Origin of the sequence: Paraburkholderia steynii (genome assembly GCF_900100565.1) — a bacterium.
GTDB lineage: Bacteria > Pseudomonadota > Gammaproteobacteria > Burkholderiales > Burkholderiaceae > Paraburkholderia > Paraburkholderia terrae.
The window spans coordinates 1-51,831 of the sequence record NZ_FNDI01000044.1 but is presented as its reverse complement, the minus strand read 5'-3'; the positions used below and the strand labels follow the sequence as shown (position 1 = coordinate 51,831).

Genomic DNA, 51,831 nt, shown 5'->3' with positions numbered 1-51,831 from the left:
GAGCAGGACTTCATGCAGTCGGTCCCAGACGCCGGCCGCCTGCCAGTCCCGCAGACGGCGCCAGCAACTCATGCCGCTGCCGCAGCCCATCTCGCGCGGCAGCAGGTCCCAGCGCAGGCCCGTCTGCAGGATGAACAGGATGCCGGTGAGCACCGCGCGGTCATCCAGTGGTTTGCGTCCCGGATAGCGTGAACGGCGAGGTTTGGGTGGGGGCAGCAACGGTTCGATGAGTGCCCAAAGTTCGTCGTCGAGTATGGGTTTAGCCATGTCCTTTTCGTCGTCGAAACAATGAAAAGGTTAACAGGATTCATCGAGAGTAAACAGCCCCTTTGTTCATTCTGTTAAAGGTTCTAAGTCTCCTTGCGATCACTCACATACCGGTAGACGAGATGAATGCCCCTGTATCCATCCTCCTTAGGAGCGGCGATGTAGTCCTTCTCGTTGACCAACCGATGCTTGATCCTGCTCTTCTTCAGCGCGTCGCGCAGCAGCGTCACATCGTGCAACGTGGAAACGACGGCCCGGCATCCCCCAATATCCTGCATCTGGGTGAGACGCATGTTAGGAAAGCGGCTCAACTTCGCGATGATCGACGGCGCGCGCTTCAGGCGCTGTGCCACGAAGGCGTGCTCGTCGATGCTTCTTGCTCGCTCGCGAAGATTAATCTTGAACGTGTTCAGCGGAAACTGGTGGGAGGCACGCCAGTTCGACATCACCGCATACGCATCAAGGTAACGGTCTATGCCATCCGCCGTGTCGCCCATGCCCTCCACGAGCGTGCGTCCAGCCGCATTTACCCTTTCCCGACTGTTTTCCGGTATCGCCCACTGCATCGCCAACCCCGTTCTTGTATGCTTCGGCTTCTTCGTACGCCGCAGAGTTTCCATCTATCGTCGCACTATACTTGATACCGCCGTTCTCACTCGCAGTGTCACACGATCCGTCAGGCGGCTGCCGGACGGCATAGCAGTGTCTCGAGAATACATTTGCTTCCACTCCGAGCGCGATGAGCTTATCACTCGCGTCGCAGTGCTGCGCGCGATCCCTGATCTGCTCGGAAAACGTCGATCTGTTGCTAAAGTATTTTGGAGAATTGTCGTGATTCCGCGGAAGTTGCTTTCGAGTGGGTCAGCATGGGCGAAGTGGAAGACACTTGCCCGGACCCATCTCGGTCTTACGAGCGTCAGCCTCTGCTTTGTCTGGTCTGAGCGCGACTACTTATACCGTCGCATCGGTACCTGACATTCGAGGCTTCGAGGGTGCGAACTGCAGCAAAGTGCCGATCAGCTGTCTCACAGTGACCCACACTCCTACGTCCGCAATGGCCGATGACCTGCCGGTCAGCTCACGCCTGATGTAGAACCCTTTGATCTACCCTCCCACTTGCTGGCGGATTACGCGGGCAAGCGAGGAAAGATGATCGAACGAATACCCCCTTACAGCGGTGAATCTGGTGGAAGAACAATTCGAACGCGACCAGAGAAATGCAGAACCTGTCCCGCCGTAAGGCTGATGGTGCTGCCTTGAACCAGGTGAAATGCCTTTCGTGCATCGAGGGGGAGTCGTATGCACCTTTCGTAGGTGCACGTCGCGTGGAAGCGGGTGCTCAAGCTCAGGGCATTGATAAGCCGGAGCAACCTTCGTCGACCGAGCGCGGAGAGGCGTCGACGCGGAAACCACCAGCTCATAGCCCTGAGCCGCCTGGAATTAGTCTAGCAGATCGGGGCCATTGCAAGCCCCCGCCAACGGTATTACCGGTGCCGTCCGCCCAGCCTGTTAGTGCATAGGTGGGGACGGCAATGTCAGTGTAAGTTCTGGCGGATAGGATCGAAAAAGTCCGCCTTATCGATGACCTGGAAATCGCTCGGCTTGTCGCAACTCTCATATTTGCAAAGACTTGCCACAGGCGGCTCGGCGCCCTGCTGCCGCCATGTTTCGCACCAGAAGGTCGGGCACCCTCAATGCGCTGTCGAAATAGCTGACGCGACCGGCACCGGCCCGCCAACTGTGACCACGTACCCGATGTCGGGCGCGGGTATCGACGGGTCCGCATTCGACAACGCAAGCATGTTGGACCCTGCCTGAAATGACACATAGACGGTAACGGCGCCCACCCGTCCGTCGCCGCCAGTCGGAGGGAAAGCGAGCGTGGTCGGCCGTTTGCCATTCATGGCGAGTTGCGCGTAGGCGGTCTGTGCCCTGTCGTTGACATAGCCGATTTCGACGAAGCCCCCACGCGCGGTCGACGCGCTCCCGCGGAAATACGCCCTACCGAGCCGCGTAACTTTCTCGCCGCCCGGGCAGGCTGGACAGCGCGAGTAAGCTGCTCCCCCGGCCAGCAGGCCCGGTTCCCATATTGCCGGCACTGAGTCGGTGCCACTCACCGCGAGCATCGTCACGCCTCCGGCGGGCACGTTCGGCGCCGTATAGGACGCTGTGAATCGACCGAGGTCTTTCTGGGCCCAGACGTCCCGCACCGTCGCCTGCGATGACGGAACGAGGCCGAGTGCCTCCCATGTGACCGTCATCGGCGCATCCCTCGCCGAGTTGTTGAAGAGGACGACCGCTCTTTGTGCCGTTCCCGCCAGCAGCTTCGCCCAGACCTGCAGGCGGCCGGACTGCGCCACCAATAGCCCTTGCAGGCCTAGCGCGTCCTGATCGATTGCAAGCACCTCGGGATTCGTCAGCAAGCTTGCCGTGTCGGCGGCGAGCGGCTTCGCCAGATCGTTGCCGAGAATCATCGGCGCGCCTGCAATCGCCCACAGGCTGACGTGCGCCTGATCGTGAACGGCGGACATCCCCATCGCGGCGACCATCATGTCGGGATCGTTGTAGTAGCCGGTGTGCTGACCCTCCGGGTGATAGTTGCCGGCCAGGTTATACGTGACGCTGCCGAAGTCCGGTGCGATGTCACGAGTGGTTCGCCACATCGTGCCGACGCCGGCACCCCACACCCACGGCCCTTCGTCGTAGTCAGGGAACGATTTGTTGGTGGGTACCGTGCCCCCGTCGCACACGCTGAACGTCATAAGCTGGCCAGTCTGCGAATAGGCGCGCCGGATGGCCTGCGCGATGGACCGGTAGGTTGTCTGCGGATCGTAGTTTTCTGCCGCGCCCCCACAGAAATCGACCTTGACGAAATCAAATCCCCATTGTGCAAATTGCAGGAAATCGTGATCGTAGTAAGCGAAGTCGCTTCCGACGAAATGCGTACCATCGGCTCGCTTGCCGCAGCCGCGCGGACCCGCATCGATATAAATACCCGCCTTTAGACCCTTGCCATGGATATAACGGGCAATGGCCTGCATTCCGCCGGACCATTGCGTCGTGTCGACGATGAAATTGCCGCTTTCGTCTCTTTGCCCTGAGCGCCACCAGCCTTCGTCGATGTTCACATACTCGTATCGGGCGCCCGAGGTGATGCGTGTGTTCAGCGACGCCAATCCGTCGGCTTCGGCCTTGATGACGTCATGGTTCACGCCTTCGCCCAGACTGTTCCAGGACGACCAGCCCATCGGCGGTGGAGGCACGCGTACCGGCGTTGCGCGTTGGGCGAGGGCAAGCGGGTGTGTGGGCGTAGATCGGGCTGCCTCTGCGGTTCCTGGCTCAACGGCGCGGCCGCAAGCGCACAGGCTCGAAATCAGCCATAGAACAAGGAACACGCGCTGATGACAACATACAAGCATAGCCGTCCAATTCACATGAGGTGTTCATCCCGGTCTCGACACGAGTGGCAGGCGCACCTGGAAGGTCGTTTGTCCCGGGCGTGAACTGACAAGAAGCGCTCCGCGGTGCCGGTTGACGACCGTCTGATACGAGATGTCGAGGCCCAGGCCCGTACCTTGACCCGGCGGCTTGGTGCTGAAAAAAGGCTCGAACAGGTGAGGCATGACATCGTCTGCGATGCCGGTCCCGTTGTCGGTGAACTCGACCACTGCCTCGTCCATCTCGCGGTAAGTCCGCACAACGATCTCGCCTTTGCCACTCATGGCATCAATGGCGTTGTCGATCAGGTTGGTCCATACCTGATTGAGTTCGCTGCCATACACGCTCAGATGCGGCAGGCTGTGATCGTACTCACGATGCACGGTGACACCCTGCTTGAGCCGGTGTTGCATGATGATGAGGGTATCTTCAATGCCTTCATGGATGTCCACTTCCTGCTGCGGCGACTGGTCCATGTGCGAGTAGGATTTCATCGCCCGGATGATCCCTGAAATCCGGACCGACCCAACGCGGATGTCTTCCATCAGCGCGTTGAGTTCCAGTGTCGACGCGAGCCAGTGGACGGCGGCGGCAAACTGCTCCCTGTTCAGGGTGACGGCAAGCGGGTCAAGTTCCTCCTGCAGGATTCCCGCGCTGACAAGGCATGGCGCCAGGAGCCACGGCTTCCCGACACCCTGTGCGAGCAGCCAGTCGCTGAGCGCGTCCGCTGCCTGATTCCGCTTCAGGGCATCGATAGCCGACATCACGTTTGTCAGTCCCTGGCGTTCGCCCAGACCCTCCAGGTTTTTCATTGCATCGACAGGAATCGAGCTATCCCTCAACTCGATGTGCGCAACCTTCAGCGTTGCGAGTGCGTCCACCGCTCGGTCCGCCGTGCGCACCAGTGCAGCCGCAGGATTGTTTAATTCGTGCGCGAGGCCCGCGGCGAGCGTGCCGAGGGCAGCCAGTTTTTCCCGGTTACGCAGCGTCGCCTCCAGGTTCATCAGACGATCAAAGGAGCTGTGGAAGATCAGCCGGCAGAAGGTCTCCGAGCCGACCAGCAATTCGCGGAACGCGCGTTCCGGCAGCAGCGCCACGCGCCCATCGGTGACCGCTTTGAGCGTGCCAGGCGCGGGCGTCCCCGAGAGCAGCGAGACTGCCCCGAAGTAGCTTGGCGCAATGAACCGGGACGTGGGAATCTGCTGCCCGCGTGAAAGCTTTGTCGCGGCGACCTCACCCTGCAGCACGACGTAAAAGTGGGACCTCGTTTCGCCTTCACGGGCAAGGACCTCCCCCGCCGCGATGCTGACTTCCGTCAGCTGTTCGCGCAGCCACTGCAAAAGCGCTTCTGACAGATCCTTGAAGAGCGGATGCCCGCGCAGTTCGTCCAGCTGGATCATGAGGCCGGCCTACGGGTTGAACAGCATGAACCTTGAGTGAAGCAGGCGTTCACGACACATCGTGACTCCTGACGGCGGCTTCAGAACGAATTGTAGTGCCTGCGCGTCGGCCACCGTGTTCCGTTAGCCGCCTCTCTGGTTGTCGCCGCCGGATTAGCCGTGGGGTGCGGGAACGGACGACTCGCGGGCATTTGAGCCTGCCAGGTGTTCTTGCATCAGTTGGGCACGCACCCCGGATTCAACTGATGATCTCACCGGTCCACCGGTCGCGATGGGCCCGGAAGGGGCACAGCGGACAGGTTTCGCCTTCCGGATAGTCGGTGCCTTCCTCATGCGGACACCCGATGATGCGATAGATGGCGGCGACCGAACGCGCCCCATGCTGTTCGATGAACCGGACGACTGCTTCGTTGACTTCCGGATCGGTTCTCGCATCGGACGTTTCACAGAACCACCGCTCAACCGGGTGAGCATCTGCGCCTTCGTGCGTGACAATGCCCACCGACACCTTTGTCGCCCGCGTGTCGTCGGGCCCATAAAAGGCCACCGTTGCGACCGGGTAGCCGCGGAAGCCCTGACGACTTTTTTTCGCGAGCTTGTCCCGGTACCACTGCGCCTTCAATGACATGTCGCCTCCGTGCCTGCGCCCGACTTCTCCATGTGACGACGTCAGCGATGATCACAGCCGATGGTCGTCATCCTCACCGGTGCTGCACTTTTCGTGTTGCCATGTACGCCTCGAACAGACCCGCATGCAACCGGCTGAATTCCTGACGCAGACTGACCAGTTCGTGCTGGTCGCCTTCGTGCTCCCGCCGCAGGATCTCTCCGAGCAGGGCGGTCGCACGCGACGCCGCCCGGTCACGCTGCACACGCGCCTCACCGAACCGGCCCGCGAGCGCCGGTTTGACCACCAGCAGCCACGCCGGGAACCACGCGTAATCGTCTACCTCGCCCGTGCCGGGAAACCCCGCATCGAAGCGCCGGCGCAGCGCGTCAAGGGAAGCGTCGCCCAGCGCGGACAGTAACGCCGCGAACCGTGCGGGCGCCAGCCACGCCAGTTCCGCGAGCAGCGGCCACGCGGCATCCAGTCCGGCGACCTGGTAGCGCACCTCGGTCATCCATGCGAGCGGTGCCGGGATCCGCCACCACGACTCAATGGCTTCGACCGCTGCTCCCGCAGCCGACCATTCGCCCGCCCGAAGCCCACAGCGGCGCAGCGTGATTTTCGGCACGATTCCCGGCCTCGGCCCCGCGAAACGCCAGGGCTGAGGCCCGCTGCGCGAGCGAGCACCAGCACGGCGCGAGCCACCGTCGTACGTCCTGCGCGGGCAGCACCCGCCCCACGGCGGGCACTACCTCGTTCTCGTGGTGACGGCGGGCGATGGCCAGCGCCGCGTGATCAGCGAAGGGCGTTGTGGAACCACCTTCGAGTTCACGGACCAGCACGGTCATCGCGGACAGCGCGCCGTCGCCCGGATATTCGGCGGCCAGTTCTTCCAGGGCCGCTCGCGCGGCCGCTCCATCGCGGCGCTGCAACTGATCTAGGACGCCGTTGCGCAACACCACGTCGCGGCTGTCGGCGAAGATATCGAGCTGCTGTGCGGTCGGCTGCGTCGTCATCGCGCTCAGAAGAGTTGATCGTGAAGAGCGCTCAGGCTAATCCATTTCACCGTGCTGCGAAAGGCGCGGCCGTCCTCATTGACCGACTCGATGATCACGCCTGGCCGCTCGCTTCGGCGATCACGCGGACGATCCGCTCGCCGTAGCGCATCAGCGCACCGATTGGCGGGCAGGCTGGCACCTTGCGCCCGATTCGCCTGGCGTTCTCTTTCCGCACGCGAGGTCCTTGTTCCATCGCGTCTACCCCCGCTTCTTCCGGCGTGCCGCCGTCTTGCTGGATGGCACGGAGGCTACCGGGACCTTGCGTGCCGGCCCGGGCGTTCGTGCCGGACGGGCCACTGCTGGACGACCAGCGGGGGGCTTTGCGCTAACGGGTCGCGCCTCACGGGCATCGGCCTCGCGCCGTGCCGCCAGCTGTTGCTGCAGCGTTGCGTTCGTCGCCTGCACGGCATCGAGCCGCCCCTGCAGTACGCCCGCCTGATGACGTGCGTCACCGAGTTGAGCCTGCAGCGCCTCGACCGCCCGGCGCTGCTCGGCCTCGCGCCGGTCGGCCCGCTTCGTGGCCTCGTCGAGCTCCCTCTGCAGCTTCGCGACGGCGCCACGCTCGCGGTCAATCTCGAGCAGTGCGCGCTTTTCCGACGCACGCAGGCGCTCCTCGGCCCGCTCCGCGCTCTCGCGCAGCTTGTCCAGATCGCGCGAGAAGCCTTCGCGCACCTTGTTCAGTTCGCGGTCGCGCGCGGCCAGCTCGCTTTTCAGGCGCGTGATCTCTGCCTCCATCGCCTGGCGCGCGGCGTGGCCCTCCGCCTGCCCCTTTTCCAGCTCCCGGATCTCGACCTGGGCGCCAAGCAGCGCCGCGGTGCGCTGCTCGAGTGCCGTTTCCGTCCGTTCCAGTTCGCCCCGCGCGGCCGCGACGCGCTGCTCCGCTTCGGTGCGCTCGCCCTCCACTTCCGCCCGCAGCGCGTCGAGCTCCGCCTGCGCCGAGGCGGTCGCCCGCGCCCACAGCGTCGCGACCAGCTCCCCCGCCGCGGCACCGAGATCGGCCGGCAGGTCCGGGTGCTCGATGCGCACGCGGCTTTTCTCGCGCAGTTCCGTCCAGAACTCGCCGAGCACCGTCGCGGGCGTGCCCATGCTGCCGCGCTTCACCAGCTGATACAGGCGGTTGGCGGTCGGCGTCTGCCCGAAGCGGAAGAACAGCAGCGCGCAGACCTCGCGGTACAGCTCGCGCGTTTTCGGGAACGCGGCTTTCAGGCGCTCGATCTCGGCCGCGAGACGCGCCTCATCGGATGGGACGTTGGACGAAACAGCGGACAGATCGTCAGACATGGAGAGGGAACACGTTTGGATGCGTTGATAATACAACGTAAAACGCACCATATCCAATTGTGATAGACCAGTAATTTGACATTAACCCCATAATGTCGAAAATAGAAAGATAATCGTGCAGCAGCCTGTTGCACAATTTATAAAGGGACATATCAATATCCGACCGGCTCCCGCAAACGCTCACCTTTCCCGAAAAAGCTCAACCTTTCATGCCGCCCTCGCACAACCTGGTCGTGCTGCACCCCGCCCCACTCGAGCGGCTCGTGATCCCGGCCGCACTCGACGGTCACGCGGGGACCAACCGCGCCACGGCCGGCCACGCGCAGCTCGCCGCGGCGAACGATCTCGAGGCGATCCGCGCGTGGCTCGCGCGCTTTGCCGACAAACAGACCACCTTCGACAGCTACCGCAAGGAAGCCGAGCGCCTGCTGCTCTGGTCGCTCGTGCAGCTGGGCAAGCCGCTCTCGTCGCTCACCCACGAGGACTGCCTGCGCTACCAGCGCTTCCTCGCCGATCCGCAGCCGGCCGCCACCTGGATCGCCAACGCCGGAGAGGGCGGCGGCCGCAAGCATCCGCGGGGCGACGCCCGCTGGCGGCCCTTTCACGGCCCGCTGTCGCCCGCCAGCATCCGCCAGGCGATGGTGATCCTGAATGTGCTGTTTTCGTGGCTGGTGCAGGCCGGCTATCTCGCCGGCAACCCGCTCGCGCTCTCGCGCCAGCGCACCCGGAAAGCAACCCCACGCATCACCCGCTATCTCGAGCCCGGCCTGTGGCAGGAGGTCAAGGATTTCATTGCGTCGATGCCCCAGGAGACCGGCCGGGAACGCGCGCACTATCACCGCGTGCGGTGGCTCTTCACGCTGCTGTACCTGGGCGGGCTGCGCATTGCCGAGGCCGGCGGCAACACGATGGGCCAGTTCTTCGTGCGGCGCGACGCCGACGGGACGATGCGCTGGTGGCTCACCGTGCATGGCAAGGGCGACAGGGAGCGCCTCGTGCCGGCCACGCGCGAACTGATGACGGAACTGTCGCGCTATCGCCAGTTCCTTGGGATGACGGCCCTGCCCTCACCGAACGAGACGACGCCGCTCGTCCTCCCGATCGGAAGCACGGCGGGAAGCACGACGGAGGCAGACCGGACGAAGATTGAAGGTCCGTCACACCGACCGCTGACCCGGGCCGCCCTACATACGATCGTCAAGGACGTGTTTGCCGGCGCCGCCGGGCGGCTGCGTGAACGTGGCGAGGCCTTTGCGGCCCGCGCGGACCTGCTCGAACAGGCCTCGGCCCACTGGCTGCGGCACAGCGCCGGTTCGCACATGGCCGACAACCAGGTCGACCTGCGACTCGTGCGCGACAACCTCGGTCACGCATCACTGACCACGACCAGCCTGTATCTGCACGTCGACGACGATCGCCGCCACCACGAGACCGACGAGAAACATCGCATCAACTGGTGACGCCTGCCCTGCCCGGATTCAGGTCGGGGACCGGTCAACGTTCGACCCCACGTGTCCGTTATACAGGGCACCCGGTACGGCCCGTTACTCAAACCGCATCGCCTATGCAAGAATCTGTGTGACGCGCCCCGAAGCGTTGACCGCCTGACCGCCCATGGAAACTGTTGAACTCGAACCCCAGGTGCTTTCTGACCGCCGCGGCGTGGCGTTTGGTCTCGTGCGCCCGAACGGCCCGGTTGAATGCGTGATCACGATCGCGACACTGGAAGCGTATTTCTGGCTCGAACCCCGGGCCAGCGACGCCCGCATCCTGAAGACCTTCCGCGATGGGTACGGGCGCGTCCGCGCGATTGCCGAGCGCAGGCTGCTCGCCCATCCGGCCACGCGCCTCGAACTGACGTCGGACGATTTCGCGCGTCCCTGACGGCTTCACCACATGTCCGGCAATCCGGACGACCACGATCAGCATACCGAACCATCTCTCCCGCCATCGGAGACCTTCGCTGATGCGAAACGGTTAGATCGCCTGGATGCGCCTCGCCGATTCGTGAGGCGGAGCAGGTAGTCAGCCGTCCCGGCAAGGCCCGGTTCTGACCTCACGACTTCGGTCGCATCGCCTTGCAGATAGCGCCGTCGGGACAGTCAAAGCCCACAAACCTCCTGTGGCGAAAATGTCGAAACCCAATGGTCGTATTTTTGAAATGTATTTTTTGAGTGCCACCATAGGACACCGAGCCTTGAATCAGGTTTGCAGGCAAACAGGGGGCATCTCATGGGCAGCGCGCTGGTTTGGGCAGCGATCCCTCACAACAGCGATGGGGTCGTGTTCCAGGTTCGCGTGATTCGCGGACTTCAACGCTTTCATATCCCACGCCGGGTGCTCGAGGAGACCTTCGACCTGCCACCTCATGCATCGGATGCAGGGCAGCTCGAACTCTTTTATCGACACGCCACCCACATCCTGAGCCGGGCCATGCGCAAACGTCCGATTGCGGGCGCTGACACTGCTGCATTTCAGACTCTGGATTTCACCCCTGTCGTCGAGGTAGCACAGGCCGCGACGGCGCTCCCGTCGGAAACGCAAGGCTATCTGGCTTCAAACTGAAGGGCTGTGACGGGTGAGAACCGTCGCTGGAGTACGGAAAAGTCGAACGTATCGCGTTCACCTATGGGTAACGCGCGCAACGCTCGGCAGCGCAATCTGCCATCTCTTCTACACGTCGGGCTCGAAAAAAGCCCAACGTCCTGTCGGGACGGTGGGCCTCAACACGCACCAAAAGTCAGGGATCACCGCTATAACTTTTGGAATCTTGAACGTTACATTACAACGTACTGTCTATCAATCCGAACATACAAAAACAACGATGGGGTTATTCCTTATCAGGTTGTTGCGTCAACAAGCGATCTGATCAGGTAACGCTGTCGATTGGATGTTATGCACACCGGCCCATTCATGCGGCATTCACGACGTCCTTGAACGCCTTGCCTGCAGTGAACTTGACGGTTTTCGCGGCCGGAATCGTGATGGTCTCGCCCGTCGACGGATTGCGACCGGTACGTTCGGCGCGAGCACCCGTCGAAAACGAGCCGAATCCGATCAGCTGGACTGTTTCGCCGCGCGTGACGGCGGCCGTCACGGCCTCGAGAATGGCATCAATGGCCTCGCCCGTGCTGGCCTTGCTTTCGCCCGTGGTCGATGCAACAGCATCAATCAGTTCGTGTTTGTTCATCTTTCGGTCTCCCTTTGAGCAATAACATCCCCGATGCAGCGGGACGGACGCCACCCTACCGCAGGTGCGTCGGTCCGGCAACCCGCGAGTTGGCTGACGAGGCACCGCTTCGCGCCGAAGGGCCCCTTTCCTGTCGGCAGGTCTTTTGGCGGAGCTGGCTTGCGTGCTCCTGCGCCAGACGGTTAGTTGCACAATGACCTCGTACGGAGTGGCAGCGTTAGGTATCAGGTCCGAGAGAAGGTCCGCCAATCTGCGCTGCACCACGCGCAATGCGACGTGGCCGCTATTGAGGACTCGATGAGTCGATTTCCCTTGCTTGTGCTTGAGCTTGCGCTCCAGTCGTGCCGCATCCGCGCTTGTGCATTCTTCCTTTGCCGTATTGTTGGCGGTGGCTCTGGAGCCTGCTGAGGGAGTGGCGCTTCCTCGGAGAAACCGGGGCTTAGCTGCGGGGCCGTGGTCCTGCCTTCACTGGAGCCGTGAGTGGAGGCTGGCACAATCGCCGCCGGCGCAGTCGGCGCTACCGCCGCGCTGACAAGAAATCCTGCCGACGTGAGGAAAATCGCGGCTAGCAACACAGCGCCCATGGAGGATGCCTCCCAGGGCTGATGGCCTGGGCCGACGAGCGGACCAGCATTCGCTTTCTCGACTTCTACCCGAATCAAGGTACGCGGCGCAGAAGCACGAAGCAACGGATTTTGCAACGCCGGGCCGCTGCGCGCTGGACCGCTCCCGCTCATCATTGTCGAAGCACCATCTCGCTCACCAGTTCCGGGGCGGCTGGCAGCTTCCCGGCTATTCGTCCGTTCTGGCCAGAATCCGGCCTTCACGAATAGCGCGGATGAACTCACGATAGTCACGTCGGTTTTGGGAACTATACTCAGTCGCGAACTCCGTGATCGCATCGTCGAAAGTTTGTCCTGAGCCCATGTATCCCGCCATCATTGCCGCGTCGCCCGACCGAGCATGTGCGCGTGCGAGGGCGTGCGCGCACATCCGCGCGTACTGCCGCAGCATCCCGGTGTCCCAGTCCTCGAGGACGACGGACATCTTCATGTCGCGCAACTGACGAAGATAGAAATCGCGGCCATTCTTTCCGCGGGTCCATCCGAGAAACACGTCGCTCGCGGTCTGCATGAGGCGCTGACCCGCAATCACGCGCTGGCCATGATTGGGATGCAGGCTTTTGCCTGCATAGGGTTCGAGCACGGATGCCCGTGCCTCCTTCACCTGCAGGAACAGCGGGTCGTTGTCAGAGGCCATGAACAGGCCCACGGCGCACATCGTACCAACACTGCCCACGCCAACCACCTTCAATGCCAGATCGACGAGATGGAACCTGTCGAACAGGATGCGGACATGTTCAGCGAGGCTCTCGCGATACGAAGCGATGGCTTCGGCGTATCCCGACTCGAGGCCGGGTGCGATTTCCTCTGTCGGATGGAAGATCAGTGGTGGCAAGTCTTTGATCCTGGGTTGTGCTCCTTCCTGGGAAACAAGTTTCGGATACAGATGGTCGGGCACCTGCTTGCGCCGTTCCACTTCGATCCGCTCCGCGATCCGCCTGCGCACCGCTGCGATGACGGCCGGATCGGCCGACCGGTCCTCGTACTTCTGCAGGTCAATCTTGTCGTACCAGACATCGAGCGCTCGCATTTCTGCATAGTCATGCATGCGCTCGCGATATTCACGGACGAGATCCGTGGCCACGCGTGCGGTGTCGCTGGCGGGCAGTTCCAGATGTTGCGCTGCAATCACCACACTCGCTGCCAGCCGCTTGAGATCCCACTCGAACGGGGCCGGCAACGTCTCGTCCAGGTCGTTGATGTCGAAGATTATGTTGCGTTCCGGTGTTGCAAAGCCTCCGAAGTTCATCAGGTGCGCGTCGCCGCACGCCTGCACCCGGATCCCGCTGGTCGGCGTGGTAGCCAGATCGGCGGCCATCAGCGCGGCCGCTCCGCGATAGAATGCAAATGGCGAGGCCGACATGCGCCCGAAGCGGATCGGGGCCAGGACCGGGAGGCGCCCTTCGTTGGATTCGACCAGAAGTTCGACGAGGTCACGGCGCTCCTTCGGCAGCTCCCACCCAGCCTGAGATGAACGCGATACCCTGTTTCGGATTGCACGCCCTTCAGCCGCCCTTTCATCGGCTGTGCGGTATGGAATGGCGTTTTGGTGTGTATCGCGTGCGACGTTGTGTGAACCAGCCTTGTCCATGACATCCTCTACCTGGCTTGCTCTTCCCCTGATCTGTCCGTGTCATTAGGGCGCCCTTCTGGCACGACCTGTACGTTGCACCTGCAACATGCGGCTAGCTGTCAAACTGCGATGTCCGTCGATGTCATGAATGCCGCAAACGGCCGTAGATTCATTGCACGACTTCCGATGGTTCACTGCACGATTCCCCGCAGCCCGTCCTGCTTTTTCTGCATACCGTGCCAGGCAGCAAGCGCCTGCTCAAGGTTGAGAAACATGCGCTCGTGCCCAAGCGTCTTGCCGAGCGGCGCTTTCTTCACGACGGCAAATACCTCCGGGCTCAGGCCGACGAGCCATACGGCGATCCCGCGTTCGCGGCATCGCTTTTCCGCCTCCGTCAACATCTTTAGCGCCGTGTATTCCAGATCAAATACCGCGCGCATATCCAGCGCGACCACCTGAGGACGCGCGTCTTGGACGAGCGGCCCGATCTTGTGAGCGATATTTGAAGCATTAACGAAAAAGATCCGCCCCTCGGGCCGCAAAAGCAACAGTCCGGGGAAGGCTTCGTCGTCCGGGTGCTGCGCGGACACCGGGCGGAACACGTTCGTGCCGCGCTTGCGGCGCAGCACATGGACGGGCGGATCGGACACCTGATAGGCAAGTGCTACGAGTGACACGAGAATGGCGATCAGAATGCCTTTCAACGTTCCAAGCAACACGACGCCCGCCAGCGCCACGAGCGCCCATACAAACTCAGTGCGTCTGACGGCAAGGATTGAGCGGAAATCCGCCGGCTTGAGCAGGCCGACCGAATAGACGATCACCACGGCGGCGAGCGTCGCATGCGGCATCAGACCGATTAGTGGCGCGAGCAGCAGCATCGTCCCGAGGGTAACGGCAGCTGTCACGAGTTCCGCCAGTTGCGAACGTGCGCCCACGAGTCGATTGACCGCCGTCTGGCTGGTCCCGCCGCCCGCCGGCATCGAACCCAGCAGGGCGCCTGCTGCATTGCCGAGACCTGTCGCCACCAGTTCGCGATTCGGCAACGGCACAGGCTCTCCGCTCTGGACGAACGCCCGCCCTGAAGCAATGGTTTCAGTAAAGCTCATCAGCGCGATGCCCACAGCTGGAGGCCAGAGCGCTTCGATGAGCAAAAGGTCCGGCATGACGAGCGATGGCAGCCCCGTCGGAATGTGTCCGACGACCCCGACGCCGTACCTCTGAAGTCCAAGAAGAGCGGTGCCGGCAATCCCGCACGCCACTGCAATGAGTGGGGCCGGTGACTTCGGATAGAAATGTTCGAGTGCGACCAGGATCGCAATCGTCGCGACACCAACGACGACCGTTGCCACCGATGCGTGAGGCAACCCGGCGACGAGCGCAGACACGTTATGAAAGAACGAGCCCTTCACGACGTGAAGGCCAATCAGCTTGGGCAACTGATCGAGCACGATGACGATTGCTATGCCGCCCTTGAAGCCCGTCAGCACCGGCTCGGAAATGAAGTTGGCGACGAAACCCAGCCTGAGCAGCGCAGCGAGAACAAGGATCGACCCAACCAGCAACGTGAGCGTGGCCGTCGCCATCGCGAGTTGAGCCGCACCGCCGCCGGGGACGACCTGGCCGAGCGCGGCCGCTGTCAGGATGGCCAGCGTTGCGCTCGTGCTGACGCTGAGCGGCTTCGACGTACCGAAGAGCGCGTAGATCACCATCGGCACAAAAGCTGTGTATAGACCGACCTGGACCGGCAGTCCCGCAACCGTCGCGTAGGCCATCGCCTTCGGCAACACGACAGCCGCCGCCGTGACACCAGCGATCACGTCAGGTTTGACCCACGATTTCTGATAGCCGTGAACCCAATCGAGAACGGGGAGATGCAGGCGGAGAATGTGGTGCGCAAAGGAATGGTCGCGCATGATCGTGTGTCCTCCGAAAGGCACTACGCTACCAACGCATCATTCATTGTAGGTCGAGTCGCTGACGCCGCCAGCTGTGAGGACCGCCGACCGCCAATAGCAGGGGGCTTTCACGAGACGCGGCATCTTTCAAGGCATTGGGTTTTCATATTCAAACACCAAATGTCCGGGACGATTGACGTCGATCAACGATAGCCGCAGTGGTGGCATTGTCATCACGTCAGCACGGCTCGGATCGAGTGACCAGGGGCAGGAATCGTGCATTCGGTTGACGCAACGTCCGAGCCGGCAAACACGTAGCGCCTCACGACATCCGTCGTCGCTGGACCCACTTCAGCCCTTCACCTCGCCGGGCTCTCAACGACCACGTGCAAGGTACAAAGGTCACTCGAGCAGCCGCCCCCGCCCGATGCTGTCGATTTGCATTCCTTCAGTGCCTCATGTGCAGTGCTTTCGCGGCTACTCCTGCTGCAGCCGGGCTTGATGGTACTTAATCACATCCATGACCGCAGCCGTCATCACCGAGGTTGAGACTCCGAACATGAGGATGCCGTTTGCAGCTTCGATTGGGCCTAGCATGCGCCACTGCTTGGACATGACAATGTCGCCGTAGCCCAGCGTGATGAAGTTGACCGCGGAGTGATACAGAGCCGTGGCGAAATCAGAAAACTCGCCCAGGAACATGAACAGCGCAGCCCAGATTGCCATTTGGGCGAAATTGCAGAGCAAGGTCAGCAACATCACGGTTATCAATAGCAGGACGTCCACCCATAGCAGGTCCTGATTCTTGACATTGCGCCGGAAGCGCGCGTACCGACGCAGGCAGATGGCTACCACCACGCCTTGCAGCAGCAGGCACAGGACCATCGCCGGAGCGGCGGCCAGTACATTGTTTAGCATGATTGACTCCGTCTTCAGGGGGCGCGCAGGCAAAAAAGCGCCGCATTCGGGACGCGGAGATCGCAGGTTCAAACGTTGCTGCCCCGACCAATCATAGGACACATTGCGTCAGCCGCACCCAGCCATGTCCCGCTCCGAATATTAGGCCTGCCGAACGGTCGTTTACTGAGCGAAGCAGTCGTCCGAATGCCTGAGTGCGGGTACAGACGAACGACGGCCCATGGCCGAATCTTGCCTTACTGAATACCGGCCCACGGGGAACATCATGAAAGTTACTTTCGATACAACGCTGTATGCGTTCGCGCACGGACACGCCCCGCGCGGATGCGGAAACATTCACATTCACGTGCAATGCGGAAATCGATGACTATTTTTTGCTTACTCGATGATGTATAGCGACACGAAGAAAGCAGCAGTAGATGCAAAGCGACGCAACGCAACCCTCATCATGCTGTGCTCATGATGAGCGCGCTCACTTTCTGGCTGTCGAGCGCAATGGCAGGCGCTGGAATAGGCACGTCCAATCTGTTCGGCGATCTGTTCATCTGGTCGTCCGTTCTGCTGCTACTTGTGTCGATCGCATTCGATAACGAATAGCTCGACTTGTGACCATGGATATGCACACTTCGACCGCGCGGAGATTGTGAAGTGCGCATCGTACCTTAATGAGCCCCGGTTGGAGTCGGGTGGCGGCGCCACTATTCATGTATCTCTGTGCCACAAGACACGACGGGGTATTCTGCACAACCATGTCCGCTGTCCGGTCTTGGAAAAAGCCGCTTTGCTACCAGGCCTTTGACATCGCTGCCCGGCACTTTGAGCCGCATGAACAGCTACACCGGGGGAAACGAACAACCCGACGGATGACCCTGACACTTTATAGTGTGCCCGGTACGACTGTGAATACCGGTGGAATTCGTCGGCACCCTGAAACTACCCCCGCCATCGCGCCGACTGATTGAAGCCACAACGAGCATGCTCACCGCGCCGCCGCTGGTCAGCCCGTTACCATCGGTTCGGCTGCAGAGTCGCCGCGCATATTGAGGCGCTCGTATTCTGCGATCAGTTGCGCGCCGAACAACATCAGCGTGGCGAGCGCTTCGAGGCCAAACAGCACAACGATCGCCGTCGTCAGCGACCCATAGACGACGTTCACCTGCGAAAGCGTCGCGAAGTACCAAACCAGCACGCGCCGTGTGATTTCCCACAGAACGGTGGCCGCGATCGCGCCGACGACCGCATGCCGCAGTGTCGTGCGCCCCGCCGGGATCACGAAATAGATTGCCGTCAGCACGAATATCTCGCCCGCCAGGCCGCACAGATACAGTACGATGCGGGTCACGCCAGTCAGGAACACCCCATGGCCGAACAGATCGATGCTGCCGGTCGCGACGGCCCGCAGGCTGCTGGAGACGAGCGTCACGAGCAGCACGCCGATACCTAATGACAGACTGAAGAGATAAGGCAGGATTGCCGACAGCAGGAAGTGCCTTCGCCGGACCGCAACGCGATGCACGAAAATGATCGACAGGGCATTCTCCAGAACCGTGAACGCAAGCGAACTGAAAAAGATCATCGTGATGACGAGGTACCAGCCGACCACGGAGCGATGCTCGAGAAAGGTCGCGAGCTCGAGCACGAGCGCTTTTGACTGCCCCGGTATCAGCCATTTGAGCAGACGCCCCAGCGTGTCGAGCAGCAACTGCTCGCCGATGAAATGTCTGAACGCGATCACAACGAGAATGAGCAGCGGCACGATTGACAGCAACGCGTAATAGGCGATCGCGCCCGCAAGCAGCAGCCCCTGGTTTTTGCGGAACGCCGTGCAGACCTGAAATATGAATCGCGCGGGATGCGCCGCAACAAAGCGCAACGCGCGCTTGCGTGTATCGTCGGTTTTGTTCACATCGGGCTCCGCCCGTTCATTGCACTCGCGCCGCCCTCATCGCACGCGACGAACGCGGCGCGCGCCGTTCACCTCCGCGCGAGCCGCCGCACCGTCACTCCGAGTACGAAGCCATTGCAGCCGCGCCCGTCAGCACCGCGAGCCCGTTCGATGACAGCGCATCGCGCGCGAGATCCGTCGCATCCGCGCATGACTGCTACGCCTTGCCGCGCGACTCGCCTGTCTTGGCCTCCGACTGCGTTGCGATGTCGCCTGTGGGCGAGCCGATCGTTTCCTTCAGATTTTCCGAAGCTTGGCGAAGGGTTCCACAGTTCCGGTCGTACTCATCGGACACTCCTTGGATTGCACACGATTAGTGATACGCCGGCATGGATTGGGAGGCAAGCGGAACAGGCGATGCGCGGCGCCTGTGCCATCCACACACCGAGTCGGCACTGCGCGCGCACGGGCCTGTGGCGGGCCGATAGCAACGGTCCCGAGTGGTGCTGATTGCTACGCAGGAACTGTGAGCGCAGGGGCTTTGATTCGCATTCACTGCAGCCGTCCGGGACTGACGAACCCGCAGCCGCGGAGGGACTGATGAAGGGAAACGGAATTCGTGAGGGTGGGCCACTTTTCGTGAGACGGAAAGAACGGAGATTGTGATGCTGCCCGGACTTCACGGAAGCGGCGTGTTGAATAGCGGTGGCGGTCGGCGATCAGTCCCGCCACCGCGGCTGCGATTACCAGAGTTCGAGGCCAGCCGTCAATGGCAGCAGCCGACCGAGGCCCGCGAAAACTCAGTCCAAGCGCGAAGCTCGAGAAAGGCGACCCTTCAGATCGCCCCGTATTGGACTAGCAGTGCATTGAGAAGGTAAAGCGCCACCCGAAAACCGAGTACTTTTGGGTTTTCACACGGCCGATTGCTGTACGACGCGGTCGGCAGAAACCGATCCTGAACTGACCTTCGACCCAGCGCAGGCTCAGCGGCGGCTTTCAAGGGTAGAACGGTCACACGGTCTATTGGCGGGGCGGGTAACTCGTCGGCGACCGGCATTCGATGAAGTGCGCCGGTCATCCGGCGCGGCGCTGCCGGGGCGTGCGAGACGCCCGTCGGCACGTTCCGCATGGTCCTCCGACCACCCTGTTGCTGGATACTCACGCAACCCGCGCTAGTACTTGATGTCCCGCTTTTGCTGGCGGCCTTCCTGCTTCGTGTCGCGCTTGTCTTGCCGGCACTGGGAGTTGCTCTTCTGGTTTGCAGCGCGGCAGTCGACCTTGCCCGCGCGTGCTTCCTGTTTAGCAGCCTGGTTTGCGTTCCTGCCTTGCTGGCGCTGTTGCGACTGGTTGGTGGCCAGCGCAGCGCCCGATAGCGCCAAGAGTCCGGCTGCGGCCAGCATTGCGCCCGTCCGCCTCCAAAGTCCGTTTCTTGATTCGATCATTTCTCACCTCCGACGGGCGCGTTCGCCCCATGACTGGCAGCCAGTGCGAACAATTGGACCAAGGTCCTATACCTCGTGATTGAGTTCAATGATACGCTGGGTCAATCATGCTCATGGTTCCCACTCCGATCGCGCCGTGCGTCGTCGCTGCTGGCGGCCAGCCAGGTAGACTTGACCATGAGGTGTCCATTCATCCACTGGACGCTTCGGCACGCCGGCGCCGTCGCGCTCCTGCTTCTGGCGATCACGGCGCAAGCGCAGGAGTTGGAGCCGCGCAGCTATTCGCCCGCCCCAATCGGCACGAACTTTCTTGTCGCCAGCTATGTGTATCTGTATGGCGATGTGCTGACGGATCCGTCCCTGCCCATTACCGGCGTGCGGGCGAAGATCAGCATCGTGTCACTCGCCTACTCGCGCACGTTCGCGTTGGCTGGCCACACGGCATCGCTCGCGTTTGCGATGCCCTTCAGCAGCGGAAATCTCAGCGGCGTCGTCATTGGTGCGCCAACCGAAGTGCATCGCGCCGGAATTGGCGATCTGAAGCTGCGCTTCGCGTGGAACTTCATCGGCAGTCCGGCGCTTACGCCCGAGGAATTCGCCCGGCGCGAGCAAACATCCTCGGCAGGCATCAGCCTGACGATGTCGGCTCCGACCGGCCAGTATCTCCCTTCCCGGCCGGTCAACATAGGCACCAACCGCTGGGGATTCAAGCCGGAGATCGGCATCTCGCAGCCTTATGGAAACTGGTTCTTCGACGCGTCGGCTGGTGCATGGTTCTTCACCCGCAACTACGATTTCTTCAACGGCAACACGCGAGGCCAGGATCCTCTCATGCTGCTGCAGCTGCACGCCGGGTACAGCTTCCGTCCGGGGTTATGGATCGCCGCCGACATCGGCTACGCTGCGGGCGGCCGCTCGAGCATGAACGGGGTGCCCAATGAAGACAGGCAGGCCAACATGCGTTACGGCCTGACGTTCTCCGCGCCCTTTGCACGCGGTTGGTCCGCGAAGCTGGCGCTTTCCAGCGGGTTCGTCACGCGCGCAGGCGGCGACTACAAGTCCGTCGCGTTTGCGCTTCAATATCGCTGGTTCGATCATTGAGGCGGGTGTCGCCTGTCGCGCGATCGCATCGCCTGGCGCGATGGCTGCGGGCCCGGACTGTGCCTCAGCGTAGGCGGATTGTGCCGGCGAATTCATGAGCGCTTGCGCCGCCTGCTCTGTTGCCTGCAACGGGGTAGGCGTAAGGATGCGTGCGCAAATGCGTATCATCCCCCCCCAAGCCGAGGCGAGTCTCGCTTTCAGTACCTGTTGAAGTTCGGCTAACCGAGACGGGCGATCGCATCTTCATCCACGCCCTCACCGGCATCAAGCCTGGCGAAGAGCTTTTCATCGACTACGGTCTCGCGATCGACGGCGAGATGACCGACGACATCCGTGACCAGTACGCGTGTCATTGCGGTGAATCTGCCTGCCGCGGGTCGAAGCTTGGCGGTGCATTGACTGCCACGTAAATGCGGCGTTGCCCACACGGACAGTGCTGACTGCATGGCGACGCTGGGTCTGCGTTTGCCGGTAGTACCTGTTTGCACCTGCCTGCGCATCCTGTAGCGGTCCCCGGTGAACTTTGCGCAGCCAGCCGACGCGCATCACTGGGCAGGTACCGTCGCTTGTCGTCAAATTGGCAACGGTCGGTATGGGACGTCGAGCAGCCGCTCAGTATCGCCGCTCAATGACAAGACGTCGGCCATTGCAGTCATTGGGTCGGTCGCCAGCGAAGGGCAGCTGTTGGTCGCTCTGCGGTCGTTGCACCAGCTGTTACGTCGAACGACAGCCGTCCGGCTGCCGGAGGACAGCACCCGACCCTAACCAGCCTCTCAAGCCATCGAGACATCAGGTGGCCGGTTCCGATTCGCTGCGGACATCTGTCGTGGTATGGGCGGCAGCGACAGCTTGATGATAAGGGTATGTCTTAGCTATGCAGTTCGTCACTGCACCGCATCTACCCGCGGGGGAACGCAACGCCGCCCATAAGCGTCCTCCGTGGCGTTCGATGGTGGAGCGGCAGATTGTCAAACCTGCGTGATCAAGATTGGTCCCTCTCGCGCCAGCCGCACGGTCACGTCCCGGATCGCCGACATCGGGGCGCGCCAGGCGCTTTCATCGCCGGCGAGACTGCGCGCGACATTCAACGCACAAATTGAAACAGTGGGAGCACGACTGCCAGACGCATAGTTGGATACCGAGATTCAATAAGGGACTCGTCGTTAATCCGTTGCTTTACCCCTGACTAGCGCTATTCGACGCGACGCCGCGTTGAAATTGCCGACGCCGTGGAAATGACCAGATCGGCGAAGCGCCGCTCGTCGCGGTCGGCGTGCCATCGTGATCTTGCTACGGCGATATTCACCGCGCCGATCCCTCGCCCGTGCGCATTGGTGATAGCCGCCGCCGTCGAAATATCGCTGACGAAGTACTCGTCTTCCGTATGCGCGTACCCCTGCTTTCGGATCTGCGCGATGCGGTCTTTAATCTTGCGCGGCTGATACACGGTCGACGACGTATACGGCACGAGATTCGTGCGCGACAGGATGTCGTCGATTTCTCCGTCCGGTAGCGTCGCCAGGATTGCGAGCCCCGGTGCAGTGCAGTATGCGGGCAGACGCGACCCAGTAATCACGTGGGCGTTGAACACGTTGCGGCTCACGATTCGCAGCACGAACACGATGTCCGTGTCGTCGAGCACAGTGAGATTGGTGGCCTCCTCCGTCTCCGAGCCGAGTTGCTGAAGATAAGGCGTCGCACGACTCACGAGTTCGTTGGACGTCAGGTAATGGTAGGTGAAGTCCAGCAGCCTGGGCGACAGTTCGTACTTGCGGCTGTCGGCATCCTTGAAAAGATAGCCGAGCGCCGCCAGCGTGAACGTGAAGCGCTGCGTCGCGCTCAGGTCGAAACCCGTGAGCGACGAGATCTCGGACAGCGACAACTGACGCTTGCTGCCGTCGAAGGCGGTGAGCACTTTCATCGCCTTTTCGACGGACTGCACGTACAGCGAAGAGGCAGTCGGATCCGCCGCCTCGGCCTGCGGCTTCGTCGCTGGGCTCTTACGCTTGCGCGGAACTTTAGGCGCGTCGGTCATCAGATGTTCATCTTGTCGATTGTAGGCGAATTATCGCATGACCCTAAAGCGGTATCGAATAGCGATATCACATCCGAGCCTTGCCCATCCGATCCCAGGCGTCGTCCACGCTGCGCGGCAGCAGATGCTTTTTGATGCGCTCGCTCGCCGTCAGCTCGAAGCTTTCCACCGCACGGTAATAGCGCGGCAACTGAAAACTGGCGAGCCGCTCGCGCGCCCACGCGTGCATGGTTTCCCAGTCCACAGGGGCGTCCTTGAACTGCACGTTGAGCAGAATATCCTGCTCGCCGATCGCCGATGCCACGCCGATCGCCGCGCTGGCGTGAACGGCCGGATGCTCCGCGAAAATGCGCTCGATCTCCCACGCCGATACGTTTTCGCCACGCACCCGCATGCTGTCCGTCTGCCGGCCGATGAAGTAGAAATCGCCGTCGGCATCGCGTCGCGCGCGGTCGCCCGTGTGCAGTCTGCCGTTGCGCAACGCGGCTTGGGTCGCGTCGGGATTCTTCAGGTAGGTCGGCAAAAACGTGCCCTCCACCTTGCTCGACAACACGATCTCGCCCGCTTCGCCGTCCTTCACGGGCTGGCCTTCCTCGTCGAGCAGTTCGATCTCGATCCACGGCAGCGCGCGGCCGATCGACCCTGGCTTGCCCGTCGCATTCGCCGTCGCGAAGCTCGAACATTCGGTCATGCCATAGCATTCCCGCAGGCGCAAGTTGAGCCGCGCCTGCACCGCCATCCACGCAGAGGCGCTCACGCCCGCGCCCCATGCGACGCGCAGCGTGTGCGTTTCGGGCTGCGCGTGGGGCGGCAGTTGCATCAGGATATCGAGCACTCCGCCTAGGTAATGCAGCTGCGTCGCGCGGGCGCGCTGGATCTGCGGCCAGAACTGCGAGGCCGAGAAGCGCGGCACTGCGTGCAAGGTCACGGCTTCGAGAAACGGAAGCAGCAGCATCTGCGCACCGCCGATATGACACAGCGGCTCCCACAGAAACAGCCGGTCGCCTTCGTGCACATCGGCGACGCACAGCGCGGCTTCGCCCGCGAGGCGCATCATCCGGTGCGTGAAGACAACACCTTTCGGCGCACCCGTCGTGCCCGACGTATAGATGATGCACAGCGGATCGTGCACGCCGATATTCGGGCTCGTGAATGCGGCATGCGCTTCCTGCGCATCGAACGCGGGGATGCGCACGCGCCGCGTCGCAGCGCAGTCGATCGTCGCGGTCACGGCCTCGAATTCGTCATCGATAATGAGCAGCTTCGGCTCCGCGTGCAGCAGCAGATACTCGAGGCCCGCTGCGCGCAGTTTCGTGTTCACCGGCACCCAGACGAGCCCGCTCAGCACGAGCGCGTAGATCAGATGAACGTGCTCTGCGCTGTTGCCGAGCATCACGGCGACGCGGTCGCCCGGCACGAGCCCTTCGCGTGCGAACCACCGCTGCAACTGCGCGACGTACCGCGCGATGTCATGGCAGGTGATCGCCTGATCGTCGAAGTGCGCGACGGTGCGCGACGGTGCACGGCGCAATCCCGCCGCGAGCAGTGGCACGCAGTCGAGTTCGTCGTCTGCATGGCGGTGAGCGAAGTATTCCGGATAGCGATGCATATCTGTACCGATTGAAAAACCCGGGATTCAGCGCGCGCGGCGCTTGAGCCAGGAAGACACCGCCACGACGAGCGCGATGAGAATGACCAGCGTCGTCGACACGGCGGCGAGAGTCGGCGTTATCGCGAGCTGGATGTCGTCCCACATCTGCTTCGGCAGCGTCGAATTGATGCCGCCGCTCACGAAGATCGCGATCGTCAGATCGTCGAAGGAAACGAGAAACGCGAACAGGAACGCCGCCGTGACGCTTGCCATGAGCAGCGGCAGCACGACCGACGTAATGCGCCGCAACGGAGAGGCGCCCATCACGCGAGCTGCGTCGTCCAGACGCCAGTCGAAGCGCTGGAAGCCAGCCGCGAGCGTGACGACCACATAAGGAATCGCCAGCACCGTATGCCCGACGATGAGGCCGAGATTCGTGCCCGTGAGTCCCAGGCGGCCGAACAGATACAGCAGACCCACTGCGACGACGATGCGCGGCACGATCAACGGCGCGACCAGCAGCGCGAACACTGGCTTGCTCGCACGGCGCGGCATGCGCGTCATCGCGAGCGTCGCGCCGAAGCCGAACAGCAGCGACAGCAGCGCCGTGCCCAGACCGACTTCGAACGAGCGGATGATCGCGCTACGCCATACGGGCGAATCCATGAAGGTGCCGAACCAGCGCATGCTGAAGAACTTCGGCGGAAACGCGATGTAGTCGCTCGACGTGAACGCATACGGAATCACCGACAGCACCGGCACCACGAGCAGCGCCATGATGACGCACGTATAGAGTCCGAGCGGGCTCGCGGCGCGCGCCGCCGTGTCTGCGAGCGCGTTGCGGCGCACCATGAACGGAGCGAAGACGCGGCCCGCCGTCATCAGCAGTGCGAGCCTGAATCCCTGCGCGCGCGAGCCGCGCGACCGCTCCGTCACTTCGCCCGTCAACGACGTGAGGCCGACTATGCGGTCATAGACGAAGAAGATGACGATCGAGCAGAGCAGCAGGACTGTGGACAGCGCGCCGGCGAAGCGCATGTCGAAGAGTTCGAGGACGGACGAGATCACGAGCTGCGCGATCATCGTTTCCTTCGGCGAGCCGAGCAGCGTCGGCACGATAAAGAAACCGAGGCTCGAGATGAACACGAGCAGCCCCGCCGCCGCCACGCCCGGCGACGAGAGCGGCAGGAACACCGTGAAGAAACTCGTGCTGCGTCCCGCGCCGAGCGTTTCCGCAGCCTGCGCGAGGCGGTCGTCGATGCCGCGCATCACGGGCAGCATCGTCATGACGGCGAGCGGCAGCATAGAATGCACCATGCCGATCAGCACGCCCGTCAGCGACGGTATCGTACCGCTCGTCTCGTGCACCAGACCGAGCGAGAGCACGATCGTCGAGAGCACGCCCGTCTTGGAGAGCAGCAGCATCCACGCATACGTCTTGACAAGATAGCTGGTCCAGAACGGCAGCATGATCCACAGCAGCCAGCGTTCGCGCACGCGCTCCGACAGCCGGCTCAGCATGTACGCGACGGGATAGCCGAGCAGGATGGACAGCGCCGCCGTCAGGAACGAGATGGCGAAGGTGATCCACAGCACCTTCGCATAAACCGGTGTGCGCGCGATGCGTTCGAACTGCGCGAAGCCGATCTGACCGTCGGCGCTGACGAGACTGCCTTGCAGTATCTCGCCGACGGGCACGATGAAAAACACCAGCAGAAACAGCAACGTCGGCACGATCGGCAGGAAGCGCATGCAGCGCGCGAGCCCGACAGACCGGCCGCGCCGCGATGCTTCGTTTTCGCGCAACGCATGAAGAGCGATGGTCATGGCGGCTCCTCAGGCGTGCAGCAGCGTCGTGCGGTGCGGATCCCACGTGAGGCCCACCTTGTCGCCGATGCGCGGTGTCACGCTGCGCTCGCAGCGTACGGTCAGCTCGCTGCCGTCGCTCATCGAAAGCGACACGCGCGTGTCGCTGCCGAAGAACACGACATCCGCGATGGTGCCGGCCACGAAGCCGCTGTGCGGTTCGACGAGACGCGGCGCTTCGGGACGCAGAAGCAGCGTGTGACGCGTGGCGGGCGCGCCCGATGCGCCGAGCGGCAAAGGAATGCGGCCGCCCGCGGCGAGGAGGACGGGCTCGCCGGCGGCGCCGCGCGCAGCATCAAGTTCGCCTTCGAGCAGATTCGAATGACCGATGAAACCCGCCGCAAAGCGTGTGGCGGGACGATCGTATAGATCTGCGGGCGTGCCCACCTGCTCGATGCGCGCCTGGTTCATCAGGCAGATACGGTCGGAAAGCGTGAGCGCTTCGTCCTGATCGTGCGTCACGTAGACGAAGGTCGCGCCGAGTTCCTTGTGCAGGCGTCGAATCTCGGTCTGCATGTGTTCGCGCAGTTTCTTATCGAGCGCACCGAGCGGCTCGTCGAGCAGAATCACGGAAGGCCGGTACGCGAAGCAGCGCGCGAGCGCGATGCGCTGCTGCTGCCCGCCCGACAACTCCTTCGGAAAGCGCTTTGCGAACTCGGTCATGCGCACCATCGCGAGCGCGTCGTCCACTGCGGCACGCAATTCGTCGCGCGATTTGCGGCGCATGCGCAGGCCGTATGCGACGTTGTCCCACACGCTCATGTGCGGAAAGAGCGCATAGCTCTGAAAGACCATGCCGATGCCGCGCTTGCCCGGTTCGACATGCGTGACGTCGCGCCCGTCGATCTCGATGCGCCCCGCGCTCGGCGCGACGAGGCCGGAGATCATCTGCAACAGGGTCGTCTTGCCCGAACCCGAGGGACCGAGCAGCGTCAGGAATTCGCCCGCTTGCACGGCGAGGTCCGTCGGTTCCAGCGCGACCGAATCGCCATAGCGCTTCGCGATGCCGATCGCCTCGAGTTTCGAGCTCATCGTCCGCTCCTTACGAAATGATCCACGAATTGAACCGCTCGGTGACCTTCTGGCGGTTCTCTTCCCACCATTGCGGGCTCGGCAGCTTCATGTCCTTGATGTTGTCAGGGGCGGTCGGCAGGAGCGTCGCGCGCTCCTTGCCGATCGTCTCGAAGGACTTCTTGTTGGTCGGGCCGTACGCGAGCGTGCGCGTGAGCGAAGCCTGACGCTTCGCGTCGGCGCAAAAGCGCACGAACTGCTTCGCGGCATCGGCGTGCGGTGTGCCTTTCGGAATGCCCCAGCCTTCGATCGAATACAGGCCCTGATTCCACACGATCGTCACCGGCGCGCCGCTGTCCTTTGCGGCCTGCGCGCGGCCGTTCCAGGTCGAGATCATGTCGACGTCGCCGCTCTGGATCGCCTGCATCGCCTGCGCGCCGGAGGTCCACCAGATGTTGATGTGCGGCTTGATCCTGTCGAGACTCTTGAATGCGCGGTCCACGTCGAGCGGATAGAGCTTGTCGAGCGGCACGCCGTCGGCGAGCAGCGCCTGTTCCAGCGTGTCGAGCGGACTGCGGCGCAGGCAGCGGCGGCCGGGGAATTTCTTCACGTCCCAGAAGTCCGCCCACGACTTCGGACCGTTGTCCTTGAACTTGTCCGCGCGATACGCGAGCACGGTCGAATACACGTCGACACCAAGCCAGTTGGGCGTGATCGCCTCGGGCATGATGTCCGGATAGTCGCTCGCTTTCAGGCCGATCGGCTCCAGCAGCCCTTTCGCTTCGAGATACGGAATGTCCGCCGATAGCGTCAGCGTGGTGACGTCCCACACATAGTTCTTCGTTTGCACCATCGCCGCGAATTGCGCGACCGGCTGCGATTCGCGCGCCACGCTGACGACCTTGATGCCCGTCGCTTTCTCGAACGGGTCATAGAAGGCTTCACGATACGCGGTCGTGTATGGGCCGCCCGGGTCCGATACGACGATCTGCTTAGTTTGAGCGCGTGCGGCCAGCGGCATCATGCCGGCCACGGCGAGCGCGCCCGCGCCGTGCAGAATGCGGCGGCGCGTCGGATTGAAGTCTTGTGTCATGGTTCAGGTCTCTCGCACTAGGGTTGAGAAGGAACTGCCCGGCTTCCGCCCGTTTTATTTGGCGCGTTTCTTGAAGAACTCTTCCATCATGCGAGCGGGCTCGCCCGAGTCGTACGCCTCGCGCTGAATACGTTCCCCCGCCTCGATACAGTCGACGAAACCCGGCTCGGTCATCTCGCGGAAACGTTGTTTGTCGAGACGCATCGCGACGGGCGGCTTGGCGGAGAGCTCCGTGGCGATTTCGAGCGCTTTCTCGAAGACCTTGTCTTCGTCGACGATGTGATGAATCAGCCCGATGCGATAGCACTCGTCGGCGTCCATCAGACGGCCGGTGAGCGTGAGCTCGATGGTGCGCGACATGCCGAGCATCGAATTCATGATCCACGGCCCGGTCGTGCTGGCGATGCCCGCATTGATCTCCGGCTGGCCCATGCGCACGCCCGGGTGGCCCACGCGGATATCGCCGAGCAAGGCGACCTGAAACGCCGAACCTGCAGCCGTGCCGTTGAGAGCCATCACGAGCGGCTTAGACAGGCCGCGCAGCGTCGTGTAGTAGCGCTGCCACTCCTTGACCCACGCTACGGCGCGTTCGCCGTCGAAGTCGTGCGCCTCGGCCAGATCCTGCCCCGCCGAGAACGCGCGATTGCCCGCGCCCGTCATGATGATCGCGGCGACATCGGCGTCGGCGTTGAAGCGCCCGAGCGCCGCAATGATCGATTCGCGCATCGGCGTGGTCCAAGCGTTCAGCCGTTCGGGACGATTCAGCGTGATGACCGCGACGCGGCCGTGATTCGAAAACAGAACGTCGTCACTCATGATTTATCGCATCGTAATAGTTGATGGTGAAATGCAATATAGGACCATCAAAAATAAGGTGCAAGCGGGTTTACGCGGAAGAAGGGCAACTCGGCGGAAAAAAGCGCGCGCGAGGCGAATGTGTCGCGCGGTCGAGGAAATATCGAAGATGCTCCACTTCGGCGCACACACGAGAAAGCCGCTCGCCGGCGGGCTCGATCCATGTCGCAGACACCGAAATGACAGCCCAAATAGCACCGTGCGCGAACGCGCAAGCGTGATACCTGCGATTCAGCGATGGCTCGCACGCGTCGAGATTCGATGTGGCGCGTTTACCGCCGTCACAAAACGCTATCGGCGCAGCTATGCTTTCTGTGTCAGCATGCTCGACAAAGTCGAGCGCCGGCCGGCAATGCGACCGCGGAGGTGCGGGTAGCTTCGCGTAGTTTTAGCGCTCGGATGCAACGACGCATCGGCGCATAGTCTGTCAACCGTCACCGTTCGATGTTGATTCTGAGAACTGCCCTGCATCCTTATGGCGAACGTCCGATGACCGGTGCATTGCAGGCATCTGAACGTCCCGCCACCGGCGTAGGGAAATGACGGCTCATGGCCGGCTGTACTCATTCACAGAAGCCGCGCGTAAGCTGCCGTTGAAAATTTCAACGCAGATCTGCAGCACCCTCATTGAACTGGTGCTCTCGGCCATTTCCGGCCGTTCGACGGTCCCGGGCGAATCGCTGACAATCTCGCGTGGGCGGTCCGTCCTCGCGGCGCCGTCAGGAACAACTTGCGACGCCTTCTGTCTGTGCCGCGCGGCTCCCCTTGGCTCAAGTTTCCGTCCCAACGGCCGTTAGGCCAAGATATCGCTTTGTGTCGAAGTCGCGTTTCCGTCGTAGGATGAGCAGCGCATCAGACGTCGATTAACAGAGCGGCGAAAGCCAATGTTCGACGCGCGGATCGCGATTTTCGGACGGTTGGCGGAACGCTCACTCACCACGGCCAAATCTCATTCCCTGTCACACAAAGCATGCGTCGCCTTCTTTTGCTGCTCATTCTGTCGACTTGTCTCAACTGCCTGATCACCCTTCCGGCATTTGCGCAAGGCGTAGACATGACGGAAGAAGAATTGAGCCGGATGACAGGCGTCGATCCACTCTGGGTGCACATAACCCCGTGTCTCGCGAGATCAACAATTGAGCAGAGTCTGGCGAGACAGCGTGCGGACGGCGTGACCTTGGACCAGATGCGTGAGCAATTGGCCGATCAGTTGGCGAGTAATCCCGATTTCAATCGATTCGTAACCAATTTCTATAGCCTCAGGGAGGGTGAGATTCCCGGGGAGATTCGACAAAGGCACGTCGCCTGCGTCGCAAAGATAATCGGAGCCCCTCCTGAGCGTGTCGACGCATGTTACGTACACAACTACGCCCCGTTCCTTCAAACGCTGTTTGGCCCGAATCCACGGGCGGCGAATCAACTCGCCACAAGAACCGCGTACGTCGAATGTCTGAAAGACGCACAAGAGAGAGCGAAAGGTGATGCGGAAAGGTGATTTAATGAATGGCTTCGTTTGTGGTACCTGCGGGCAATACCATGACAGATTACCGATGTGCTTCGGGCCGAACGCGCCAGCGCTATGGCTATCGATGCCGGAGTCGGAACGTGTCACGCGTGGCGAACTGACATCCGATCAATGTGTGATTGACGGCGAGCATTTTTTTATATTGGGTCGAATTCTTCTCCCAGTCGTCGACGGTCCAGGTCCTTTCGTCTGGTTGTCTTGGGTTTCACTCAGCAAGAGAAACTTCGCGCGGACATGTGAACTCTGGGACATTGAAGGTCGCGAAACCGAACCGCCGTATTTTGGTTGGTTGCAAAGCGCACTGCCTTATGAGCCTTCAACGTTGAGTCTCGGTGTCAGCGTGCATACCATGGTTTTAGGACAACGACCCACAATCGTCCTCGATATTATCGATCATCCCCTGTCACTTGAACAATGCCATGGCATCACCATGGCTCGTGTTCAGGAAATCGCCGAGATATGTTTGCATGGGAAGTCTGGGGTATTGTAGCGCTCGCGTCGACCGTGTTGGTCAAACGTCGGACCAGGAACGGACGCTCGCCATGTGCGGCTGGATTGCCGACAATTCGGCCAGGTCCGAGGGAGAATCAACAGCCTTGCGTGGGAGCGTCACTCAGCGCATTGCACCGGTCTTCCTCCAAGCTGGAGATCAAGAGTGCCTTTGCATAACGTTGTGTCGCTTCCATTCACGTTACTGAATCGCGGTCAGCTTGGTGGCGCAGGCGTGGTTTTCTTCTTCTACACGGTCATCCTCGCCTGTATCGCCAAAGCATTGTTCGACATTGCCAACTTTGCTGGAGTGAAGACGCAGACAGGACAGGCCACGGTCATAGCAAAGCGAATTGTGCCCGCTCATTGGGAGTGGCAAACTCGTGGACGCTATTTGACGCGTGCCTACGTGGAGGAATACGAGATACTGGACTTAATTGTCAACGGCCGAAAGATGACGTATCAACCGATTCCGTGGATTATGGAGCGAACAACAGCAAACACGACGGAGCCAGTCCAGTTCAAGGCTGCCCGATTCAATAGCAAAGTACAGATCACAAAATTCAAGTACCTTTAGTTGGGTAGAACATCCCATTAAGACGGCTGTGCCCACATACCGGCGTATGTTCAGGATCGATGCGTCTCCGAACGGCCGCTCTTGAGAACGCCGAAGGTCGGCTCAGGGTCGCTATGAAGAGGTTTACATAGCGACCCTGAGCCGCCTTTCGAGCGCGCACAAGGTCAACGGCGGGTTCCGGAGCACAACGGCCGTCCGGCTATCCTCGGCGGGCTTCTCATTCCGCGCCGGATCCGAGCGTGATGCCATCGCATCGCCCGTGCAACGGTTATGGGTCTCAACCACTTGCTACGTCGAGTCAGAGCGACTGAAGTCTGCCCGGCCGACTTGACGATCACCGCCATGCACTCGTCTGTTCCGGCTTCTGGCGGTAAGTGACCGCTCCAGTCGCCCGATGCGTTCGCAATGGCTGCGACACGAATCGCTAACGCGTTGTGCGGCGTGCCCTCGATTGCATCGCAACGCCATATGACAGCGCTGCATCGACAAAGCCCCGCACGCAAGGCGAATGCTCGCGAATACGATATGCGACTGCGAGTTCGACATGCTCGTCAAAGTCGCTCAATGGTTTGAACACGACGCCGGGTTGAGCGAATCCGCAGATGGACTGCGGCACGAGTGCCACGCCGTAGCCCGCGGAAGCCATGCTCACCGCAGTAATGAAATCGTTGACCCTGTACTCCGGCTGTGCATCGAACCCACCGACTCGACCGAGCCTGGCAAGGTCTTCGGCGAACCCCGCCGCCTCGTTGAACTGCGGCGCAATGAATGGCAGCTCCCGCAACTGCGAGGCCTTTACAGACTTCGCGCGTGAAAGCGGACTGTCCGCTGGCAGAGCGATCAACAGGCGCTCGCTTTGCACAACCTTCGCAGTGACCCCATCGGGATAATGCGCGCGTGGGCGAATAAAACCGATATCAAGAGCCCCGTCCGACAAGCGTTCCAACTGGTTCGGCGTTTCCATCGCGACGATGTGCATGCGAACATCCGGGCTTGCCGCTCGGAATGCTCTGAGTGTGTCCGGCAGCAACCCGGTTGTAACGGCCGAACCGATATAGCCAAGCGCAACTTGACCTGCCTGACCTCTGGCGGCCAGGCGGCCGATGCGATCGGCACGCTCCAGCTGTCTCAGCGCAGCCGTTGCTTCGACCAGAAAGATGCCGCCTGCGTCAGTCAGCGTAATCGCCGCGCGTTTGTTGCGGTTGAGCAATCTCACGCCGAGGTCGGATTCGAGCCTTTTGATTTGCTGGCTGAGCACCGACTGTGCGATTCCGAGCCGGTCGGCCGAACGCGCGAAATGCAAGTCTTCTGCCAAAGCGACGAACAGCTTGATCTGTCGACTGTCGATCATTTTTAATCTGATTTATCGAATAAAAATTCATTTTATATGGGTTTAACCAATCATAGACAAGGAGTCCAATAGCAACACTTCCTTCCTGATGGACACCTTCATGAGCACCGTCACAACAATGCCAATGGCCGCAGCGGTCGTTACGCAATCGACGTTTTCGATCGACCGTCACCCACATCACGAACGTCTGCGTCATATCACGGTGCAACGTGATGCTTTGAGAAAGTTCTTCTCATCGGTCAAAGACATCGATCTCCAGAACCTCGAATACGTACCGTTCATCCGCTTCAAGGTCGCGAGCGCGCTCGTGCAGGCGGTTGGCGACGGCTTTGCTGAGGCGCTTCGACAGCTCGTGCAGGACCGCCGCACCGGGGGATTTACCATCGGCGTCCAGGACACGACTGCGGATCATGGGGATTTCGTCCGCTTCGGAACGGCGATCGGCTATCTTCTCGGACCGGCGAATCACGATGCCATGTCTGGTACGTACTACGCCCGCTTCCTTGTCAAAGACACGGACAACAGCGACTCCTATCTGCGCCAGGCTTACCGTCTTTTCACATTGCACACTGACGGAACCTTCGTCGATGAGCCGACAGAGTGGCTGCTCATGATGAAGTTCGCGGAAGAGAACGCTGTCGGCGGTGAGTCGCGCTTCTTGCATATCGACGACTGGAGCGAGCGCGGCACCTTCCTCGACGACCCGCTCAGCACACGGGCGTTCCTCTACAAGGCGCCTGGCTCGAAGAACGTCAACGAGCAAGTCGAACGCCCGGTGTTCTTCCAGAGCGAATATGGTCTGGCAATGTCGTTCATCGACCAGTTCGTGCAACCCCGCTCACCCGCTGAAGCCGCCTATCTGCATGACCTGTCGGCATCGATGGAAGCGTCGTCCGCGACACGCGAAGTACCGCTCCCCACCGGCGATCTCGTGGTCCTCAACAACTATTTCTGGCTGCATGGCCGGGCGCCGTTTCAGAAGCATCCGGCGCTGCATCGCGAACTGATGCGCCAACGTGGAGTGTTCTCGAAATGACCACCATTCAGCATCACCGAGGCTACGACGCCGACGTGCTGATCGTGGGCGGCGGCATCGTCGGCGTCTCGACGGCCATGCAACTCATCGACCGGCATCCGGGAATAAGCGTACTGCTACTCGAGAAGGAGGCCGCGCTCGCCGCTCATCAGTCCAGTCACAACAGCGGCGTGATTCACGCGGGCGTGTATTACGCACCGGGAAGCCTCAAGGCCGATTTTTGCAGACGCGGCGCGGCAGCGACCTACGCGTTCGCCCGTCGTCACGACGTGCAGGTCGAGCAATGCGGCAAACTGATCGTCGCGACCAACGACGTCGAAGTCGAAAGGCTCAATGCCCTGTACACGCGTTGTCAGCAGAACCAGCTCGAACCGCAGATGCTCGACGAAGCGGCGCTACGAGAACTGGAGCCACGCATCGCCGGACGGGCAGCAATCCGGGTGGCAACCAGCGGCATTGCAGACTATCGGGGCATGACCGAGACAATGGCGCGGCTCGCTCGGGACGGAGGCGTGCAGATCGCTCTGAATCAGCGCGTTGAGGCACTCCACGAAGACGAAAACGGCATTACCGCGGAAACGTCGAATGGCCGCTTCCGTGCAAGGCATGCCATCGTTTGCGCTGGCTTGATGGCGGACCGCCTCGCGAAGATGTGCAAAGTCGATCTCGACTTCCGTATCGTGCCGTTTCGCGGCGAATACTACCGTTTGCCAACGACCAAAAATGACATAGTCAAGCATCTGGTCTATCCAGTGCCCGATCCTGCCCTGCCCTTCCTTGGCGTGCATTTGACGCGCATGATCGGAGGATATGTGACCGTGGGTCCAAACGCGGTCCTGGCGCTCGCGCGAGAGGGATACCGCTGGCGCGACGCCAATCTGAAGGATCTCGCCGGCATGGCAGCTTTCCCTGGATTCTGGAAGATGCTCGGAAAACACGGCGCATCCGGGCTCAGCGAAATGCGGAACTCGCTGTGGAAGACCGGGTACCTCGAACTGTGCCGCAAGTATTGTCCGGAGCTTGTGCTGTCTGACCTCGAACCCTATCCGTCGGGCGTGCGCGCGCAGGCTGTGATGGCCGACGGCAGCATGGTGCACGATTTCCTGATCCGCCCGTCGCAGCGCAGCCTGCACGTGTGCAACGCGCCCTCCCCGGCGGCGACTTCCTCATTGCCCATCGGCGCCTATCTCGTCGAAGCATTCGACAAGCATTTCGGTCTTGCTCCGCGCTTCCAGCCGCAATCGACCGCTCAACCATGCGGTCTGGCCATCGGATGACGCTCCCGCCGGAAGAACGTGTTTGAAGACGTTAAGCGGCATTTCGCACGTGAACGCCGGTTAGCAAGACGGCGTGCATAACATCTGAAGGCAACACTCACGTCAACGTGGAGCGATGCCTTCACCCGTCCGCGCGTGATCAGGCAACGTAATCTGTCTACACTTACATGCGCTCGAAGACGGCGGCAATACCCTGCCCGCCACCGATGCACATCGTAACCAGCGCGTAGCGCCCACCCACGCGTTGTAGTTCGTGAATTGCCTTGACCGTGATAAGCGCACCCGTCGCACCGATCGGATGACCCAGCGAAATTCCAGAACCATTCGGGTTCACTTTTTCAGGGTCGAACTTCAACTCTCTGGACACCGCGCATGCTTGTGCTGCAAACGCTTCGTTCGACTCGATCACGTCGAGGTCGTTGGCGGTGAGCCCCGCGCGCGCCAGAGCCGCGCGAGTCGCCGGCACGGGTCCGATGCCCATCATTTTCGGGTCTACGCCGGCGTGCGCATACGCAACCAACCGTGCCAATGGCCGCGCCCCGCGTTGCTCGGCAGTCGCACGCTCCATGAGCACCAACGCCGCCGCTGCATCGTTGATGCCCGAAGCGTTCCCTGCTGTTACCGTGCCGGCGTCGCGTTCGAATACGGGCTTGAGTCGAGTGAAGTCCTCAGGCGTGGCATTCAGACGTACGTGCTCGTCGGTGTCGAAAACCGTTGCGCCGCCTTTTCCATTCAAGGTGATGGGCAGAATCTGCTCCTTGAAATAGCCCTGCGCGATAGCGTGTGCAGCGCGTCGATGCGACTCGAGCGCCAACGCGTCCTGCTCCTCTCGCGAGATGCCGAACTGCCGCGCAACGTTTTCCGCCGTTACGCCCATGTGGTACCGATGAAATGGATCCGTTAACGAGCCGAGCAGCATATCGACAAGCTTCGCGTCGCCCATGCGTGTGCCGAACCTCGCGTGAGGCGCGACGTATGGCGCGCGACTCATATTTTCCGCCCCGCCCGCGACCGCGATGTCGGCGTCGCCCAGCAGGATGCTGTGCGATGCTGAAATAACGGCCTGTAATCCAGACCCGCACAGGCGGTTCACCGTCAGCGCGGGCGCGTGTTGAGACACGCCTCCTTCGATGGCGGCCACGCGCGCCAGATACATATCCTTCGGCTCTGTGTGAATGACGTTGCCGAAAACGACATGCCCCACTTCCGCACCGTCGACAACCGCACGCGAGAGCGCCTCGCGTACGACTTTGGCACCCAGTTCAGTCGGCGCGATGTCTTTGAGGCTACCGCCAAAACTACCGATCGCAGTCCGAACACCACTTGCAACCACCACTTCGCGCTTCATATTTGTTCACCTACGCTAATCCGATCCGATTTCACCTTGTTGGAGCAGAGGTTGAGAAAAACTTGAATCAATGCGGCGCAGACTGCGCCGCCCCACACGCGGAGACAATTTCGTTAGCGATAGAAGGCGCGCCACCCCGCTTGTGGTGCTGAAGAAGTCTCAGCCAAGGCGCACTGCCGGTTCACCAGTACGCTCAAGCCCGTCGACTTTCAGCCAGGTAAAGCCACCGGCCCAACAGGTACGCCGCGAACGGCAGAATGGCCGCGAACGGAAGCCAGCGCAACGCGACCTGAAGACCGACTGAGTCCGCAAACACACCCGTGAGAAATGGACCAGCTGCGAGACCCAATATGTTGTTGAAGAGCGTCATCGTGGCAAATGCCGAACTGTGGATAGCGGGTGATGTTGCACCCGCGACGATGGCGCTACAGGTGCCGAACGAACTGGCGAGAAAAAACACAGCGGGTACGAGGAGTGCGAGTTGCAAATTGCCCTGCGGCAAGCGAAATGCGATCTCTAGCAAGACGCCGAGCAGAAGGCAATAGCAAATGGCCATGTTCCATCTTCTGACCAGGGAATCGCCGCTGATCCTGTCGGTTAACACGCCACATAGGAGTTGTCCCATGCCGCTCACAAGCACGAGCCCGGCTGCCACCAGGGACGCTTTGCTCACCGGCATGCCCCAGTAGCGATTAAGGTAGCTAGGCAGCCACACGAAGAGCGTGCCTTGAATGAATATCTGAAGTGCGCAGCCGATGTACGCACACAGCACGGAGCGCGCCGGAAACAGGCCGGAGAGAAGCGCGCGAGGCGTCAGCTTTATTTCACCATACATGGGTGTTCCACCCGTGTTGTCAGGATTCGCATGAGCGAGTCTTTTTTCCGTGACCAGGAGGCAGTAAATGATCACGAGCACAAAGCCAAAGATCGACATCATGCCCATCGACCAGCGCCAGCCGAAGTGCGTCGCAATGAGGCCGGAAAGCGAAACACCGAGCACGGACCCGAACGCAGCGGCAGACGTGAACCCGCCAGCGATGGTAGAACGAAGATGCTTCGGAAAGACGCTCATCAGCATTGCAATGCCGACGCTTCCGTAGGCGGCCTCACCGATGCCAACAAAGATGCGGGCGATGAACATCTCGTGATAGTTGCTGGCGACTGCGCACCCAAGCGTGGCAAGACTCCACAACGCGACCATCACGGCGATGCTTTTGACCCGACCCCAGCGGTCCGCCACGATGGAGAACGGAAGTGTCAGTATGCCGACCGCCAACGGCACCACGCCGCTCAGCGAGCCGAGTTGCGTATCGGACATCTGCCACTGCACCTTCAGGATGGGAAACAAGGCATTGATTGCCTGCCGCGACATGTAGTCGGACAGCAACAGGCAAAACATCAATGCAAATACCACCCATGCGTAGGTCCGGGTTGCACTCGCCGCTACAGTTGGCTCAGTCGGCATTGCGTTACTCGTATACATGTTCAATTCTGTCTCCTCCGTGATTCACAAATTCGATGTTTCCTGCTTGCCGTCAGCTACGCCGGACGCATTCTTTGTGTCTCCGTGCGTGCTTCGGACCTGAATGCCGGGTTCGGCATCTTGATAACTGTTGACTCCTCCACCAGAAAAGTAGTCTTCGGGAGAGTCGGTACTCGCCGATTGCAAGACATTCACTCGGACTCAGGATAGCACCGTGTTTTATTTTTGACGACATTAATTACGAAACTCGTCTCACTCCCGGTGCTGTACCCGATAGCGGAACGTCGCGCGTTGGCGCAAACCCTGGGCGGGAATGACGGATACTCCGTTTTAGGTACCGGGATGAACTCGAAACTCGATGTGCTTTGAATCAGTAACCGCATCGATGAGCAACTGTGCGGGTGTGATCCAAGGAGGATGCACAGTCTGACAAGAGTGTATTTTCCAGTTGATGCGCCGCGTCGGGCCTGAAGAGCCGACAACCGCACTGAACACTATCGTTGTGCGGACCATTGTTGGGCGTACCAAGGCGAGGGGCTCGAAAGTTGAACGGCGTACCCAGCCCAGGCGCGAGCAGGAATTGCCTGGAATGAAACTGGATCGGCGACAGGACATTGCGCGCCGACTCGTCTCCATGCAGGAGACGCCCCGCTCAATCTGATCAACCTCGCGGGTACGATAGCTGCGCCGTCGATGATGAAAAAGTTCGCGGCGGCGCTTCGCCAGACGGGATCCCGCGCGCGCGTGACTCAGGCATGTCGGGCGCAGGGAGAACGGCTCACTCCACGGAGGCGGCCGCTACTTTGGATTGAGCCGCTTTTGGAGAACGCGCGCGCCGGATGTCGGTCGCGTTTGCAGCGAGTGCGCGAATGGCCACATCTTTCGCCTCGTCCAATCGCGAGGCCGCGAGAGAAAGCAGCAGTTCGCTGTCCCGCTTGCTTGCGGCCTTCTGCAGCGCGCGCCAGTCCTTTAACGACGCGCGAATCGCTTGCGGTGCGGCCACGAATCCTAGCCGCACATAGCGCAGCGTTCGCAATGAAATAGAGTGCAGGACATCGACAAGAAGCCGGTTGTTGCACAAACTGACCGTCGCGAAATTCAGAAGGAAACTTTCCACAGCGTAAGCGTCCGCCGATTCCTCAGCCGCTTTAACCAGCCTGGGCATATGTGTGTCGAACAACGCTTCGAGTTCGACAGGGCACTCGCGCGCCACCTGCTCCAGCATCGTGATGTAAAGCACGCTGCGCACACGAAATATGTCTCGAAGCTCGTCTTCGTCAGGCGCAGTCACGATTGCTCCACGCCGGGCCTGAAACTCGACGAGGCGATCGCGCTCCAGAATGCGCATCGCCTCCCGCACGGGAGCGCGGCTGACGTGCAATACCTCGCTGATATCTTTCTCCAGCAGACGCTGCCCCGCTTTCACCAGGTCGAGCGTGATAACGCCAGCTAACCGGACGGCGATCTGCTCGGCAATCGGCGCCGATGCGTACGCCCATTCGTGTCCACGCAGGACCGCCCGCTCGACCGCCAGCATCAGTGAATTCCTGGGCGTAAGGAGCGCGGAAAGATCGGGAAGGTTTTGCGTTTTATTACGGGCCATGGCGTAGGACGGAACGAGTTTTTGTCGAATTTAACGCTTAGACATTATAGTCTTCGGCATTGTAATGTCGACAAGAATCCGGTCTCAATCGTGAGGAACCGGTCTCCCGGACCCGGGGGGCACGACAACCCGTCAGGTGCAGACACGCACCCGACTCGCAGCAGCCGGTTAGTAAGGTATGTCACCTTCGATTCCGGCTCGCTCCATCTTACGCGGCGCCGGCCAGTAGTCCATTACCGCATAGTGCTGCGTCGATCGGTTGTCCCAGACAGCAACGCTATTCGGCTTCCATCGGAAACGTACCTGGTACTCGGGGATCGACGCCTGGCTTTGCAAATAGCTCAACAAAAGACTTGCGCCGGGCGTCTTGTCCAGACCGTAACGGACATTCTCAACCGTGTGGTAGTTGACGAAATGCGTGGTAAAGCTTCCGACATAGAGAATCTTCTCGCCAGTCTCCGGATGCGTGCGCACGACGGGATGTTCCACCTCCGGATTTTGTACCGCAAGCTTTCTTCGTTCCTCCGGATCCATTGCAGCGCCGAAGGAGTGTTCAATACTGCTCTTTGCCCGCAGGCCCGCGATGCGCTTTTTGATGTCGTCAGGCAATTGCCTATAGGCCTCGACCATGTTGACCCAGATCGTATCGCCCCCTACCTCGGGTGACTCGACGCAGCGGAGTACGGCACCCATGGACGGGTTCGGCCGCCAAAGCCCGTCCGAGTGATAGTTGTTCTCATACGGATTCTTTGCGTCCGATCGATAGATCTGCACAAGGCCCGGGTGCTCGGGATCGCTTCCAGCCACTGGGTGGTCTTCGAGTTTGCCGAAACGGCGCGCAAAGGCGATATGTTCGGCCCGGGAAATATCCTGGTCCCGGAAGAAGAGAACCCTGTGTTTGAGCAGCAGGCCCTTGATGTCTTCGAACAGCGATGCATCTCGAGATGCGTCTGCCAAGCTCACGCCAGCCACTTCGGCACCAATGCAGGCGGTCAGCCTCTCCACTTTGATCATGAACGATATCTCCTTGGTATTCGATGATTGTTCCGGCAGCCCCCGATGGTGTACGCGGGACGCGCTCCACGGCTCTGCGGAGCGCGACGATGGAAATTCCTGCCTGCCTGTATCTAGAAGATAGCAGTTACCTCAATTTATGTCGACATTAATTTATCAATTCCCAAACACATCGCTTTGCGAGATGCGTCGATCGGTGCAAGCCCGACAACCTTCGCGCGATTGCGCCCCTTCTACAGAGCGGTCATCGTGAACGACAGGCAAGCCCGCGAATCGAATGCAGCAGTGCCATTGCGCGCTCCGCAGCGTGCGAGCCGTCCGGTAAATCGCCGCGTACATAGAGCGGGCGAAGCTCTTCGATTTCAGTCAACGCGCCAAGCAATTCGCCTTCGGCGAGGGAATACTTGCGGAGCATGTTGACGACCAACATCGAGTTATGAACGATGTCCTCACTGTCCGACGAGAGTTCGCTACGATGTAGCGCGTAGTTTGCCCAGTGCGTCCCAGCCAGCATCGCCGCCTCGATTTTCATTTCCCAGTCGTCTTCACGAAGAAGCTTCATCGAGTTCTCGATGTTTTTTCCGCCTTGCGCCGGTGATTCTCAGCTTTCATATCGGGTGCCTGCTAATACGCGTTCCAATACAGCCATGATTCGCGCAAATGCCTCTTCACACTCGTCGACGATCGCTTGCGTCGGCACTCGATCGCCGCGAATGCATGGGTCACGATGATGCTCGATCGAATACAGGGCGTCTTCGAGTTGCCGGATCAGCGGCGGTATGTCCCCTTCGATTTCCGGCCAACCGACATGACTTACATCACCAGGCCCTCGCAGTTCTCGGGCATAGCTGCCGTCCGGCTGCCTGACAACGTGTACGCCGGGGATGGTTGAAAAGACAGGATCGTCGCGGGTCAGGCCGACGACGTGAAGCGCTGTATTGAATACGTTGATGCCCGCGGTCAACGTGGACCAGAACCACAATTCGAAGTCCCGCAACGGATCGAGGCGCTGGCGAAGCGCAGCTATTCGGCGCACCTTGTCGATATGAGAAACGACCTTCATGCAGCCCCCCTCGCACGCACACGAGTCTCTGGCCCGCCACTTCGCGGTCACCCACATCTGGCCAGACTAACGTGCATCGCTCATCAGAAGTTATGACGGATACCCATTTCAAGACCAATCTGATTCGACCCGGGAAATGGCGCGGCAGGAACGGCAGTCCCTGCGGAGACGGAGTAGATGGCTCCCTTGCCATTGTTCTTCATATACCCAACCACGCCGTATACTGCAGTACGTTTGCTGAAGTCGTAATTCACCCGGACTACACCGAGCGTGCCGTTTGCGTCGTCTCCGCTATTACCGACATGTGAAACCTGAGCATCGAAAACCCAGGCTCCATATAGCAGTGATGCGCCCAAATATTCGATATCTGTCCTGGCGGACCGGGTGTCGCCGTGAAGGAGCCGGTGTATCCAGCCAACGCCGAAGCGCACGGGTCCAGTGGTCAAATGAGCATTCAGCTGGTAGCGACGGTCCGTGTCTGCGGATTTCGTAAATCCGACACCTGGCGCGCCTGGAACGACCGCTATCGGCGCGGAGCCCGGACCGCCTCGCAACTCTTCGTACGTCGCGGCAACGCCCCACGAGTTAGCGTCATATTTGAGCATCGCGGAAAGCCCGCGGCAGGCGAGAAAATCGTTTCCTGTCTGACCGGCGCAGTTCCCAGCGGCCGATGCATCCCGGCCAAAGGAATAGCTCGCGCCCACTGTTAGCCCAGCAAATCTGCCCATATAGGCCACGGAGTTATCGAAGCGATCCGACAGCAAGGCGCTGTCAAGCGAACCAACACCACCTATTCCCGCGGCGCCCATGATGTTTGCATCGATCATTCCCCACGTTTGCATGCTGTACTGGCGACCGAGCGTAAGTTGCCCCCATGCGTTGCTTAAACCAATGTAAGCTTGTCTACCGAACAGGCGATTGCTCTGCAACATCGTTCCATTCGAAACGGCAAAGCCGCTTTCCAACGTAAAGATCGCCTTCAGGCCACCGCCCAGATCTTCCGCACCTTTCACCCCCCATCGCGAGGGTACGTCTCCGCCTCCGATGACCGGCATTCGCGCAAGCGACCCACCCGTTGGGGTTGCGTGAGTGATGAACTCGACACCGGTATCCACGATGCCATACAGCACAACGGAACTCTGAGCGAATACCGGCGTGGACGCGATGGATGCTGCCAGTAACAACAAAACTCCTGATTTCTTCACCTTGTCTCCTCTTGACTTCAGTTAAGCCTGCGAGCCGTCGGTGACCCACACCGGCGAGGGGTCGTTGACGCACCTGCACTTCATCCAACGGACCGGCCATTGGCTGCACCCCGAACGCAGCGAAGGCGACGCTGCCGGAGATCGACGACGCCGACTGGGTGAATCGAGCACCGACAAACACGCCACACTTAGTCTTGTTGTTGTCGACATTAATATTTATACCGAGACGACGGAAACGCACCAGGTGAAAGTACTTATCCATATTTATGTCGACATTAATGATGTTCGAGACTACACTCCGAAACACAATGGCTTCGTCGCTGCTGCGACCGGAGCGAAGTCAGTGAACGGAGGAAGTCCGATGTTGTTGAGACCGTCGATTGCCCAGAGATTGGTGAAAGAGGTTCGCATCGCCCGGCGAATTGCGGCGCGGCTCGCTTCCGTATTCACGCCACCCAGCAACCTTGCGGCCGTGCCTCATGAAGCCCTGTGCTACGGGTGCATGGTCGGCATCGTGGTGCCGGCCCACCATCACATCGCGTCGAGTGAAATCCCACTTGACGATCTGGATATCGAACTGAACATGGCTCCGCCGTTATGCCCGACAGAAACGAATCTAGTGACGGGAGCGTGATCGTTGCCATGAGAAGCCGCATTCGGCGCATGGCATGTAGAGCAGGATGTGGTGCCAGACATGACCACTAACTGGCCGCTTCAGATATTCAGCCGACAGCGGCCACATCCTCGACATTCATATTCCAACCTGGAGATGCAACAACATGAACTTTCTTGACGGCCATCTGTATCCCGAAAACCAGCAGCCACTGGTCATCACCGCCGCTCCCTATGCGCCGGGCTGGATTCCCTCAGATTTCCCGGAAGACATCCCCATCACCATGGCGGAGCAGATCCAGAAAGCCGTGGACTGCTATGAAGCCGGCGCCACAGTGCTGCACCTGCATGTGCGCGAGCCCGATGGCAAGGGCAGCAAGCGCCTGTCCATGTTCAATGAGCTGATCGCCGGGGTGCGCAAGGCGGTTCCGGAAATGATCATCCAGGTGGGCGGCTCCATCAGCTTCGCGCCCGAATCTGACGGCGCAGCCGCCAAATGGCTTTCCGACGATACCCGACACATGCTGGCTGAACTCGATCCGAAACCCGATCAGGTGACAGTGACCGTCAACACAACGCAGATGAACGTGACGGAGCACGCTGGCATCGACGACTTCAAAGGCGTATCGCGCGGATTCCCTCAACTCTATGGGACCTACAAGGACATGATCGTGCCTTCGAATCCCAGCTTTATCGAGGAGCACATCCGACGCCTGAGCGCCGCCGGCATCCAGAGTGAGTTCCAGGTCTACAACATCAACAGCTTTGAAACGATTGAGCGTCTGATTCGCCGCGGCGTCTACAAGGGGCCGCTGGTGATGAACTGGGTGGCCATTAGCGGCGGCATGGATCAGGCGAACATTTACAACCTGGCCAACATGTTGCGTGCCGTACCTGACGGTGCCGTCGTCACCGTGGAAAGTTCGGTGCTCAATGTGCTGCCCATCAACATGATTGGTATGGCATTGGGTCTACACGTGCGGTGCGGCATCGAAGATGTGCTGTGGAACCAGACCCGCACGGGCAAGATGAGTTCGGTGGAGCAGATCAAGCAACTCGTGCGTATCGCCGGCGAATTCGGTCGACCGATCGCGACGGCGAAGCAGGCACGAGAAATCTGCAAGATTGGCGTCTTCTACGACACCGCGGAAGAGACGCTCCAGGCCAATGGTTTCGCGCCTAACCGTAATGGCGGAAACCAGGGATTCCTGCGCAAACCGGACTGAAGCGGCTGAGCAAAACAATACCATTCGCCGTATGCATCATCCAGATCGTCCACAACGGACTAGTACTGATGCAGAACTGCCCCCACATTGACCGGAATTTTTCTGGCGCGGGTGAGGCCATAAGGCCTTGCGAGCCGCTGGTGACTGCGGCGACTACGCCTTTACAGGAGACATTATGGCAAAAATCGTTAGATTCTACGAAACGGGAGGCCCCGAAGTCCTTCGTTTTGAGAACGCTGAAGTTGGAGACCCGGGACCGGGAGAAGTGCGCGTACGGCATGTGGCCGTAGGTCTCAACTTTGCCGACACCTACTTCCGCGGAGGAACCTACACGGTTCCGCTTCCTGGCGGCCTCGGCAACGAGGCTGCCGGTGTGGTCGAGGCCATTGGTGCCGGCGTGACCCATCTGGCGGTCGGCGACCGTGTGACCTACACAGGCTTCATCAATACGCTGGGCGCCTACAGCACTGAACGGCTGATTTCTGCCGCGCTGCTGATCAAGCTGCCAGAGGCCATCAGTTGTGAGACGGCAGCCGCCATGACCATGCGAGGCTTGTCCGCCGCCTATCTGGTACGCCGGATCTACCCTTTCAAGACGGGCGATGCGGTACTGCTTCACGCAGCAGCAGGCGGCGTCGGACTAATCGTCTCGCAGTGGGCCAAAATGCTTGGCCTCACCGTGATCGGCACGGTTTCGACTGACGCCAAGGCTGAAGTAGCACGCGCCCACGGCTGCGATCATACGATCAACTATAGTCATGAGGATGTTGCGAAGCGCGTGCGCGAACTGACTGACGGAGTGGGCGTGTCGGTGGTGTTCGACAGCGTGGGCAAGGCCACCTTCATGTCCTCGCTTGACTCGCTCAAGCGCCGTGGCCTGATGGTCTGCGTCGGCACCGCTTCCGGCACGATCCCGCCGTTCGATCCGCAAATTCTGGCCCGCAAAGGCTCGCTGTACCTGACCCGACCGGGTCTGGCCGACTACATCGCCGATCCTGCCGAAAAGGCCGAACTGGTCGATGAGCTGTTCGGCCACGTAGCCGCGGGCCGCATCCGCGTCGAGATCAATCAACGGTATGCCCTACAGGATGCGGTGCAGGCGCATCGAGACCTGGAGGCCCGAAAAACAACAGGCTCCTCCATTTTCCTGATTTGAGCGTGTGAGTTGCCGGGCGCCAGCGATCACGCTGACCTGGCTTGCAGAGCACAGCCGCCTCAACTCGCGTGCGACGGGATAAGGCTCCGCTGCCGGGAGTGCATTTCCCGGCAAGCGGCTGCCTCGCCGAAAAAACGGTCCACATTACGCGCCGCATTCTGCTCCTCGAATTTTCATTTCACTGAGCCAGACGCGCTCATGTTCCGAAGGACCTGAGCACGCCTCGCCGAAGCGTGCGACCAGCTTCATTCAATTGATTTCTTACAGAACCTGGCCAATGACATCTTCACCGCCACCAACCATCCTGATTGTTCCCGGCTTACGGGACCATGTCGAGGACCACTGGCAAACGATTCTTGCGCGCAAGCTGCGGAATGCGCGCGTCGTGCCGGCGCTGGAACACGACAAGCTCAGTTGTGCGGCGAGGATCGAAGCACTCGATCAGGAGCTTGCCAGTATCACTGGACCTGTGGTGCTTGTGTCACACAGTGCCGGTGTGATCACAACGGTACATTGGGCGCAGCGTCATCAGCGTGAGATCGGGGGCGCGTTGCTCGCGGCGCCGCCCGATTTCGAGTCGCACCTGCCAGACGGTTATCCGACGATGGACGTCTTGAGTCAGCACGGCTGGTTGCCAATTCCACAGGTGCGGCTGCCGTTTCCGAGCATCATTGCAGCCAGCACGAACGACCCTCTTGCGCGGATCGGAAAGGTCGCACAGATGGCGAATGCGTGGGGCAGCCGTATGGTTGACGTGGGCGCTGTAGGCCACCTCAATCCCGCGTCGGGGTTCGGCGAGTGGCCGCGTGCTTTGGAATTCGTCGACGAACTGAGTTGAGGCGCTAACGTGGCGGTCAAGGCGCTCGCACATACTTCGTCAGGCGGCTACTTTTGGAGCTGAACCGACGTTTGAGCGTCTGATCGATACGATCGACGAACGGCACTTTCTGGCCCGAATCCGGAACCTCATCACGGTGCGCGACCGAGGCTTCGACCAAGCTCGGCGATCTGATTTCGAAGAGCGTCAAGAAAAACACTCACACGGTTCGGCACATAACGTCGGCTCGGCATGACGGCCCAGACCGACAGATCCTCCATCGTCGCGTCCTCCAGGTGAATCTGCTCCAGCGAGTTGTCGGCCAACTGTCGAAATACGTCCCAGTAGGTCAACTGGGCAAGTCCCAGCCCTTGCACGGCAGCCGTGCGTGCCGCTTCGACGCTGGTCGTGGTGACGTAAGCGTCCACGTGCTTGCGTATCAATGCTCCGTTCACGATGAGCGGCCACTGTCTCACCGCGTTCAACCGGATGCAGGCATGATCGTCCAGCTCGGAAACTCTGGCGGGACGCCCATGCTTCTTCAGATACGCGGGCGCCGCGCAGATCAGTCGAGGGTTTGGCGCGATCTTCTTCGCCACCAGTTCGGAATCTTCGAGCGGCGCAATCCGCAACGCCACGTCAAGCCCCTGTCCCACGATATCGACCTGACGGTCAGACAGATCGATATCGATACGAAGGTCAGGATTCGCTTCCAGTAAAGCGGGAAGCATCGGTAACACGACCGACTGCCCGAAACCGCTTGGAGCCGTCATGCGCAGCACCCCCGACGCACTGCCCGGTGATGGGCCGAGTTCGGCTCGCGCGCCCGTCTCTGCGTCTGCCATCGCTCTGGCATACGGGATGAAAGCTTCGCCCTCGGCGGTCAAGGTCAGCGATCGGGTCGTCCGATGAAAAAGGCGCACGCCGAGATCTTCCTCCAGCGCCGCTATCCGTCGTGACACTTGCATCGGCACGACGTCGAGTTGTCGGGCCGCAGCAGACAGGCTTCCCGCCGATGCGACAGTCAGAAAGGTTCGAATGTCTGGAAGAAGCATCGTTTATATCCAAAAGTGTTAGAGCGGCTTCACATTCCCATGTCTGTTTCCCGGTGCTCGCGGCGCCTACCATGCACTCACCTTCTCTTCGACGCGAGCAGCAAAATGACCGATACGACTTCCCTGATCCTTTCCCCATATCAACGCGACGGCATCGCAGTGAGAAACCGCCTTGCAGTCGCCCCGATGACCCGCATTACCGCCACCGAAAAAGGTCATCCGACGCAGACCATGTTCGACTACTACCTGCGCTTTGCGGAAGGCGGCTTCGGTCTTGTGACGACTGAGGGAATCTATACCGACAAGGCGTTCTCGCAAGGATACCGGTTTCAGCCGGGCCTGGCGGACGACGAGCAAGCCCGGGGCTGGACGGCTTTCATCCGGGACATGCAGAAGCGGGGCGCGTATGTCGTCGCACAGCTCATGCATGCAGGCGCGCTGAGTCAAGGCAACTTCTATCGAACGGGCACTGTGGGACCGTCATCAGTGCGTCCGAAAGGCAAGCAGATGGAGTTCTACTTTGGCGAGGGCCTTTACCCGGAACCGAGGCAGATGACCGCGCGCGAAATCGATGAGGCCGTAGAGGGTTTTGTGAGCGCTGCCCGGCGTGCTGTGAATATCGCAGGCTTCAATGCGGTGGAGATTCATGGCGCCAATGGCTATCTGCTCGACCAGTTCCTGACGGCAGAGACCAATCGCAGAACAGACCGTTGGGGCGGAGACACGAATGCGCGCGTCCAGTTGCTCGCCGACGTCGTAAAGGAAGTGAAACTGGGCATTGGAAACGCAGTACCCGTCGGCATTCGAATCTCCCAAGGCAAAGTCAATGATTTCACGGCGAAGTGGCCGGGTGCGCGAAGCGATGCCGAAGTGATCTTCGGCACGCTGGCCGCTGCGGGCGCAGACTTCATTCACGTCACTGAACACGAAGCGTGGCAGCCTGCATTCGAAGGCGAGACAGATAGCCTCGTCGCGCTGGCCCGTCGCTATGCACCGGACGTCACGATCCTTGCGAATGGCAACTTGCATACAGCGGATCGAATCGCCAACGCACTGGAGAACGGTGCAGATCTGGTGACGATAGGACGCGGCGCGCTAGCCAACCCTGACTTGCCGAAAGTGCTGTTGCAAAAACGTGAACCCAGAACATTCGATGGTTCGATTCTTCAACCGGTAGCGAACATCAAGGAGGCAGAACTGTCCGTGCGGACGGTCGACTGAACAAGAGCAATGGGCATTCAAGTGTCCGTTCCACTCAGGAATCAGCCATTCGATTGAATTAAATCCGCCTCTCATCTAGAACTTGTGCCGCACGCGCCATAGTGACTTTGCATTTGGGATAGTGACGACAGCCCCAGAACGACCCGCCCTTTCCCTGTCGTTGTACCATCTTCACGCCGCAGGCCACACAAGTTGGCGTCTGGTAGTCGCCTTCGAACGCCAGCGCAAGCAGCTTCGCTTGTTTGCCGGCTTCCAAGGCACGAATACGTTCGACGATGCCTGCGCCATCCACCAATAGAATGTCAGCCTGAGAGGCATAGTCCTGAACTGGTTGGCCGATGAATCCTGCTAGTGACCAAAAGACGCCGTGCTTCACCTTTTTCGAATGCATGACGCCGCCAAGAGCCCTCACTGGTTCAACCTTCACAGGGGTCCGCCACGCTTTGCACTGGACGACCGCAATCGGAGCTTCCTGCCCATCCCTGTATAGGGTGGCGTCGATACCGCCATCAGCACCAAAGGGCACCCCCTTGACGGTGAAGCCCCTGGCCTCGTAGTACCAGACGCACAGCATCTCAAATCGTTTCCATTCGAGTTGTCTGATAGCACTGATGGTCCATTCTGTGGGCTTCGCACGCGACGCCGAGCTGGCTTCGTCGATTTGGCCTGCTGTATTCGAACTGATTCTCCTGACGGGACCGCTCGTGCGGACAACACGGAGAGTAGGCTCCTTGTGCAAGGGCGATACGGCGCCCGGCGCAGAATCGGGCGCCGCCTGACGCTTCCGAGCACGCAGATAGGCCAGCAGCACAAGAAAGGCAAACATCGTTGCCGGAGCCCATGCAAAAAGCCGATTCATCGTGACCACGCCGCGCAGGACGTGATTCGCTGCCATAGCTGCCGGTACAGCCGCGTTGAAGATGACGTAGCTTGCCAACGCCAGCAAGGCCGAAACCCACCACGGCGCATCCAGCAGTACGTGAGAGACCGACTGCTTCCTTTTCCTGTTGCCCACTCTTGACCCCTTCATAGCACACGCTGCGCGACATCAACATCTACAAGTTACTGTAGTAGGCTGCCCGCTTCACAGATGCCGCTGAACGTCGCGGCGGTCTTGGCGTCCCAGCTTCCGTCCGAAAGTTCGATGAAGCCTTCTGCGTCGTTCGGCATCGTGGCCATAACGCCCGTTGCGTGCGCGCCGGAGAGACCAGGGAGAGCGGGAGTGGCGGTAAGTCTCAGCGGTTTAAGCGTTTTCATGGCGAGGCCTTCACTTACGAGATCAATAAAAATTCCTATTGCCCGAGAAGCTCGCTGAGTTTTGGTGGGTCTTATTGCTGGTCTTTCGGAACGCTTTCAGTATGAGGGCCTGACGAATGGCCGCGTGCGGTGAGTTGTCACAGAACGAATGCTTACTCTAGGCGGGCGTCGCGGGCGGCGGGGTTTCCGGTCCGGAGCTACGCCAATTTTGGTCGACGTACCACCTGGCCAGGGCGGTGGACGGAGGGAAGATAGGAGGGCCCGCGACGCGTTGAATCAGGCAGAACCAATAACAGGATCGGCCTAGGAGATGTCGGGTGCCAAGAGTGACAGGGGACCGTTGTTCTCTCATACCTGCCGTTACCCTGTAATCGACTTGAGCGTCGGCAACGGGTCGGGAAGGTGAGTTCGTCGATCGAGAAAGCTGTCATTGAATACCCCGAGTCTACTCGCCGGCGGCAGTCCGCCACATTGCTGACGTAGCGGTAGCGCCGCCCCAACAGCAGCAGTGGCCGATATGCTCGCATTGAGCATCGGGCTGGTTTCGGAGTGAACCAGTCGTTCGACTGACGGATCCGTGCGATAAACGAGCGGCATCAATTGTCCGACTGTACGCGCTCGAAAACTGACTTTGGGCCGTTCGTTGAAACCTTCACGCTGCGCCAACTTCCGCTTTGCGATAATTTGCGCGAAAGTGGGAGTTCCATCGATGAAATATCATGCCTTCCATGCCTACATCGGCATCACCCCAGAGTCGGGGGCGCTCTTGCAAGGGCCGCACAAACGCCAAGACCCCGCTTTTGAGGGCGGGGTCTTGTCTTGGGTAAGGAGCCTGACGATTACCTACTTTCACACGGGCAATCCGCACTATCATCGGCGTGGAGTCGTTTCACGGTCCTGTTCGGGATGGGAAGGGGTGGTACCGACTCGCTATGGTCATCAGGCATGACGGGTTGCTGCGTCGCATCTGGGGTGCGCCACAGCCAATCTGGAAGAAGCGTAAAGAGGGTGTTGGGTTGTGTTGTTTCTGGCACAACACTGATCTCTCAACCGTGTGCGTGTCCGTACTCCCTTCGGGAGTGGGATGCCCGTAAGTGCTGAAGCACTAACGATCATCGACACGAGACACACCTGTTATAGGATCAAGCCTTACGGGCAATTAGTATCAGTTAGCTTAACGCATTACTGCGCTTCCACACCTGACCTATCAACGTCCTGGTCTTGAACGACCCTTCAAGGGGCTCGAAGCCCCGGGGATATCTCATCTCAAGGCGAGTTTCCCGCTTAGATGCTTTCAGCGGTTATCTCTTCCGAACATAGCTACCCGGCGATGCCACTGGCGTGACAACCGGTACACCAGAGGTTCGTCCACTCCGGTCCTCTC

48 protein-coding genes, 2 rRNA genes and 1 pseudogene are annotated in these 51,831 nt (G+C 60.6%); 16 read left to right on the top strand and 35 right to left on the bottom strand.

The window, feature by feature from the left end; translation table 11 throughout:
- The 9 genes from BLT65_RS42365 to BLT65_RS42330 form a co-directional block, all read right to left on the bottom strand.
- Positions 1–267, bottom strand: a 267-nt coding sequence (locus BLT65_RS42365; RefSeq protein WP_143036674.1) for a transposase, incomplete at its 3' end; no start/stop codon positions are given.
- Between the two features lie 83 nt (positions 268–350).
- On the bottom strand, positions 351–887 hold the full coding sequence (locus BLT65_RS42360) for a RelA/SpoT domain-containing protein (protein ID WP_208545893.1): 537 nt from the start codon (positions 885–887) through the stop codon (positions 351–353).
- Positions 888–1,958: 1,071 nt separating this feature from the next.
- Positions 1,959–3,530 carry an alpha-galactosidase gene (locus tag BLT65_RS42355; protein WP_244187034.1) on the bottom strand — a complete coding sequence of 524 codons (1,572 nt, stop codon included), beginning with the start codon at positions 3,528–3,530 and terminating at the stop codon, positions 1,959–1,961.
- A gap of 180 nt (positions 3,531–3,710) precedes the next feature.
- Entirely contained in the window at positions 3,711–5,105 is a 1,395-nt protein-coding gene (locus tag BLT65_RS42350; protein ID WP_091790041.1) for an ATP-binding protein, read from the bottom strand.
- A gap of 238 nt (positions 5,106–5,343) precedes the next feature.
- Positions 5,344–5,733, bottom strand: coding sequence for a hypothetical protein (locus BLT65_RS42345; protein ID WP_091790039.1), 390 nt, complete (start codon positions 5,731–5,733; stop codon positions 5,344–5,346).
- A 73-nt stretch (positions 5,734–5,806) separates the two neighbouring features.
- Positions 5,807–6,340: a hypothetical protein gene (locus BLT65_RS48235; RefSeq protein ID WP_244187033.1), complete on the bottom strand. Its 534-nt coding sequence runs from the start codon at positions 6,338–6,340 to the stop codon at positions 5,807–5,809.
- Positions 6,261–6,728 carry a hypothetical protein gene (locus tag BLT65_RS48230; protein WP_244187031.1) on the bottom strand — a complete coding sequence of 156 codons (468 nt, stop codon included), beginning with the start codon at positions 6,726–6,728 and terminating at the stop codon, positions 6,261–6,263. Before BLT65_RS48230 ends, BLT65_RS48235 begins: the two co-directional genes overlap by 80 nt.
- Positions 6,729–6,822: 94 nt before the next feature.
- Complete coding sequence (locus tag BLT65_RS48530) at positions 6,823–6,945, bottom strand: hypothetical protein (protein WP_279634516.1); 123 nt, start codon at positions 6,943–6,945, stop codon at positions 6,823–6,825.
- A 23-nt stretch (positions 6,946–6,968) separates the two neighbouring features.
- The gene (locus BLT65_RS42330) at positions 6,969–8,051 is read right to left on the bottom strand and encodes a DNA-binding protein (protein ID WP_091790037.1); all 1,083 of its coding nucleotides are present in this window, start codon (positions 8,049–8,051) and stop codon (positions 6,969–6,971) included.
- 209 nt (positions 8,052–8,260) lie between these two features.
- Between BLT65_RS42330 and BLT65_RS42325 the strand changes: the two genes are divergently transcribed.
- The 3 genes from BLT65_RS42325 to BLT65_RS42315 all read left to right on the top strand — a co-directional run bounded on the left by BLT65_RS42325 (position 8,261) and on the right by BLT65_RS42315 (position 10,616).
- Positions 8,261–9,511: a tyrosine-type recombinase/integrase gene (locus BLT65_RS42325; RefSeq protein ID WP_091790035.1), complete on the top strand. Its 1,251-nt coding sequence runs from the start codon at positions 8,261–8,263 to the stop codon at positions 9,509–9,511.
- Between the two features lie 154 nt (positions 9,512–9,665).
- Complete coding sequence (locus BLT65_RS42320) at positions 9,666–9,935, top strand: DUF1488 family protein (RefSeq protein WP_091790033.1); 270 nt, start codon at positions 9,666–9,668, stop codon at positions 9,933–9,935.
- 348 nt (positions 9,936–10,283) lie between these two features.
- On the top strand, positions 10,284–10,616 hold the full coding sequence (locus BLT65_RS42315; protein WP_091790031.1) for a hypothetical protein: 333 nt from the start codon (positions 10,284–10,286) through the stop codon (positions 10,614–10,616).
- 346 nt (positions 10,617–10,962) lie between these two features.
- Here BLT65_RS42315 and BLT65_RS42310 read toward each other — a convergent pair whose 3' ends face one another.
- The 4 genes from BLT65_RS42310 to BLT65_RS42295 all read right to left on the bottom strand — a co-directional run bounded on the left by BLT65_RS42310 (position 10,963) and on the right by BLT65_RS42295 (position 16,253).
- Positions 10,963–11,241: an HU family DNA-binding protein gene (locus tag BLT65_RS42310; RefSeq protein WP_091790029.1), complete on the bottom strand. Its 279-nt coding sequence runs from the start codon at positions 11,239–11,241 to the stop codon at positions 10,963–10,965.
- Between the two features lie 792 nt (positions 11,242–12,033).
- On the bottom strand, positions 12,034–13,455 hold the full coding sequence (locus BLT65_RS42305; RefSeq protein WP_091790027.1) for a DUF2252 domain-containing protein: 1,422 nt from the start codon (positions 13,453–13,455) through the stop codon (positions 12,034–12,036).
- Positions 13,456–13,628: 173 nt separating this feature from the next.
- On the bottom strand, positions 13,629–15,353 hold the full coding sequence (locus BLT65_RS42300; RefSeq protein ID WP_091790026.1) for a SulP family inorganic anion transporter: 1,725 nt from the start codon (positions 15,351–15,353) through the stop codon (positions 13,629–13,631).
- Positions 15,354–15,812: 459 nt separating this feature from the next.
- Positions 15,813–16,253 (bottom strand): potassium channel family protein, encoded by a 441-nt coding sequence (locus BLT65_RS42295; RefSeq protein ID WP_091790024.1) that lies wholly within the window; start codon positions 16,251–16,253, stop codon positions 15,813–15,815.
- A 459-nt stretch (positions 16,254–16,712) separates the two neighbouring features.
- On the opposite strand from BLT65_RS42295, the gene BLT65_RS47725 reads away from it, so the two are divergent.
- A complete protein-coding gene (locus BLT65_RS47725) occupies positions 16,713–16,850 on the top strand; it encodes a hypothetical protein (RefSeq protein ID WP_208545892.1) in 138 nt (45 codons plus the stop codon).
- A gap of 400 nt (positions 16,851–17,250) precedes the next feature.
- On the opposite strand, the gene BLT65_RS42290 is transcribed toward BLT65_RS47725, so the two are convergent.
- Together BLT65_RS42290 and BLT65_RS42280 are read right to left on the bottom strand one after the other, a co-directional pair.
- A complete protein-coding gene (locus BLT65_RS42290; protein WP_091790022.1) occupies positions 17,251–18,159 on the bottom strand; it encodes a YihY/virulence factor BrkB family protein in 909 nt (302 codons plus the stop codon).
- A gap of 1,151 nt (positions 18,160–19,310) precedes the next feature.
- Entirely contained in the window at positions 19,311–19,580 is a 270-nt protein-coding gene (locus BLT65_RS42280) for a hypothetical protein (protein WP_091790020.1), read from the bottom strand.
- Between the two features lie 177 nt (positions 19,581–19,757).
- Between BLT65_RS42280 and BLT65_RS42275 the strand changes: the two genes are divergently transcribed.
- Together BLT65_RS42275 and BLT65_RS48225 are read left to right on the top strand one after the other, a co-directional pair.
- Positions 19,758–20,681, top strand: coding sequence for a transporter (locus BLT65_RS42275; protein ID WP_091790018.1), 924 nt, complete (start codon positions 19,758–19,760; stop codon positions 20,679–20,681).
- A gap of 224 nt (positions 20,682–20,905) precedes the next feature.
- Positions 20,906–21,091 (top strand): annotated as a pseudogene (locus BLT65_RS48225) (SET domain-containing protein-lysine N-methyltransferase); the annotation flags it as partial.
- Positions 21,092–21,649: 558 nt separating this feature from the next.
- Here BLT65_RS48225 and BLT65_RS48850 read toward each other — a convergent pair.
- The 7 genes from BLT65_RS48850 to BLT65_RS42235 form a co-directional block, all read right to left on the bottom strand.
- Positions 21,650–21,826: a DUF3253 domain-containing protein gene (locus tag BLT65_RS48850; RefSeq protein WP_091790016.1), complete on the bottom strand. Its 177-nt coding sequence runs from the start codon at positions 21,824–21,826 to the stop codon at positions 21,650–21,652.
- A gap of 47 nt (positions 21,827–21,873) precedes the next feature.
- Positions 21,874–22,716, bottom strand: a complete 843-nt coding sequence (locus BLT65_RS42260) for an IclR family transcriptional regulator (RefSeq protein ID WP_091790014.1) — start codon at positions 22,714–22,716, stop codon at positions 21,874–21,876.
- Positions 22,717–22,783: 67 nt separating this feature from the next.
- Positions 22,784–24,325 carry an AMP-binding protein gene (locus tag BLT65_RS42255; protein WP_091790012.1) on the bottom strand — a complete coding sequence of 514 codons (1,542 nt, stop codon included), beginning with the start codon at positions 24,323–24,325 and terminating at the stop codon, positions 22,784–22,786.
- 27 nt (positions 24,326–24,352) lie between these two features.
- Positions 24,353–26,134 carry an ABC transporter permease subunit gene (locus BLT65_RS42250; RefSeq protein WP_091790010.1) on the bottom strand — a complete coding sequence of 594 codons (1,782 nt, stop codon included), beginning with the start codon at positions 26,132–26,134 and terminating at the stop codon, positions 24,353–24,355.
- 9 nt (positions 26,135–26,143) lie between these two features.
- Positions 26,144–27,205 carry an ABC transporter ATP-binding protein gene (locus tag BLT65_RS42245; RefSeq protein ID WP_091790008.1) on the bottom strand — a complete coding sequence of 354 codons (1,062 nt, stop codon included), beginning with the start codon at positions 27,203–27,205 and terminating at the stop codon, positions 26,144–26,146.
- A gap of 10 nt (positions 27,206–27,215) precedes the next feature.
- A complete protein-coding gene (locus tag BLT65_RS42240; RefSeq protein WP_091790006.1) occupies positions 27,216–28,277 on the bottom strand; it encodes an ABC transporter substrate-binding protein in 1,062 nt (353 codons plus the stop codon).
- A gap of 54 nt (positions 28,278–28,331) precedes the next feature.
- Positions 28,332–29,093, bottom strand: a complete 762-nt coding sequence (locus tag BLT65_RS42235; RefSeq protein ID WP_091790004.1) for an enoyl-CoA hydratase/isomerase family protein — start codon at positions 29,091–29,093, stop codon at positions 28,332–28,334.
- A gap of 1,093 nt (positions 29,094–30,186) precedes the next feature.
- Here BLT65_RS42235 and BLT65_RS47520 point away from each other — a divergent pair.
- The 3 genes from BLT65_RS47520 (at position 30,187) to BLT65_RS42220 (ending at position 31,723) form a co-directional block, all read left to right on the top strand.
- On the top strand, positions 30,187–30,627 hold the full coding sequence (locus tag BLT65_RS47520; protein ID WP_091790002.1) for a hypothetical protein: 441 nt from the start codon (positions 30,187–30,189) through the stop codon (positions 30,625–30,627).
- 4 nt (positions 30,628–30,631) lie between these two features.
- The gene (locus tag BLT65_RS42225) at positions 30,632–31,147 is read left to right on the top strand and encodes a DUF2199 domain-containing protein (protein ID WP_091790000.1); all 516 of its coding nucleotides are present in this window, start codon (positions 30,632–30,634) and stop codon (positions 31,145–31,147) included.
- Positions 31,148–31,312: 165 nt separating this feature from the next.
- Positions 31,313–31,723 carry a hypothetical protein gene (locus BLT65_RS42220; RefSeq protein ID WP_091789997.1) on the top strand — a complete coding sequence of 137 codons (411 nt, stop codon included), beginning with the start codon at positions 31,313–31,315 and terminating at the stop codon, positions 31,721–31,723.
- Positions 31,724–32,147: 424 nt separating this feature from the next.
- On the opposite strand, the gene BLT65_RS42215 is transcribed toward BLT65_RS42220, so the two are convergent.
- A complete protein-coding gene (locus BLT65_RS42215; RefSeq protein WP_091789994.1) occupies positions 32,148–33,074 on the bottom strand; it encodes a LysR family transcriptional regulator in 927 nt (308 codons plus the stop codon).
- 100 nt (positions 33,075–33,174) lie between these two features.
- On the opposite strand from BLT65_RS42215, the gene glaH reads away from it, so the two are divergent.
- A complete protein-coding gene (gene glaH, locus BLT65_RS42210; RefSeq protein ID WP_244187027.1) occupies positions 33,175–34,110 on the top strand; it encodes a glutarate dioxygenase GlaH in 936 nt (311 codons plus the stop codon).
- A complete protein-coding gene (lhgO, locus tag BLT65_RS42205; protein ID WP_091789991.1) occupies positions 34,107–35,387 on the top strand; it encodes an L-2-hydroxyglutarate oxidase in 1,281 nt (426 codons plus the stop codon). The genes glaH and lhgO overlap by 4 nt, the downstream gene beginning before the upstream one ends.
- 163 nt (positions 35,388–35,550) lie before the next feature.
- On the opposite strand, the gene bktB is transcribed toward lhgO, so the two are convergent.
- The 7 genes from bktB to BLT65_RS42170 all read right to left on the bottom strand — a co-directional run bounded on the left by bktB (position 35,551) and on the right by BLT65_RS42170 (position 43,103).
- Complete coding sequence (gene bktB / locus BLT65_RS42200) at positions 35,551–36,735, bottom strand: beta-ketothiolase BktB (RefSeq protein ID WP_091789988.1); 1,185 nt, start codon at positions 36,733–36,735, stop codon at positions 35,551–35,553.
- 193 nt (positions 36,736–36,928) lie between these two features.
- A complete protein-coding gene (locus tag BLT65_RS42195) occupies positions 36,929–38,200 on the bottom strand; it encodes an MFS transporter (protein ID WP_244187024.1) in 1,272 nt (423 codons plus the stop codon).
- Between the two features lie 796 nt (positions 38,201–38,996).
- Positions 38,997–39,755 carry a GntR family transcriptional regulator gene (locus tag BLT65_RS42190; RefSeq protein ID WP_341865854.1) on the bottom strand — a complete coding sequence of 253 codons (759 nt, stop codon included), beginning with the start codon at positions 39,753–39,755 and terminating at the stop codon, positions 38,997–38,999.
- 234 nt (positions 39,756–39,989) lie between these two features.
- A complete protein-coding gene (locus BLT65_RS42185; protein ID WP_425273210.1) occupies positions 39,990–40,835 on the bottom strand; it encodes a TauD/TfdA dioxygenase family protein in 846 nt (281 codons plus the stop codon).
- Between the two features lie 244 nt (positions 40,836–41,079).
- Complete coding sequence (locus BLT65_RS42180; protein WP_143036672.1) at positions 41,080–41,397, bottom strand: hypothetical protein; 318 nt, start codon at positions 41,395–41,397, stop codon at positions 41,080–41,082.
- A 39-nt stretch (positions 41,398–41,436) separates the two neighbouring features.
- The gene (locus tag BLT65_RS42175; RefSeq protein WP_091790045.1) at positions 41,437–41,898 is read right to left on the bottom strand and encodes a hypothetical protein; all 462 of its coding nucleotides are present in this window, start codon (positions 41,896–41,898) and stop codon (positions 41,437–41,439) included.
- Positions 41,899–41,981: 83 nt separating this feature from the next.
- Positions 41,982–43,103, bottom strand: coding sequence for a porin (locus BLT65_RS42170; protein WP_167306649.1), 1,122 nt, complete (start codon positions 43,101–43,103; stop codon positions 41,982–41,984).
- 40 nt (positions 43,104–43,143) lie between these two features.
- Between BLT65_RS42170 and BLT65_RS42165 the strand changes: the two genes are divergently transcribed.
- The 4 genes from BLT65_RS42165 to BLT65_RS42150 all read left to right on the top strand — a co-directional run bounded on the left by BLT65_RS42165 (position 43,144) and on the right by BLT65_RS42150 (position 46,935).
- The gene (locus BLT65_RS42165; protein ID WP_091789977.1) at positions 43,144–43,737 is read left to right on the top strand and encodes a hypothetical protein; all 594 of its coding nucleotides are present in this window, start codon (positions 43,144–43,146) and stop codon (positions 43,735–43,737) included.
- Positions 43,738–43,882: 145 nt separating this feature from the next.
- Entirely contained in the window at positions 43,883–44,941 is a 1,059-nt protein-coding gene (locus tag BLT65_RS42160; protein WP_091789974.1) for a beta-keto acid cleavage family enzyme, read from the top strand.
- A gap of 175 nt (positions 44,942–45,116) precedes the next feature.
- Entirely contained in the window at positions 45,117–46,097 is a 981-nt protein-coding gene (locus tag BLT65_RS42155) for a quinone oxidoreductase family protein (RefSeq protein ID WP_091789972.1), read from the top strand.
- Between the two features lie 277 nt (positions 46,098–46,374).
- On the top strand, positions 46,375–46,935 hold the full coding sequence (locus tag BLT65_RS42150) for an RBBP9/YdeN family alpha/beta hydrolase (protein WP_091789971.1): 561 nt from the start codon (positions 46,375–46,377) through the stop codon (positions 46,933–46,935).
- Between the two features lie 131 nt (positions 46,936–47,066).
- Here the strand turns inward: BLT65_RS42150 and BLT65_RS42145 are convergent, their stop codons facing one another.
- Positions 47,067–47,969, bottom strand: a complete 903-nt coding sequence (locus BLT65_RS42145; RefSeq protein ID WP_091789968.1) for a LysR family transcriptional regulator — start codon at positions 47,967–47,969, stop codon at positions 47,067–47,069.
- 105 nt (positions 47,970–48,074) lie between these two features.
- On the opposite strand from BLT65_RS42145, the gene BLT65_RS42140 reads away from it, so the two are divergent.
- Positions 48,075–49,190 (top strand): NADH:flavin oxidoreductase, encoded by a 1,116-nt coding sequence (locus tag BLT65_RS42140; protein ID WP_091789965.1) that lies wholly within the window; start codon positions 48,075–48,077, stop codon positions 49,188–49,190.
- Positions 49,191–49,248: 58 nt separating this feature from the next.
- Here BLT65_RS42140 and BLT65_RS42135 read toward each other — a convergent pair whose 3' ends face one another.
- From BLT65_RS42135 to BLT65_RS42125, 4 genes are all read right to left on the bottom strand, one after another.
- On the bottom strand, positions 49,249–50,205 hold the full coding sequence (locus BLT65_RS42135; RefSeq protein ID WP_091790043.1) for a restriction endonuclease: 957 nt from the start codon (positions 50,203–50,205) through the stop codon (positions 49,249–49,251).
- 47 nt (positions 50,206–50,252) lie between these two features.
- A complete protein-coding gene (locus BLT65_RS46880) occupies positions 50,253–50,447 on the bottom strand; it encodes a hypothetical protein (RefSeq protein WP_143036671.1) in 195 nt (64 codons plus the stop codon).
- Between the two features lie 830 nt (positions 50,448–51,277).
- Positions 51,278–51,391: ribosomal RNA gene (gene rrf, locus BLT65_RS42130) — 5S ribosomal RNA — on the bottom strand.
- Positions 51,392–51,585: 194 nt separating this feature from the next.
- Positions 51,586–51,831 (bottom strand): 23S ribosomal RNA (locus BLT65_RS42125); the annotation flags it as partial.

Excerpts from the sequence above, each read along its gene's own strand:
- BLT65_RS42360 (WP_208545893.1), bottom strand. The coding sequence starts at position 887 with ATGGAAACTCTGCGGCGTACGAAGAAGCCGAAGCATACAAGAACGGGG.
- BLT65_RS42350 (WP_091790041.1), bottom strand. The coding sequence starts at position 5,105 with ATGATCCAGCTGGACGAACTGCGCGGGCATCCGCTCTTCAAGGATCTG.
- BLT65_RS42345 (WP_091790039.1), bottom strand. The coding sequence starts at position 5,733 with ATGTCATTGAAGGCGCAGTGGTACCGGGACAAGCTCGCGAAAAAAAGT.
- BLT65_RS48230 (WP_244187031.1), bottom strand. The coding sequence starts at position 6,728 with ATGACGACGCAGCCGACCGCACAGCAGCTCGATATCTTCGCCGACAGC.
- BLT65_RS42330 (WP_091790037.1), bottom strand. The coding sequence starts at position 8,051 with ATGTCTGACGATCTGTCCGCTGTTTCGTCCAACGTCCCATCCGATGAG.
- BLT65_RS42325 (WP_091790035.1), top strand. The coding sequence starts at position 8,261 with ATGCCGCCCTCGCACAACCTGGTCGTGCTGCACCCCGCCCCACTCGAG.
- BLT65_RS42320 (WP_091790033.1), top strand. The coding sequence starts at position 9,666 with ATGGAAACTGTTGAACTCGAACCCCAGGTGCTTTCTGACCGCCGCGGC.
- BLT65_RS42315 (WP_091790031.1), top strand. The coding sequence starts at position 10,284 with ATGGGCAGCGCGCTGGTTTGGGCAGCGATCCCTCACAACAGCGATGGG.
- BLT65_RS42310 (WP_091790029.1), bottom strand. The coding sequence starts at position 11,241 with ATGAACAAACACGAACTGATTGATGCTGTTGCATCGACCACGGGCGAA.
- BLT65_RS42305 (WP_091790027.1), bottom strand. The coding sequence starts at position 13,455 with ATGGACAAGGCTGGTTCACACAACGTCGCACGCGATACACACCAAAAC.
- BLT65_RS42300 (WP_091790026.1), bottom strand. The coding sequence starts at position 15,353 with ATGCGCGACCATTCCTTTGCGCACCACATTCTCCGCCTGCATCTCCCC.
- BLT65_RS42295 (WP_091790024.1), bottom strand. The coding sequence starts at position 16,253 with ATGCTAAACAATGTACTGGCCGCCGCTCCGGCGATGGTCCTGTGCCTG.
- BLT65_RS47725 (WP_208545892.1), top strand. The coding sequence starts at position 16,713 with ATGATGAGCGCGCTCACTTTCTGGCTGTCGAGCGCAATGGCAGGCGCT.
- BLT65_RS42280 (WP_091790020.1), bottom strand. The coding sequence starts at position 19,580 with ATGATCGAATCAAGAAACGGACTTTGGAGGCGGACGGGCGCAATGCTG.
- BLT65_RS42275 (WP_091790018.1), top strand. The coding sequence starts at position 19,758 with ATGAGGTGTCCATTCATCCACTGGACGCTTCGGCACGCCGGCGCCGTC.
- BLT65_RS42260 (WP_091790014.1), bottom strand. The coding sequence starts at position 22,716 with ATGACCGACGCGCCTAAAGTTCCGCGCAAGCGTAAGAGCCCAGCGACG.
- BLT65_RS42255 (WP_091790012.1), bottom strand. The coding sequence starts at position 24,325 with ATGCATCGCTATCCGGAATACTTCGCTCACCGCCATGCAGACGACGAA.
- BLT65_RS42250 (WP_091790010.1), bottom strand. The coding sequence starts at position 26,134 with ATGACCATCGCTCTTCATGCGTTGCGCGAAAACGAAGCATCGCGGCGC.
- BLT65_RS42245 (WP_091790008.1), bottom strand. The coding sequence starts at position 27,205 with ATGAGCTCGAAACTCGAGGCGATCGGCATCGCGAAGCGCTATGGCGAT.
- BLT65_RS42240 (WP_091790006.1), bottom strand. The coding sequence starts at position 28,277 with ATGACACAAGACTTCAATCCGACGCGCCGCCGCATTCTGCACGGCGCG.
- BLT65_RS42235 (WP_091790004.1), bottom strand. The coding sequence starts at position 29,093 with ATGAGTGACGACGTTCTGTTTTCGAATCACGGCCGCGTCGCGGTCATC.
- BLT65_RS47520 (WP_091790002.1), top strand. The coding sequence starts at position 30,187 with ATGACGGAAGAAGAATTGAGCCGGATGACAGGCGTCGATCCACTCTGG.
- BLT65_RS42225 (WP_091790000.1), top strand. The coding sequence starts at position 30,632 with ATGAATGGCTTCGTTTGTGGTACCTGCGGGCAATACCATGACAGATTA.
- BLT65_RS42215 (WP_091789994.1), bottom strand. The coding sequence starts at position 33,074 with ATGATCGACAGTCGACAGATCAAGCTGTTCGTCGCTTTGGCAGAAGAC.
- glaH (WP_244187027.1), top strand. The coding sequence starts at position 33,175 with ATGAGCACCGTCACAACAATGCCAATGGCCGCAGCGGTCGTTACGCAA.
- lhgO (WP_091789991.1), top strand. The coding sequence starts at position 34,107 with ATGACCACCATTCAGCATCACCGAGGCTACGACGCCGACGTGCTGATC.
- bktB (WP_091789988.1), bottom strand. The coding sequence starts at position 36,735 with ATGAAGCGCGAAGTGGTGGTTGCAAGTGGTGTTCGGACTGCGATCGGT.
- BLT65_RS42195 (WP_244187024.1), bottom strand. The coding sequence starts at position 38,200 with ATGCCGACTGAGCCAACTGTAGCGGCGAGTGCAACCCGGACCTACGCA.
- BLT65_RS42190 (WP_341865854.1), bottom strand. The coding sequence starts at position 39,755 with ATGCTGGCGGTCGAGCGGGCGGTCCTGCGTGGACACGAATGGGCGTAC.
- BLT65_RS42185 (WP_425273210.1), bottom strand. The coding sequence starts at position 40,835 with ATGATCAAAGTGGAGAGGCTGACCGCCTGCATTGGTGCCGAAGTGGCT.
- BLT65_RS42180 (WP_143036672.1), bottom strand. The coding sequence starts at position 41,397 with ATGAAGCTTCTTCGTGAAGACGACTGGGAAATGAAAATCGAGGCGGCG.
- BLT65_RS42175 (WP_091790045.1), bottom strand. The coding sequence starts at position 41,898 with ATGAAGGTCGTTTCTCATATCGACAAGGTGCGCCGAATAGCTGCGCTT.
- BLT65_RS42160 (WP_091789974.1), top strand. The coding sequence starts at position 43,883 with ATGAACTTTCTTGACGGCCATCTGTATCCCGAAAACCAGCAGCCACTG.
- BLT65_RS42155 (WP_091789972.1), top strand. The coding sequence starts at position 45,117 with ATGGCAAAAATCGTTAGATTCTACGAAACGGGAGGCCCCGAAGTCCTT.
- BLT65_RS42150 (WP_091789971.1), top strand. The coding sequence starts at position 46,375 with ATGACATCTTCACCGCCACCAACCATCCTGATTGTTCCCGGCTTACGG.
- BLT65_RS42145 (WP_091789968.1), bottom strand. The coding sequence starts at position 47,969 with ATGCTTCTTCCAGACATTCGAACCTTTCTGACTGTCGCATCGGCGGGA.
- BLT65_RS42140 (WP_091789965.1), top strand. The coding sequence starts at position 48,075 with ATGACCGATACGACTTCCCTGATCCTTTCCCCATATCAACGCGACGGC.
- BLT65_RS46880 (WP_143036671.1), bottom strand. The coding sequence starts at position 50,447 with ATGAAAACGCTTAAACCGCTGAGACTTACCGCCACTCCCGCTCTCCCT.